Source organism: Streptomyces sp. LUP47B, from assembly GCF_001746295.1.
Classification (GTDB): Bacteria; Actinomycetota; Actinomycetes; order Streptomycetales; family Streptomycetaceae; genus Streptomyces.
This window is the reverse complement of the sequence record NZ_MJAH01000007.1, coordinates 343,747-399,124: the sequence shown is the minus strand read 5'-3', so window position 1 is coordinate 399,124 and position 55,378 is coordinate 343,747. Positions and strand designations below refer to the sequence as shown.

Here is a 55,378-nt window from a genome sequence, read left to right as displayed (position 1 = left end):
GCCAAGGGCGGTGCCGCGTCCGACCACGCCCTGACCGTCTTCGCCTTCGCCTGCGTCGGTGACGACGCCGACGAGGTGGCCAAGGTCCTGCACCCGCACATCGAGGGCCACGGTGCCTGGCTCGGCCGCCCGCCGCACGAGGTGTTCACCGTCTCGGGCCCCGCCTCGCAGGCCGCCGAGCGTCTCCGGGCTCTGGCGACGGCCGGCGCGGACACGGTCGTCCTGCGGATCGCCGGCCCGGATCCGCTGCGGCAGCTGGAGGCCGTACTGGATGCGATGGGAACGCGGAACTCACGTCCGGAAGCCGGTCAGTGACCCATTGGATCGTCGTCTAGGACGCGACCGCCGAGCCGGCCCTGGTTCGCCTCCGACGAAGTCCCACCTCTGTGTCACGGCGGCGCCTGGAGCGGTTGGCCGCTGTTCGACATCCCTCGGTTGGGGGCCAGTGGTTGGGCGGCAGGCCCGCGGTGAAGCCCGCCGTTACTTGGGCGGCAGGCTCGCCGCGAAGGCGCGTCCCTCGTCGATCCACGCTCCCAGGGCCTCGTCTTCCGTCACGGCGGACCCGGCGACCACGACCCAGCCGCGCATCGGACGGCCGGTCATGTCGAAGACCCGCGCCCCGGGCCGGGCGAGGGCCGCGTCGGCGGCGTCGGGACCGACGCGGACCATGAGCTCGTCGCCGGTCACGCCGACGGCCATATTGCCTTCGTGCAGGAAGGCGATGCCGCCGAACATGCGCTTCTCGGTGACGCCGGGGTCCGCAGCGAGGTATTGGCGGATGCGCTCGGCGAGCCCTTCGTCGTACGCCATCAGGTGTCTCCTTGCCGCTCGGACAGCCTGCGCTCGAGGTCGCGCAGATCCTTGGTGAGGGAGGAACGGACCTGGCGAGCGAGCAGGGGTGATGCCAGGCGCAGAAGGCCACCGGGGCCGCCCCGGACCCGGATGGCCGCGAGCGTGCCGCGCGGGTGTGCCTCGAAGGAGTAGGTCACGTGCATCGGCATGGGAGCGGCCACGGAAACCATGTCCAGCAGCCTCGGAGGCTCGTACGCGGCCACACGCAGGACGTAGTCGATGCGCCGGCCGAGGAAGTGCGCCGTGCGGGTGACCTCGGCGCCCGTCCCGAAGCCGCCGCCGTCCGCCTGCCGGGTCAGCTCGGCCGTACGGATGCCCTGCGTCCACTCGGCGTCGTGGCGCCAGTCCATGGCGTACGCGGCCACCCGCTCGGGCGGCAGCGTGATCTCGCGCCGCACTGTCACGTCGATCGTCATCGTCTCACCGCCTCGTACCCCGGTCCCGGCTGCCGTCGGCGCTCCGTCCACTCCAGCATGGCCGTGATCGGCGGTGGGTGCGCGCCGCAGGGATCGCGCCGGCCCGCGGCCCGGTCGTCCTGACGTCAGCGCTCAGCGACGCCCTGCACTGAACTGATCCACGGGACTGTCCGGGCCAGGGTCACCCGTTCCTCCGCGTGGGACAACCTTTGTCAGAGTCTGAACGTCCAATGAACAACAGGAGACACATGGTCTCCGCTGGGGGGAGCGTTCATGCTGAAGGTCAGCATCGTGGTGCCTGTGTACAACGCGGGCCGATATGTCGATATATGTGCGCCGTCACTCTTACATCAGACCCTGGGGAAGGACGCGTACGAAATCATCTATGTCGACGACGGCTCGACCGACGACTCCCCGCAGCGGCTCGACGAGTTGGCAGGCAAGCATGCGCATGTGCGTGTGATCCACCAGGAGAACTCCGGCTGGCCCGGCAAACCCCGCAACGTCGGCATCCGGGAGGCCCGCGGGGAGTACGTCCAATTCGTCGACCAGGACGACGAGTTGACCCCGGCGGCGCTCGAACACCTGCACCGACTGGCCACCCGCAACGGCTCCGACATCGTCCTGGGCAAGGTCATCGGCACCATGGCGGGCCCCAGCAACGTCTTCAAACGCACGGTGGAGCGCTGCACGGTCGAGGACGCACCTCTCATGGAGAGCCTCACCCCGCACAAGATGTTCCGCCGCGACTTCCTGCTCGCCCATGACCTCAGGTTCCCCGAGGGCCCGGTGCGGCTGGAGGACCAACTCTTCATGGCCCGCGCCTACTTGCGCGCCAAGACGGTCTCGATCCTCGCCGACCACCCTTGCTATGTATGGAAGCGCCGCGACGACGGCGGCAACAACAGCAGCCGCGGCACCACCCCGGACAACTACTACGGTCATCTCCGCACGGTCGTCGAGGCAATCAAGCAGGACACCCGACCCGGCCCCCTGCAGAACCACTTGCTCCGCCGCTCCTACCGCGTCGAACTGCTTCGCCCGGTGAATGAACCCCGCGTCCTCCAGCGCACCGGCAAGGACCTCCAGCGCCAATTCGACGTCGTACGCCGTATGGCCCTCGAGGCCTACCCGCCCGGTGTCCGCGACGGCCTACCTGCCCTCACCCGACTCAGGGCGCACCTGCTGGAGGAGGGCCATCTGGACTCCCTCGTCGAACTCTCCCGCCGCACCCAGCGCATCAGGCCCGAGGTCACCGTCGACGACATCCGCTGGCGCGACGGAAAACTCCACGTCACCACCACGATCGGCATGCGCCGGGCCGGCGGTGAACCCCTCGCTCTCGTCGAGCGCTACGGCCGTATGCTCCTCGACCCCGACCTGTTGGACGGCATCAAGGGCGCCGAGGGCTGGGAGGCCCCGCATCCCCTCGGCCACGCCCACGGCGAACTTCTCGTCCACGACACGGCCCAGGACCTGTGGTGGTACCCGGACGCCGACCTGACGCCACGTACGCAACCACTCGGCGGTGGCCGCCACCGCGTCGTACTCACCGGTGAAACGGCCATCGACCCGCTCACCCTGGTCGGCGGCCGGCCGATGGAACCGGGCACGCACGTGGTGTGGGTGAGCGCCCAACTCCTCGGTGTGGGCCGCAGGGCGCGGGTGACTCGGAGCGACGCCGCGACGCGCGGTGCCGGCCCAGGCCTCGGGACCGCCCCCGGCCCCGGTCTCGGCTTCGGCTCGGTCAGGGTCGGTACTCCACCCCACCTGGTTGTCTCGGGCTGGGGCGGCCAGGCCGGCCAACTCCGCCTCGCCGTACGCCCACCGGGCCAGGCAACGCTCCCGCACCGCATCTACCTGCGCACCACATCGGTCCCGCCCATCCGCCGCGCGGCCCGTACCGTCCTCCACCGCCTCCCCCCGGACGCACGCCGCCGGGCGAAGAAGCTGGCGCGCAGGGCGGATCCCTGGAGCGGCAGCTGAGAAGAGGCGGACGGGCGGCGGAGCCCCGCGCAGGCTTTCCGGGCTGACCCGCCGCCCGCAAGTGGCCGTTAGTTCACGCTGCGTGTTCGCGGGCGCGTGGTGGGTGTTCCGGGAGACCGGTATCCGTTCGGAGGCGCGTGGGCCTGCGGGACGGTCACGGTGCCTGCGGTGCGTGCCTCGGCCCGGCGGGTAGCCACTGTGCTTGCTGTGGGCCTGTAGGTCGTCGCTTGTCACGGCCACCCTCGGCGCTGCGATGTGGTCAACCGTCTACGGGCGAATGCAGGGGCATCACCGCAGCGTGATCTCCTCACCGACTGACTGCTCGCGGGCGGCGGCGACGACCAGGGCCGTGGCCGCGGCGTCCTGCGCTGCCACGCCGACAGATTTGTAGAGGGTGATCTGGTCCGGCGTGGTGCGCCCCTGCCTGCTGCCGGCGATGAGTTCGCCCAGTTCGGCGTGCACGTGATCGGCGGTGATCAGGCCATCGCGGATGGGCATGAGCAGGTCATTGCTGCCCGCAGGAAGCGGGGCAAGCGCGGCTTGGCGCGATTCGACGCACACGAGCGCCTCGATGACCGTGGCGTCGTCGATCTCGCGGCCTGCCGGGTTGTAGCCCACGGACGTGATGTGCACCCCGGGTGTCAGCCAGGAACGGCGGATCACCGGTTCTACGGCGTGCGTCGTCGCGGCGGCGATGTCCGCACCGTCGAGCGCCTCGGCGTAGCTGGACACGGCCTGGACTTCGCCCTCCAGTACGGCTGAGAGTTCCGCGGCCAGGGCAGCTGCTTTCGCCGGGTTCCGGCCGGCGATGCGGATCTGCCGGATCGGGCGGACCCGACAGATCGCGTGGGCGTGGGACCTGGCCTGCACGCCGGTGCCGAGCACTGCCAGCACTGTCGCGTCCTCGCGGGCCAGCAGTCGCGCGGACAACGCGGAGCAGGCGCCGGTCCGCGCTGCGGTGATGGCCGTACCGTCCAGCAGCGCAGTGGGCTCGCCGGTGTCCGGATCGAACGCCACGATCAGCGCCTGATGTGTGGGCAACCGTGTTCCGTCGTTGTGCGGGAAGAGTGACACCAGTTTGGTCATGAGCACCCCTGCCGACGGCAGGAAGCCCGGCATGGCCGCCAGGAATCCGTCGTGTTCCGGTACCAGGGCAGCGACGCGATCGGGTACCGACGCGCGGCCGGCACTGAGGTCTGCCATCGCCAGGGCCAGGGCATCGATCAGCGAGTCTACGTCGAGCAGGGCCTCGACCTGCGAGCGGCCCAGAACAAGCATGCGTCTCAACCTCCTGATGCCGGTCATCCGGCGAGCGACGGTACAGCCAAAGCGTCGACCGCAGCCCGCTCTGCCCAGGCAAGGACACGCCGTTGTGGCTCCGGCAAGATTTGGCAGGCGGAGATCATCTGCGTGCGGCGGTCGCCGGAGCCGCGTCACGGGCGGCCTCGGAGTTGCTCTGCGAAGTGCCGTCTGAGGTAAGGCAGTTGGCGGGCCTAGCGGACGGGTCGGTGGTGAAGGGGCGCCGACCGGTTGTGGTCGTTGACGAAAGGTAGGCCCGGACGCGGTGTTCGGTCGATGTGTCGGCCGTTGGCCGGCGGACCGAGAGAGTTCCTGAAGTCGGCGTGTCCCTGTGCCTCACCCCGGATACTGGGCGCATGGGATTCGCCGTCTTCATGACCCTGCCCGGACTGGTTATTTTGTTGACGGCCGTGGCCTTCACCGATCAGGTGATTCTGCGCGCCGGTCGAGCCGGGCTGCTGCCCTGGCGGAACAGCGCCCGACAGGGACAGATCTCCTCAACCGGCTTCGAGCAGCTTCATGCGAGCTTCTCGCCGGGCAAGCAGAGCCAACTGAAGGAGCGCCAGTCGGCGCTCATACTCAGGGACGACGAGGAGGACGGGGCACCGCCGAACCGGACCATGGTGGACCTGGAGGGTGGAACAGTGGTCGTCCGTATGCCTCCAGCCGGTCGGTAGGGCAAGTGATGGTCTCTGCGGAACGCGTTCAGCCTGCGGTGGCGGGGGGTTCAATGGCAATCATGATGCGTAGAGGAACGTCATCCACTGCCGCAGTTGCCGTTGTTGTCGCTTGCGTGTTCGCCCTTCTTACGTCATGTTCCTCGGATTCTTCGGGCGGGTCCTCCGCCGGGGGCCGGTCCAGCAGGTCCGGATCCGGGCCGGCGTCCGATCCCACAGAGACGGCCACGCCCTCGCCCTCGCCGACCGGACCGTGTGCCGGCGGGACGTGCGAAATCAAGGTCGCCGTGGGAGACGTCGTGACAGTTCCGGAAGCGTACGGTCTCGGGCCGATCAAGGTGACGGCGATCGGCGGCGGAAGGGTGGACATGGTCGCCGCGCTGACAGGGTCGGGTTACAGCGTCTCGGGCTGTTCCGGTGGCGGCAGCGTGTCGTCGGGCGGCGGAGGCGGTGTCGCGCTCAGCTGCGGCGAGGGCCCCGCTGCCACGATCAACGACGCGATGAGCCTGAAGGTCGTCGACATCCTGGATGCGGCGGCAGTCCTCCGCATCAAACCCGCCGGTTGACGCACGGCCCGGAGCTTGCGGCCGGGCCGGCTCTTCGTCAACGCCGAGGCATGAGCTCTCGGTTGGCCGGCAGACACAGCATGGCCTGGCTGTTCCCCGGTCGGCTGCCCGGGTATCGGATGGACCAGGTCAGCTGCTCGACCAACTCCGAGCCGCCGGGGTTCTCGCTCAGTGCGGCTGGGCCTCAGCAATCCACCGACTGGTCCCGCGCAGCTGGACACCCTGCCCCGGTAACGGTGCCTCCGGGCGCGGCACAGGCGCGAGACGCGAGGACCGGCAGAGGCCGAGTGCGTGGAGCACCGCACATCCGAGGTGGCTCGGGCGGAATCAATGCCTGAGCAGCCACAAAGCCCGGTCCCATGACAGCAGGTGGTACACGACCAGTACGCCCGCGAGCGTGACGGCGAGAGCGTGTGATCCCGCCGCGTACAGCGCCGCCGCACTGCCGAAGAACACCGCCAGCTCCAGCAGGAGCCGCAGCGGGCCAGGTGTCGCGATCACTGTCCTCCCGGACCGGGACGCATCGTCTGGAGTCGCGAACACGCCCCAAAGCACGGCCACGGCCAGGGGAACGGCAACCACGCAGACGTACCGAAGCGGAGCAGGCGCGGTGGCCCATGCCCAGACGCCGAAGCAGACCAGAGCCACCAGTTCCCACACGAATCTCATGCCGAGAGCCCACGGCCGAAAGCCGAACCCGGACGACATGCGCGCAGTTCCTTCCGTCGCAGCTCTTCCGTGATCACAGACCGCCGCACGGGAGTTCAAGTATCAGACCAGACATCGGACTTGGCCGTCCAGGTGACGGGACGCAACGCCACCCGACTCGGGACGGTGGCTCAGGAAGTGTCTCGCGCTGTGGTGAGCCGCTGAAGCAGATCGAGAAGGGTCGCGCGCTCTGCGTCCGGCAGGGCCGAGAAGCAGTCGGCGAGCACTTCGTCGGCGACCTTGTGGCCTGCTGCCAGGATCTGCCGGCCAGTTGGTGTGAGGTGGTGTTCGATGCGCCGGCCGTGTCCGGGACGGCGTTCTACGAGGTCCTGGGCGGTCAGGCGGCCGGCGAGGGTTCCGAAGGCTTGTTCGGTCTGGAACGTGGCTGCGGCCAGTTCGCGGGCGGACGCTCCGGGGGAGCGACTGATCGCGCGCAGGGCGTCCCACTGGGCCAGTGTCGTGCCGACGGCCTGGAGGGCACTGTCCAGGGCGCGGTGCTGTCGGTACTGGGTCTGTTTGACCGCTCTGCCGAGTTCTTGCAGCTCAACGTGCATGCACCAAGTCTACGCCATGACCAAGCTAGCTTATATAAAGATGTTTAGTTACTATGACCGGCATGCCTACCAACGCATCAGCCATGTACGCCGACCTGTCCCTGACTCTGTCCGAGGCCGGAGCAGGCAGGCCGGTCCTCGTCCTGCACGGCGGCGGAGGCCCCGCCACCGTCGCGGGTCTCGCCCAGCATCTCTCCCGCACCGCGCACACGATCACACCCGTGCACCCCGGATGGGACGGCGCCCACCGCCCTGCCTGGCTCACGGGCATCGACGACCTTGCCCTCGCCTATCTGCACATGCTGCGCGACCGCGGACTGCGCGATGTCCTCGTCGTCGGCTCCTCCCTCGGGGGCTGGATCGCCGCCGAGATGGCCGTACGCGACAGCGCGGGAAGCATCGCCGGCCTTGTCCTGATCGACGCGGTGGGCGTGCAAGTGGAGACGGAACCCATCACCGACTTCTTCGCCCTTGACGCCCGAGGCGTCGCGGAACACTCCTGGCACGACCCGGACCGCTACTACCTCGACCCGGCCGGCCTCCCGACCGAAGAACTCGCGCGCAGACAAGCCAACATGGCCACCATGCGCATCCTCGCCGGCGATCCCTACATGCACGACCCCACGTTGCTGGGCCGGCTCGGGAAGATCCAGGTGCCTTCCCTTCTGCTCTGGGGTGAGAGCGACCGCATCGTCACCCCCGCCTACGGTGCCGCGTACGCCGACGCATTCGGCGACGGTCGACTCGAAGTCATCCCCAAGGCCGGCCATCTTCCGCAGATCGAACAGCCGGACGCCACCTTCGCTCTCATCGACGCGCACCTGCGCCGGTCGGGCGATCCGTCGGATCAGCGGTAGTAGGTGTTGCCGTGCACGAAGCGCCTTAACGTGCATCGATGCCGACTGGACCGCGGCCGTGTGGTGCCTCCGGGGGCCCTGGCTGCAGCCGGGGAGGGAGACGCGTGTTGGTCGGATTCTGGTACGCGCCTACGGCTTGGCCCGTCTCGTCTGCCGTCCCGGTGAGGGTTGTGCGGCCTCGGCTTCTTCGACTTCTCTGGCGAGTTTCGCGATTCTTGTCTTCGCTGCGGTGATGCCGCGGAGGATGAGGCGTAGGTGGGTCGTGGACTGGGGTACAGCCGCCTCGAGTTCTACCAGCCGCCGCTGCTGCGCGGCGAGTTCGGACCTCAGTCGTGCGGCCCTGTCGGGTGGTGGGGGAGGGGCTGTCCCGTTGAAGACGATGTTGTGCAGGGGCCGTTCGGCTTGGACGGCTTCACGTTCGGCTGCGTGTGCGTCCTTGGGGTAGTCGATCTGGATGGCGATGACGCGGCGGCCCCAGGGCTGTTGTTGCAGGTGGGTGCGGATGCGCGTGAGCGGGCACGTGGAGATGCCGACGTAGAGCAGGCCTTCGGGGCCGTGGAGCCGGTACAGGGCGGTGCGGCCGGCGGTGTGCAGGCTGCCTTCCTCGTCGAACAGGCTGCGCAGGAACTGTGTGTCGATGTCGGTCATGACGCGGCCTTCCTCGGCTCAGGGCGGCGCGCAGCCGTGCGGGCACCTCTGCCTGCGCGGCAGCATGGGGATGCCCCCTGGAGCGGGCGTCGACCGCGCGCCGCTTGTCCATCTCCTCACGGTCCCACGGGGGTATGACAGCGCCTCACCGACCGGTGCGTCAGGCGGCGGAACGGATCACCTGCAGGTCGGATCGCGTGCAGGTGTTCCGCGGCCTGGGCGTGGCCGTAACCCCTCCACGGCAGCGGCGAGATGCGGATGCCCGCGTCGTCACATCCTCTGCACGCCGGGCGAACGCGAGCCCCGTGCCGACGAACCTCCCGCCCCCGATGCGACCTGGCTCAGAGGTCCTTGGCCGGCCAGTCCAGCAGCCGTGCGCCGATCACCGCCGTCTGGAGCATGTAACGGTGGGCGGGATCGGCCGGGTTGGCGCCGGTGAGTTTGTGGATGCGTTCCAGGCGGTAGGTCAGGGCTCGCACGCTGAGGGTGAGGCGGCGTGCGGCCTCGGCGGCGACGCAGCCGGAGTCGAAGTAGGCGGTGAGGGTGTCGAGGAGGGGCTGGGCGCCGCCGCGGCTCGTGGTGAGGGGGTGGAGGGTGTCGAGGACGAGGTCGGCCATTGCTTGGCGGTCGCGGGTGAGGACCGGGTAGACCAGCAGGTCGGCGGCGCGCAGCACGGGGTCGTCGAGGTCGAGGCGTTCGGCGAGTTCGAGGGCGTTGAGGGCTTCTTCGTAGGACTGGACGACGCCGCCGGGGCCGGGCTGGGGGCGGCCGATGGCGACGCGGCCGCCGTCGGTGGCGGCATGTGCCTGTTTGGCGAAGTAGGTGAGGACCTCGTCCTGGGGGCCGGGGGCGATGCACAGCAGGCGGCCGTCCTTGGTGGTGAGCAGGACGCTGCGGTCGCCGAAGCGGGAGATGAGCGCGCGTTCCACCTGCCGGGGCACCGGGTCGCCCTCGTCGTAAGCGGCAGGCCCCTGCGCTACGGCAACCGCGTGCGCGTGGGACAGGCGCAGGCCGAAACGTTCGGCGCGCTCGGCGAGGCGGCCGAGGTCGCTGCGGCCGTAGAGGAGGTCGTCGATGAACTCGCGGCGGGCCGCCTCTTCCTGGCGTACGGCCAGGAGTTGGGCGCGTTCGTAGCCCTCGGCGAAGGCGTCGATCACTTGCTGGACGGTGGCCAGCGCGCAGTCGGTTGAGCCCGGCGTATGCGGCCAGACTGCGCGGGCGGCGGTCAGGTGCGCGCTGATCAGGGCGCGCAGTCCGTGGCCGGCTTCGGCGGCCTGTTCCCCAAGGGCACGCCGCGAGGCGATCTCTTCCCGGGTAAGGCGCCGGCCGGTGGCCGAGACGTCCGTCAGGATGCGGTCATAGCCGCCGAGATACTGCTCGGGAATCTCCCGGTCGGTCACGTCGTCCCCGATTCTTGACGCGCCGATGACGGCTTCTTAACGGCCACCGGCATGCAGACCCTAGTGAACACTGCCGGGAACCGGCAATGCGCCGCCGGGATCCGGTCGTGCAGCATGGTCGTGGGGAGCACGGCGGATGGATCCGGTGCCGGATACCGGCAGGTGTCCGGCACCGGAGTCCGAAAGGTCCGTGCACCGTCGGACTCGACTGCTGTGCGCCGCTGCTGGGTGGGGAGGGGGACTGGGGGATGCGGACGTTTCTGGTGGCCGCGACGGGGGCGCCCACGATCCTGCTGACCGCGGCCCTCGTCGTGCTCGCGTGCTGTTGGCTGCTGGTCGCAGGGGGCGTCGCCGACGTCGAGAGCTTCGACGCGGACGTGGACCTGCGGAGTTGGCGCCTGGACGGGGTTCCCGCGATGGTCGCCTTGTCGCTGCTGACCGTGCTCGCCTGGTCCTTGAGCGTCGGGGCGACGGTTGTGCTGGTCGTGTTCGCGACTCCGGGACCTGGCACCGGGCTGTTGCGCCTTTTCCTCCCGGTCAGCGCACTGCTCGTCGCCTGGGGCATGACCTGCCTGATCGTGCGGCCGTTGCACCACCGCCTCCCGGACGACGCCGCGCCGTCCGGGCTGAGCGAAGCGCGCACGGCCGGACCGCGGGATGCCGGCGGCCCGGATCCCGGCGGGGGCGCGTCGCCCACCGCGCTCTAGCCGGGCGAGCGCGCCGCCTGAGCCGCGACGGCGCCGGATCTCACCCGGCACTGTCTTTCCCGCGCTCAACTCCCTTACGCGTCAGGCACGCTCAACTCCTCGGTGCCTTAAGCACGCCGACTCCCTCACACCCCAAGCACGCTCAACTCCCTTACGCCTCAAGGACGTATGCCATGACTCCCATGATCGCGGGTATCGGCGTGCTCGTCGCCGTCTGCCTGCTCGCCGTACTCGTCGTCTCCCGGCTGTTCCGCAAGGTGGAGCAGGGCAAGGCGCTGATCGTCTCCAAGCTGCGCAAGGTCGACGTGACCTTCACCGGGCAGGTCGTGCTGCCGGTGCTGCACAAGGCCGAGGTGATGGACATCTCGGTGAAGACCATCGAGATCACCCGGGCAGGCAAGGACGGACTGATCTGCCGGGACAACATCCGCGCGGACATCCGCATCTCGTTCTTCGTGAAGGTCAGCAAGACCGTCGAGGACGTCATCAAGGTCGCCCAGGCGGTCGGGACGGCACGGGCCAGCGACCGGGACACGCTGCAGGAGCTGTTCCACGCGAAGTTCTCCGAGGCGCTGAAGACCGTCGGCAAGCAGCTGGACTTCACCGACCTGTACACCAAGCGCGAGGAACTGCGGTACCGGATCATCGAGGTCATCGGCGTCGACCTCAACGGCTACCACCTGGAGGACGCGGCGATCGACTACCTGGAGCAGACGCCGCTCACCCAGCTGGACCCGGCCAACGTCCTGGACGCCCAGGGCATCCGGAAAATCACCGAGTTGACGGCCATCGAGCACGTGCGCACCAACGAGTTCCAGCGCACCGAGGAGAAGGAGATCACCCGGCAGAACGTCGACGCCCGCGAGGCCATCCTGGAGCTGGAGCGCCGTCAGGCGGACGCCGAGATCAAGCAGCGCCGGGAGATCGAGACCGTCCGGGCCCGGGAGGAGGCCGAGACGGCTCGGGTGGTGGAGGAGGAGCGGCTGCGCGCCCAGGGGGCGTTCCTCAAGACCGAGGAGCAGCTCGGTATCCAGCGCGAGAACCAGGCCCGCGAGGTCGCCGTCGCGCAGAAGAACCGCGAGCGGGTCATCGCCATCGAGAACGAGCGCATCGAGAAGGACCGGCTCCTCGAAGTCATCGCACGGGAGCGGGAGACCGAGCTGACTCGGATCTCCGCCTCGAAGGAGGTCGAGGCGGAGAAGCGGGAGATCGCCGAGGTCGTCCGCGAGCGCATCGCGGTGGACCGTACGGTCGCCGAGCAGGAGGAGTCCATCAAGAAGCTGCGCGCCGTCGAGGAGGCGGAGCGCCAGCGGCAGGCCGTGATCATCGCCGCCGAGGCCGAGGCGCAGGAACAGCTGGTCAAGGACATCAAGGCCGCCGAAGCCGCCGAGCAGGCCGCCGTGCACCGCGCCGCCGAGGAAGTGACCCTGGCCGAGGCCCGGTTGAAGAGCGCCGACCTCGACGCGCAGGCCAAACTGCGGCTCGCCGAGGGCCTCCAGGCCGAATCCGCGGCCGAGGGGCTCGCGGCCGTCCAGGTCCGTGACAAAGAAGCCGCGGTCATCGAGAAGGCCGGCCGCGCGGAGGCCGGAGCGGCCGAGGCCCTGATGCGCGCTGAGGCGGAGGGCACCCGGGCGAAGGCGCTCGCCGAGGCGGAGGGCATCGGCGAGAAGCTGAAGGCGGAAGCGGCCGGTCTGACCGAGAAGGCCGCCGCGATGGCCGCGCTCGACGACGCCTCCCGCGGTCACGAGGAGTACCGGCTGCGCCTGCAGGCGGAGAAGGACATCCGGCTCGCCGGTCTCGACGTGCAGCGGCAGGTCGCCGAGGCGCAGGCCACGGTGCTCGCCACCGGGCTGGAGAACGCCGACATCAGCATCGTCGGCGGGGAGTCGGTCTTCTTCGACCGACTGATGTCCTCCATCGCGCTCGGCAAGGGCGTCGACGGCTTCATACAGCACTCCGAGACCGCACAGGCACTCGCCAAGCCCTGGCTGGACGGCACCGCAAGCTTCACCGACGACCTGAGCCGCGTTCTCAGCACCGTCTCGACGGCCGACGTGCAGAACCTGACCGTGTCCGCACTGCTGATGAAGCTCATGAACAGCGCGGACACGAACGCCGGACAGGTGAAGCAACTGCTGGACAGGGCCGGTGAGCTGGGCCTGGCCGACACCTCGCTCGCCGCGCTCAACGGCAGCGCGAGGGCCTGACCGCCGCCGGGTCCTGAGCGGCACGGCCGTGACCCGAACTGCGCCGACACGGCCTCACCTTGCCCGTGGTCCGGAGCCGCCGCACAGGGGACGGCAGCTCCGGACCACGTTTTTCTCCGACTTCCGAGAGGGACCCCATGACCACCGGTCCGGACACCGGCACGTACGAGGTGCTGCGCGACCGCCTCACCGCGCAGGCCGGCGAACTCGCCCGCCGCGCCGAGGCGCTCAACTCCCGCCGCACCGAGGAATTCGGCTCCACCCGGCTGGAGTTGACGCGCACCGAGCGGCTGCGCACCGAACACACCTGCGTCCCCCGCGACATCGTTTCCCTGGGCGACGCCGTCCTCCTCGGCCACAACATCTTCCCCGGCCTGGGGCCCGAGACGACCGTCGGTGACGTCTTCACGCTGCACGACCGCGACCTGAACCGGCTCCCCGACAACGCCGTGCCCGGACTGCTCGACGACCCCGCCTTCGTCCGCGAGTTCGCCGCCCTCTACCGCTACTACCGTCAGGCCCACATCCTCCAACTGCGCCGCACCGGCGGCAAACTGCTGGCCGTCTTCCAGACCGGGGAGAAGCCGGGCGACATCCGCGTGCTGCGCTGGGCGCTCACCGACGAGGGCCGGGCGACCTTCCTGGACGCGCGCGGCGAGCGCGACCACGTCTTCCCGCCCTCGCACGACTTCCCGTGGACGCGGACCACCCGCGAGGACCACGTACTCGGCCGTCACCCGCACGTCTCCATCGAGGACGAGGTCTTCGTCGAGACGGTGTCAGGGACGCTGACTGTCAAGGTCGAGGACGACACCGAGACCGGCGAGGGCGTCTACTCCGAGCCGGTCGCCGAACCACTGCAGTCCCTCGCCGACGCGGACATCGCGTACGCGCGCGTGGGCGCCCTGATCCTGCTGGACGTCCTCCCCTACAAGGAGGACGTCCACCGCTACCTGGTCTTCAACACCCTCACCAAGAACGTCGTCCGCCTCGACGGCATCGGCCGGGCCTGCCGCCGCCTGCCCGAGGACCAGGGCATCGTCTTCCCCGGCGGCTACTGCCTGGCCGCCGGTGCGCACAAGACGTACGAACTCGACACCGAGGGCCTGGAGTTCGAGCGCGAGATTCGCTCACCGAACGGCGAGGACGTCCTCTTCGTCTTCCACGCGCGCGCGGAAGGCCGCAGCCTCCTCCTGCCGTACAACATGATCCGCAAGGAGATCGCCACCCCGCTGTCCTGCCACGGCTGGGCCGTCTTCGACGACGGCACGCTCATGATCCTGCGGGCCGACAGCGACGAGCCGGCCCGCGTGCACCCCCTCCAGCTGTGGCGCTCCCCGTACGTCTCCGACACCCACGCCGCCGCCCAGCCGGTTGGCACGGGCCCGCTGGCCCGCGTCGGCAACGCCGACCTCGTGCGCGGCATCTCCGACTGTCTGTCCATCGCGCGCGCGGTCACCGAGGTCACCCCGACGAGCGAGGTCTACGAGGCACTGGCCGGCGCATGCGTCCGGGCCGCCGACTCCTACCACTGGCTGGCCGAGACCGAACTCGGCGACCTGCACGAGCCGCTCACGCAGGTGAGGTCCACCGCCGAGCAGGTGCTGGCCGAGTTCGAGACCGTCCAGGCCCTCACCCGCCAGGCCGGCGACGCGCTCGCCGACGCAGCCACGCGCGTCGCCACGGTCGTACGGCGGCTGCGAGGCGAGTCTCCGCGCGGCGCCGCCGCCTGGGTGACCGGGCTGACCGAACTCCGGCACGCCCAAGGGCACTTGCTCACCCTCAAGGACATGCGGTACGCCGACACCGTCCGCATCGACGAGCTCGCCGCCGACGCGGAGTCGGACCTGGTCGCCTTCGGGCAGCGGGCCGTCTCCCACCTCGCCCGCGAGGACGCCTTCGCCGGCCACCGGGCCGACATCGAGCAACTTGTGGCCGACGCCGAAACGATCGCCACCGTCGCCGAGGCCGCGCCCCTCGCCGCCCGCCTCGACGAACTCGCCGACGGACTGCGGACGGTGACCGAGGTCGTCGCCGGCCTCGACTTCGGTGACGCCACCGTCCGTACGTCCATCCTGGAGCGCATCGCCGAAGTACTGGGTGGCGTCAACCGCGCCCGCGCCACCCTCGACGGCCGCCGTCGCGCACTGTTCGACCGCGAGGGACGCGCCGAATTCGCCGCCGAGTTCGCCCTGCTCGGCCAGGCCGTCACCGGCGCGCTCTCTGCCGCCGACAGCCCCGAGACCTGCGACCAGCAACTCGCCGGTCTGCTCGTACAGGTGGAGAGCCTGGAGTCCCGGTTCGCCGAGTTCGACGACTTCCTGGGCGACCTCGCGGACAAGCGGGACGAGGTCCTCGAGGCGTTCGCCGCCCGCAAGCAGACCCTTGCCGACGCCCGCGCCCGCCGTGCCGAACGCCTCACCGACTCGGCCGCCCGCGTCATGCAGACGCTCACCCGGCGCGCCGCCGCCCTCCCCGACGCGGACGCCGTCGCCACGTACTTCGCCTCCGACCCGATGCCCGCGAAGATCCGCCGCCTCGCCGACGAGCTGCGCCGACTCGGCGACCAAGTGCGCGCGGAGGAACTCGACGGCCGCCTCAAGTCCGCCCGCCAGGAGGCGTCGCGCGCACTGCGGGACCGCACCGACCTGTACACCGACGACGGCCGCACCCTCCGCCTGGGCACCCACCACTTCGCCGTCAACACCCAGCCCCTCGACCTGACCCTGGTCCCGCACGGCGACACCCTCGCCTTCGCGCTCACCGGCACCGACTACCGCTCCCCGGTCACCGACGCCGACTTCACCGCCACCCGCCCGTACTGGAACCGCCCGCTGCCCTCGGAGTCGCCCGAGGTCTACCGTGCCGAACACCTCGCCGCCCGGCTGCTGGACGAACACGGCCCCGCGGCCCTCGCGGAGGCCGACGACCTGCCCGCCCTGGTCCGGCAGGCGGCGCAGACAGCGTACGACGAGGGCTACGAGCGCGGCGTCCACGACCACGACGCGGTGCTGATCCTCACCGCGCTGCTGCGCCTGCACGAAGGCGCCGGCCTGCTCCGCCACCAGCCGGCCGCCCGCGCCATCGCCCAGCTGTTCTGGGCGCACCGCACGACGCCCGAGGCGCGTGCGAGTTGGACCCGGCGTGCGGTGTCGCTGGCGCGCGCCAGGGACACCTTCGGCCTGACGCCCGCGATCGCCGATCTGCGGGGGGAGCTGGCGCAGGCGATCACCGGGGAGGCCGCGGATGCCGCCGCCGCATACCTCTTCGAGGAGCTGACGAGCGGCCCCGAGGGGTTCGTCGTCAGCAGCGGCTGCCGCACGCTGCTCGACAAGTTCCGTCGTACGGTGGGCACATCGGCCTACGACGACGACCTCGCCGCTCTAGCCGACCTGGCCGCCCGCCGGCAACTGGTCGAGGCGTGGCTGTCGTCGTACGCGGCCTCCACCGGGGCGGATCCCGCCCCCGGTGATCTGGCCGAGGCGGTGGCCGCCGAGTTGTGCCCGGACCTGGCCCGCTACGAGTCCGACGCCCCGCTGACGGAGACCGTCGAGGGGCTGCTGGGCATCCACCCACGCGTCATCGGCCGTACGCTCACCATCCGGGTCGATGAACTCCTCGCCCGGACAAGGGAGTTCCGTGCCCACGAGGTCCCCGCCCACCGCGCCTACCAGCGCCGCCGGACGGCCTTGGTGGCAGCCGAGCGCACCCGGGTCCGACTTGACGAGTACCGGCCCCGGGTGATGTCCGCTTTCGTGCGCAGCAGGCTCATCGACGAGGTGTACCTGCCCCTGATCGGCGACAGCCTCGCCAAACAGCTCGGCACCACCGGCGCCACCAAGCGCACCGACACCGGCGGTCTGCTCCTGCTCGTCTCACCACCGGGCTACGGCAAGACGACGCTCATGGAGTACGTCGCCGACCGCCTCGGCCTGATCCTGGTCAAGGTCGACGGCCCGGCGCTGGGACACGCCGTCACCTCCCTCGACCCGGCCGAAGCCCCCAATGCCACGGCCCGCCAAGAGGTCGAGAAGATCAACTTCGCGTTGGAGGCGGGCAACAACACCCTGCTGTACCTCGACGACATCCAGCACACCTCGCCCCAACTGCTGCAGAAGTTCATCTCGCTGTGCGACGCCACCCGCCGCATGGAGGGCGTACGAGGCGGCGAGCCGCGGTCGTACGACCTGCGGGGCAAGCGCTTCGCGGTCTGCATGGCAGGCAACCCCTACACCGAGTCCGGCAGCCGCTTCCATGTCCCCGACATGCTCGCCAACCGTGCCGACGTGTGGAACCTGGGCGAGGTCCTGACCGGCAAGGAGGACGCCTTCGCCCTCAGCTTCATCGAGAACGCGCTGACATCGAACCCGGCCCTCGCACCGCTGGCCGGCCGCGAGCGCACCGACCTCGACCTGCTGATCCGCCTGGCCGACGGCGACACCACGGCCCGCGCCGACCGGCTGACCCACCCCTGCGCGCCCGCCGAGCTGGAGCGGATCCTGGCCGTGCTGCGCCATCTGCTGACGGCACGCGAGACGGTCCTGGCCGTGAACGCCGCCTACATCGCCTCGGCCGCCCAGACCGACGAGACCCGGACCGAGCCGCCCTTCCGACTGCAGGGCTCCTACCGCAACATGAACAAGATCGCCCAGCGCATCCAGCCGGTCATGAACGACACCGAGCTGGCGGCGTTGATCGACGACCACTACACGGCCGAGGCCCAGACTCTCTCCACGGGAGCCGAGGCCAATCTGCTGAAGCTGGCCGAACTGCGGGACACGCTGACCACGGAGCAGAGCGCGCGCTGGTCCGAGGTGAAGGCGGCGTACGTCCGCACACAGGCCCTGGCTGGCCCGGAGAGCGACTCTTCCCCGGCCTTCGGCCGGGGGGACTCCCACCTCGCTGCGATCGCCCGAGCTGTTGCCGCCCTCGGGCTGCTCGCAGATCGGGTTGCGGCGGTCGAGTCGGCCATCAACCGCGCAGCCGGCCCGCGTCACCTCATTGCCGACACCGCGGGGCGGCACGCGGCCTGCTCGGTGCCGGGCCACGAGGAGTACTGACGTGCCAGGGACCGGTCGGGGGTCGGTGCCGACCGAGAACAGCATGGTGAGCGAGTGACGTTCGACGGGACCGTACAACCAGTGGGATGGATTAGCCGTCTTCCCTACGGGCACCAGGTGTCCCAGGAGCAGAGGGCAGCAACCGCAAGTCACGCCCCCCGCTCCGAGACGCGGTCGGCGGGGGACACCCGCGGGTCCGTTCTGCGAGGAGGCACAGGGAATGGTTGCACGTCGTGACGATTCAGGCGGCTTCCCGGCGCACTCCCGCAGAAACGGCGCGGTCCCCTTCGGGCGCCTTGAGTCCGCTGTGGAACGAGTACACGTCAGGCAGGAAGTGGTCGAACCGCTGCTGCGCCGCGCCGACCTGCTGTCGCAGCTCCTGCGGATCGGATACGTACGCGGCCCGCAGGAGCAGGAGACGTAGATTCCCCGGGCATCTGCGGTGGCAGGCCCGCGGAAGACGGCTGTTCCGGCGAGTGCTCCGCTCCTGTGCCTTTGGTCCTCGGGGCGGCAGGCACGCGCATGACGGCGTCGCATGTCAGGGGAACGCACCGTGCGCCGGTGCGTCGCAGCGGGACAACGCGCCCGTTCCGCGAGACGCTTCCGCCGGGACGGCGCACAGACGCCGCCCCGCCCCTGTCCGCTCTCCCGGAGGCCGCCATGGCAGCATCGCCCGCACCGACTGAGGACAATTACCGCTTCGACGACCTGCGTGCGCTCTTCATCAACTGCACACTCAAGCCGTCCCCTCAGCTCAGCCACACCCAGGGGCTCATCGACAAGAGCCGGGCGATCATGGACGCGCGCGGAGTGACCACGGACGAGATCCGTGCCGTCGACCACGACATCGCCCCTGGCGTCTATCCGGACATGACCGAACACGGCTTCGCCACGGACGCCTGGCCCGCGCTGCAGGAGCAGGTGATGGCCGCGGACATCCTCGTGCTGGCCGGACCGATCTGGCTGGGCGACAACAGCTCGGTCACCAAGCAGGTCATCGAGCGGCTCTACAGCTGCTCCAGTCTCCTCAACCCGGAAGGCCAGTACGCGTATTACGGACGGGCCGGCGGGTGCCTGATCACCGGCAACGAAGACGGCGTGAAGCACTGTGCCATGAACATCCTCTACAGCCTGCAGCACCTCGGCTACACCATCCCGCCGCAGGCCGACGCGGGCTGGATCGGTGCGGCGGGTCCCGGGCCCTCGTACCTGGACCCCGGCTCGGGAGGACCGGAGAACGACTTCACCAACCGCAACACCAGTTTCATGACCTGGAACCTGATGCACGTGGCGGCCATGCTCAAGCGCGCCGGAGGGATCCCCGCTTACGGCAACCAGCGCACGGAGTGGGACGCCGGCTGCCGGCCGGGGGCGGACAACCCCGAGCACCGCTGAAGCAGACCAGGAAGCACCGGGACACCTGCCGGTTCGACTCCAGCGCGGCGCCCGACAACACCGTCGGCACCCCGGCTGCTCCTGTCAGTGCACGCCTGTGCGTCGTAAGGATTCCGTCATCACCCGCGGGCTACGGAACGGCCGCCCGCCTCCGTTGAATGGGGAGGCAAGCAAACTCCCAGGAGACGAGGCAGGGATGGGGCGCGGGCGCAAGGTACTTGCCAGGCCGTTGGTCATCGCGGTGCTGGTGGTGGCGGTCGGCGGGGTCGGCTTCGGGCTGTACTGGTTCCAGCCGTGGAAGCTGTGGCAGGACGAGACCGTCGAGGAGGCGCTGCCCGGGGCGGTGGAGAATTCCGCTCCTCCTGCCGCGGCGCCCTCGCCCAAGTCCTCCGAGCAGCCCTCGGCCACCGGTCCGCAGACGTTGGCAAGTGGTGAGCTGATCAGCCACGAGCATGCGACATCGGGCACCGTGAAGCTCGTACGGCTGGCCGACGGCTCCCACATCATGCGGCTGGAGAACCTCGACACCAGCAACGGACTGGACCTGCGTGTGTGGCTGACGGACGCACCTGTGAAGGAGGGGAAGGCCGGCTGGCGCGTCTTCGACGACGGGAAGTACGTCAGCCTGGGCAAGCTCAAAGGCAACAAGGGAAGCCAGAACTACGCCATGCCCAGGGAGGTGGATCCGTCGAGTTACAACAGCGTCAGCATCTGGTGCGACCGTTTCGACGTCTCATTCGGCGCAGCGGAACTCGCTCGCGTCTGACAGCGGTGCGGCCAGTCCCGGCGGATGACGCCCTCGCGGTCGACGACGCAGGTGGCGGCGGGCACTGAACGGCCAGGTGGTGCTACTTCGTGTGGCGGCCGCCGCGTTCCAGGTGGGAAGCCAGGACCGCGGCCTGGACGAGGCGCTGGACACCCAGTTCGGCCAGGAGCCGGGAGATGTGGCCAGGCCGCCACCGATCAGAGCGAGGATGTCCCGCTCGCGTGGCGACAAGCCGGCCAGTTCAGGTGCCAGGGCAGGTGTCTCGGCGGGGGCGGCCGGCAGCGAGCTGATCAGGCGGGCCGTGGTCGCGGGATGGCGGCGACCTGGTGGGTCATGACGTCGCTGACGATGTGCGGGGTGCCGTGCATCGTGGCTGCCTCTCGTTGTCGCTTCGGGCGTCGGCGCACTCAGACGTGGCTGCCGGCGCCGTACGGCGCGTAAAGGTCCAGCAGCCGGGTCCGGGCGGAGCGCAGGCGGTGGGCGAGCACGTCGCCGACCCACTGGGCGATGGCGTTGCCCAGGGCCGGGTCGTCCTGGCACATCAGACGGACGGCCGTGGCATCGAACTCGTACGCCCGCACCGGGGTCGTCGCCTCGGCGCCCAGATGCCAGACGTGCGGGGTGAACAGCCAGGACCAGCCGACGAGTTCGTTGTGGCAGAGCGTCTCGATGACGGCCGCCCGGCGGCCGGGGACGCGCATGTCGAGCTCGACCGTGCCCGTACGGATGATCCAGAACCGGTCGGCCCGGCTGCCCTCCTCGAACAGACGCACCCCCTGCGGGAAGGAGACCTCGCGGCCGAGGCGCATGAGCCGGTGCCGGTGGTCGGCGGGCAGGGCTCGCAGCATGCTGGGCGTGGGGGTGGTGATCATGGCGTGCCTCCCGACGGGATGTGGAAACTGCCATGGCCAGCGTGCGGCCCACCCCCGGTGGCGGGCCATGGGCCACTCGGGCCATCGGAGGGGCCACTCGGCCACGATCGGGAGACGACGAGCAGCCTGCGCCTACGCCGACTCGTCCACGAACGGGGCCGGCTCATCGCCCAGGGGCACGAGAGGCCGGCGACGGGTCGAGGGACTGGCCGCTGCTCCATCGCGGCCGGCGGGGAGTCGCGGGGCGGCTGGGAGAACGCCCGCACACTTCGTGACCGGGCTCGGCTCCGTCGACCGCGTGGACGTCCTGCCGTTCGACAAGCTGGGCGCCGCGAAGCACCACGCCCCGGGGCAGTTCCGCGCGCATGGCTTGACGGCGTGCTGAACGAGGGGCGCTCCCCAACGGTCCCTGGAAACAGGGCCGTTCAGCCCTGCGGTCGCGGACCTTCGGCATCCGGCGGCAGCTGCCGTACGCGACGAGAGTGAGGGGCGTCAGACACCGAACGGACCTTCTCACTCCTCCCGAAGGGATCGCCACCATGGCCGTGCACGAGCACCCGCACCGGAACTCCGGCTTCCACCTGCCGAACTTCCGCAGGGACCGGACCGCGTCCGGCTCCGAGTCGGCGGTGTCGGCACGCACCGGCACGCGGACGGCGCAGGCCTATGTCTTCGCGTCCCTGCGCCTGCTCACCGGGTTCGTCTTCCTGTGGGCCTTCCTCGACAAGGCCTTCGGCCTCGGCTACGCCACTCAGTCCGGCAAGGGCTGGATCGACGGCGGTTCGCCCACCAAGGGCTTCCTCGGCGGGGTGGCCGCAGGGCCGATGGAGTCCACCTTCCACTCCTGGGCCGGGGACACCTGGGCCGACTGGCTGTTCATGCTCGGTCTGCTCGGGATCGGCGTCGCCCTGATCGCGGGCGTGGCACTGCGGTTCGCGGCCGTCGCGGGCACCGTGATGATGACGCTGATGTGGGTCGCGGAATGGCCGCCCGCCCAGCACCTCTCCGACGGTTCGCCGAGCATGTCGACGAACCCCTTCGCGGACTACCACCTCATCTACGCCGTCGTCCTGATCGCCCTGGCCGCAGCCTCCGCCGGAGAAACCCTCGGCCTCGGCAGCATCTGGGCCAAGCTCCCGCTGGTGCGTCGCAGCCGCTGGCTGCGTTGAGCGCGGGAGGCGCGGCGGGCCCGTCGCTGGGTCCGCCGCACCACACCGACACCGGCCAGGGCCGGTCGGCCCTCGGCAAGGACCTGTGGCCCCTGCCGAGGGCCCACATCCGAGGACAAAGCTCGAATCGGGACCCCCGATCCAGAAGGTGGAGATCATGACCCGTACCCTCACCGTCGGCCTCGACGGCTCTCCCGAGAGCCGCGCGGCGGCCGAGTGGGCCGCCCGCGAAGCACAACTGCTGGGCCTGACGCTGAAGTTGGTCCAGGTCTGGGAGCCGGTTCCGGCCCCCATGGCCCAGGCCCCACTGCTCGGTCCCGAGACCCACCAGCACTGGACCGAGCGGGTGACCCGGGAGACAGCCGAAGGCATCCGACTGCGCCACCCCGGCCTCGACGTGATCACCGAGCAGTCGTCCGGCCGGCCCGCCGAAGCGCTGGCGGACGCGGCGAAGGACGCCGAGCTGCTGGTCCTGGGCTCCCGAGGGCTGAGCGGGATCGGTGGGTTCATGGTCGGCTCCGTCGGACTGTCCGTCGTGGCGCATGCCGAGCGGCCGGTCGTCCTGGTGCGGGCCGGCGAACAGGCCGCCGACGAGCACGAGATGGACCCGGTCGGCATCCCGTCCGCCGCCGCCCCGTTCCGGCCCGTCGTCCTCGGCCTCGACATCGAGAGCCCCGACGAGGAGCTGATCGCCTTCGCCTTCGCGGCCGCCGTCCGCCGGAGCACGTCCCTGCGGGTGGTCCACGGCTGGAACCCGCCGCCGTACTACGCCTACGGACTCTCCGTCGACCTGGAACTCCATGGAGAACTGGCCCGGTCCGAGACCACCGCCCTGGCCGAGGTCCTGCTCCCGTGGCGCGAGAAGTTCCCGGACGTCGAGGTCACCGAGGAGTCCTCCTACGGCAGCCCCGGCAACCACCTCGTCGACGCCTCCCGCGAGGCCTCACTGGTCGTCGTGGGACGCCGCATCCGCCGCAACCCGCTCGGCGCCCACATCGGGTCGGTCACCCACACCGTCCTGCACCACTCCACCGCCCCCGTCGCCGTCGTCCCGCACAACTGACCTCGACCCACCTGGAGCAGACATCATGAAGGCAGCGGTCGTACGAGCCTTCGGCGAACCTCTCGTCATCGAGGACCGACCCGACCCCGAGCCCGGCCCCGGCCAGGTCCGGGTCCGGGTCGAGGCCTCCGGACTGTGCCACACCGACATCCACGCCGCCCGCGGCGACTGGCCCGTCAAGCCGAACCCGCCGTTCGTCCCCGGTCACGAGGGCGTCGGCCTGGTCGAGAAGCTCGGCGAGGGCGTCACCCACCTCAGCGTCGGGCAGCGGGTCGCCGTGCCCTGGCTGGGGAAAGCGTGCGGGCGGTGCGAACACTGCCTGTCCGGCTGGGAGACGCTGTGCGAGCAGCAGATCAACACCGGCTACGGATGCGACGGAGGGTACGCCGAGAAGATGCTGGCCTGGGCCGACTTCGCACAGCCGGTGCCGCACGGCGTCACGGCCTTCGACGCCGCCCCGCTGACCTGCGCCGGCGTGACGACGTACAAGGCGCTCAAGGTCGCCGATGTGCGGCCCGCGCAGCTCGTCGCGATCTCCGGCGTCGGCGGCCTCGGTCACCTGGCCGTGCAGTACGCGAAGATCGCCGGGGCGCAGGTCGCGGCGATCGACGTCACCGACGAGAAGCTGGAACTCGCCGCCGAGCTCGGCGCGGACCTGGTGATCGACGCCCGCAAGGACGACGTGGGCGAGGTGCTCAAGCGGTACGGCGGAGCCCACGCGGCGATCGCTCTCGCGGTGAACGAGGCCGCGTTCGCCGCCGTCAACTCCGGGCTGCGGCGCGGCGGCAAGCTCGTCATGGTCGCCCTGCCCGCGCACGGCACGATCCAGGTCCCGATCTTCGACACCGTCCTGAACGGTACGAGCGTGATCGGCTCGATCGTCGGCACCCGGCAGGACCTCGCCGAGGTGTTCCAGCTGCACGCGGCCGGCCGTACCCGGGTCATCCACGAGACCCGCCCGCTGGAGAGCGTGAACGAGTCCATCGACGAGGTCCTGCGCGGCGAGGTCAAGGCCCGGATCGTCTTCGACCTCGGAGTGGGACGGTGAGGACGATGGACCTGCCGATCGTCGTCGGCGTCGACGGCTCGGAGTCCGCGCTGCGGGCCGTCGACTGGGCGGCCGACGAGGCCGCCCTGCGCGGGCTGCCGTTGCGCCTGGTGTACGCCTCGCTCTGGGAGCGCTACGAGGGCTCCCGGCCCGCCGAGGACCTGGACAGGCCGTCCGAAGAGGAGCGGGTGGAGGACATCGTGGCGGCCGCCGCCCGGCGGGCCGCCCGGCGCCGGGCCGACGTGAAGATCTCCACCGAGGTGCTGCCCGAGGAACCCGAGTACACGCTGGTGCGCGAGAGCCGCGAGGCCGCCCTGCTGGTGACGGGCACCCGGGGCCGAGGCGGTCTCGCGGGGGCCCTCCTTGGCTCCGTGAGCCTGACCGTGGCCGGGCACGCGCACTGCCCGATGATCGTGGTGCGCGGCGACCCGGACGACGCGGTCCCGCCCGGACAGCACGGCCGCGTCGTCGTCGGCGTCGGAGACACGCCGGCTGCCCCGGAGACCATGCGCTTCGCCTTCGAGGAGGCGCGGCGACGGGGCGCCGTACTGGATGCCGTACGGGCCTGGCGGTGCCCGGCGCACGAGACCACGGACCACCCTCAGCTCGCCGGTGAACCCGCCCGGCTGCACGAGCAGCACGCGGTGGACGCCCTGGAAGCGGCACTCAAGGAGGCCCCCGACGACGTCGTGGTGCGTCGGCGCACCCTGGAAGGCCACGCCCGGACCGTCCTGGTGGGGGCCTCGCGCGACGCCGACCTCCTGATCGTCGGGGCCAGGCGCCGCCCCCGGCACTTCGGGCTCCAGCTGGGCCGTGTGGCCCATGGGGTACTGCACCACTCCGACTGCCCGGTCGCCGTCGTGCCCGAACCGGTGTGACGATGAGGAAGGCGACCCCGGCGACCGGCTGCTCAGAGACTCGCCGCGTGGTCGGGGACGAAGGTCTGCAGATCGCGCGGCGGACGCTCGTAGCCGGTCGACTCCGGGCGCACCGGCAGCTCCAGCACCGGCGGCGGCACATCGTGGTAGGGCAGCGAACCCAGGAGGTGGGCGATCATGTTCAGCCGCGCCCGCCGCTTGTCGTCGCTCTCCACGACGTACCACGGCGCCTCGGAGATGTCGGTGTGCACCATCATCTCGTCCTTGGCCCGGGAGTACGCCTCCCAGTGGGTGATCGACTCCAGATCCATCGGCGAGAGCTTCCAGCGCCGCAGCGGATCCTCCAGCCGCTTACGGAACCGCTCCTGCTGCTCGGTGTCGCTCACCGAGAACCAGTACTTCCGCAGTTCGACCCCCGCTTCGACCAGCATCCGTTCGAATATCGGGCATTGCCGCAAGAAGAGCTGGTACTCCTCCCTGGTGCAGAAGCCCATCACATGCTCGACCCCGGCCCGGTTGTACCAGGACCGGTCGAACAGCACGATCTCTCCGGCGGCCGGCAGATGCTCGACGTACCGCTGGAAGTACCACTGGGTGCGCTCCCGCTCGGTCGGCTTGGGGAGCGCCGCGATCCGGGCGACGCGGGGGTTGAGATGCTCGGCGACCCGCTTGATGGTGCCGCCCTTGCCCGCCGCGTCCCGCCCCTCGAAGACGACGACCACCCGGGCGCCCTCGGCCCGCACCCACTCCTGGAGTCTCACCAACTCCGTCTGCAGACGCAGCAGTTCCTTCTCGTACGACTTGCGCGGCACCCTCGCCGCAGCCTTGCCGGCCATGCCGCCTCCACCGCCCGATGACCTACTCACGGAGCCATCCCATGTCCGAGGCACAACGTGTCGAACACCAGGACGCCACCGTACTTTCCGACGACGAACTGCGCACCCTGGACGCCCATTGGCGGGCCGCCAACTACCTGGCCGCCGGGCAGATCTACCTGCTGGCCAACCCGCTGCTGACCGAGCCCCTGAAACCGGAGCACATCAAGCCCCGGCTGCTCGGTCACTGGGGCACCTCGCCCGGACTGAACCTCGTCCACACCCACCTCAACCGCGTGATCAAGGCGCGGGGGCTCGACGCGCTGTGCGTGTGGGGGCCGGGGCACGGCGGACCGTCGGTTCTCGCCAACTCCTGGCTGGAGGGCAGCTACAGCGAGACCTACCCGAACGTACCGCGCGACGGCCAGGGGATGGAGCGGCTGTTCCGACAGTTCTCCTTCCCGGGCGGGGTGCCCAGCCATGTCGCCCCGGAGACACCCGGGTCGATCCATGAGGGCGGTGAGCTCGGCTACTCCCTCTCGCACGCGTACGGGGCGGCCTTCGACAATCCGGACCTGCTGGTCGCCTGTGTGATCGGCGACGGCGAGGCGGAGACCGGACCGCTCGCCGCCGCCTGGCACTCCAACAAGTTCCTCGACCCGGTGCACGACGGCGCGGTCCTGCCGATCCTCCACCTCAACGGCTACAAGATCGCGAACCCGGCGGTGCTCGCCCGCCTCCCGGAGGCTGAACTCGACGCGCTGCTGCGCGGCTACGGCCACGACCCGATCCATGTCACCGGCGACGACCCGATGACCGTCCACCGTGCCATGGCCCACGCCTTCGACCAGGCCCTGGACCGGATCGAGGTGATGCAGCGGACGGCCCGCGAGGACGGCGTGAGCGAGCGGGTGCACTGGCCCGTCATCGTGCTGCGCACACCCAAGGGCTGGACCGGCCCTGCCGAGGTGGACGGGCTGCCCGTCGAGGGCACCTGGCGAGCCCACCAGGTCCCGCTGGCCAACGTGCGCGAAAACCCCGAGCACCTGCGGCAGTTGGAGGCCTGGCTGCGGTCGTACCACCCGCAGGAGCTGTTCGACGCCGCCGGTCGCCCCGTGGCGGACGTCCTCGCCTGCGTGCCCGAGGGCACCAAGCGCCTGGGCTCCAGTCCGCACGCCAACGGAGGCCTGCTCGTACGCGACCTGCCCGTCCCTGATCTCGACCGGTTCGCCGTACCCGTCGACAAGCCGGGCACCACCCTGCACGAGCCGACCCGGGTCCTCGGCGATCTCCTCGAACAGGTCATGCACGACACCTCGGCCCGCCGGGACTTCCGGGTCGTCGGCCCCGACGAGACCGCCTCCAACCGCCTCCAGGCCGTCTTCGATGCCAGCGGCAAGGCCTGGCAGGCCGAGCTGCTCCCGGTCGACGAACACCTCGAACGGCACGGCCGGGTGATGGAGATCCTCTCCGAACACACCTGCCAGGGCTGGCTGGAGGGCTACCTCCTCACCGGCAGGCACGGACTGTTCTCCTGCTACGAAGCGTTCGTCCACATCGTCGACTCCATGGTCAACCAGCACATCAAGTGGCTGAAGACCTCACGGGAGCTGGCCTGGCGCGCTCCGATCGCCTCCCTCAACTACCTGCTGACCTCGCACGTCTGGCGCCAGGACCACAACGGCTTCTCCCACCAGGACCCCGGCTTCGTCGACCACGTCCTCAACAAGAGTCCCGAGGTCGTCCGCGTCTATCTGCCGCCGGACGCCAACACCCTGCTCTCCGTGGCGGATCACGTGCTGCGCAGCCGCGACTACGTCAATGTCGTCGTCGCCGGCAAGCAGCCCTGCTTCGACTGGCTGTCCATGGACCAGGCCCGCGCCCACTGCGCCCGCGGGGCCGGGATCTGGGAATGGGCGGGCACCGAGGACGGTTCCCGCGAACCGGACGCCGTCCTGGCCTGCGCCGGTGACGTACCTACCCAGGAGGTGCTGGCCGCCGCCCAGTTGCTGCGCCGCCACCTGCCCGACCTCGCCGTCCGGGTGGTCAACGTCGTCGACATGACCCGGCTGCTGCCCCGCGAGGAACACCCGCACGGAATGAGCGACTTCGAGTACGACGGCCTGTTCACCACCGACAAGCCGGTCATCTTCGCCTACCACGGCTACCCGTGGCTGATCCACCGGCTCAGCTACCGCCGCACCGGCCACAAGAACCTCCATGTGCGCGGCTACAAGGAGTCCGGCACCACGACGACCCCCTTCGACATGGTCGTCCGCAACGACCTCGACCGCTACCGCCTGGTCATGGACGTCATCGACCGCGTCCCCGGCCTCGCTGTCCGCGCCGCCGCCCTGCGTCAGCAGATGGCCGACGCCCGCACCCGCCACCAGGCATGGATCCGCGAACACGGCACCGACCTGCCCGAGGTCGCCGACTGGACGTGGGACGCCTGAACACCCCTGCCTCGTCTTCGGCCAGGCCAACGAGTGGGGCTGCACCAACCGGCTCCGCGCCCTCACGGCCCGTCGCCGACGACTGACCCACCCGGACGGAGACCGGTGCCGCCGATCACCGGTCTCCTCCTGCGCACCAGGTACGACCAGCGCACAGACAGATGGAGATCGCCGTCGCGATGACCCGCCGGATCGACGGCGTGGTCGCAGTTGTCGACCGGCTCACCCGGCGCCTGGCCGAAGGCCGGCTACACCCCGACGAGCAAGCCCTTCACGGCATGGCGGACGACTGGCTGCGCAAGCTGCGGGGCCCTGCACAAGGCAGGCCGACCGTGGAGGTGCTGCTCGCCCGGTCGGTGGCGAGCGGGTCCTCGTACCACGCCGTCGTGGTCGGTCGGGCACCGTACGCCGGACGCCGGCACAAGGACACCCGCCGAGCGGTCCGGTGACACCGTCGCGCCCTCGCCGAACGCCGCTCTGGCTCTTCAGCAGCGGGCCGCTCGCTCTGGCCTCCGAGCGGGACATGAAGGCGCGGAGGAAGCCGTGGTCCGGATGACCATGGGCAGGGCGGTGACTTGCGGGACTCCGCGGTGCTCCAGGAGTGGGCGGCGCAGGTGGCCGCCGAGCCGGCGGGTGGAGAGCAGACGGCGGCCACGGTGCCCGCCTGCCGAGCCCTGCCTACGTGGGCACCACGGCGACGGGGCACAAGGCCTCGGTCAGGAGTGCCCGCGGGGTCGGCCCTGGCTCGCTCTGTGCACCCCGGCCCACGACCACCAGCGCGGCGCTCGCGGTACACCGGCTCAGCGCTCGGGCCGGAGGCAACAGCCGGACGTCCTCCAGTACGTGCACGTCGGAGTGCTTTTCCCGCCACGGTCGGAGTGCGTCGGAGAGCAGCTGCACCTCGTGGTCCTCCCAGACGGCCCGGTCCTCCTCCGGCACACCGAAGGGCAACTCGGCGGCGCAGTAAGGGAACTTCCAGGCATGCACCGCACGCAGCCGCACGCCCCGCATCCTGGCGGTGTCGAAGGCGAAGCCGACGGCCGCTTGAGCAGGTTCTCGGGCGTCCACGCCGAGCACGATCTCAGCGCCGGGGCGCGCGAAGGGCTGAGCGGTGGGCACCTCGGGAACCAGCACGACAGGGCAGGCCGGGAACAGGACGCCGTCCAAGTCGTGTGCGTCAGTGACGATCAGCTGCGCGTCCTTCAGATCGTCGGGTTGCCCGTCGTGGACCACCCGGAGGGCGAGTCCGCGTCGTGTCGCTTCCTGACGGGCCCAGCGGACGACCGACTCGTGGTGCGTCGAGCCTTGAACACGCGCAACGACGACTCGTTCCATGACGCTCTGCTCCCCTCAAGACGATGTGGATCAGGCCCGGTCGTCGGTGGTGCCGACCGGGCCGTCGGGCTGTTGCCGCAGCATGGGGTGGGCTTCAGCCGGTCCTGTGTCCCCACCGCGGACCCACCAGGTCCCACTCCTGTCCCCAGCTGTCGATGCGCTGCCGGTCGAGCCGCCACCGCACGACGGCTCCCATGCCGAGTACCGCGCCGGTGAGGGCGAGTCCGGCGGCCATGCCCAGCGCGCCGGCCTCGACGGCGGCTTCGCCGGCACTCGGCGGTGCGGCGACCAGCGTGCCGTGGCCGTCCTGCCAGACCACGACTCGAGTCCCGGCCTTCAACCCGGTGTCGACCAGGGTGCGCCCGGTACGGGCGGAGCCGTCGGGGGTCCTCCAGCGGACGGTGGCGGAAGCCTTGTCCTCCGACGACTGGGCCACCGACATGTGCTTCGGCGTGTCGGTGAGGAGCACCGCGTGGGTGGAGCGGCGATCGGCACGCTGTTGTGCGAGTGTCTCGTCCGTGGCGTGCGCTGTCACCAGACCGACAGCGGTGCCTCCCACGGCGACGACGGCCCACAGTGCCAGGATGATCCACGCCTCGGCGACGTCGTCGCGCCGCCTCAACGGGTTGTTCCGCCAGCGCCAGAACCACTTCTTCGTCCGTTTGGCGTAGGCCATGGCTTCGCACTCCTTCCCGTCGTCACACCGTCGACGGTGACAGGCCCCGGTGGGCGACGGCATGGGCCGAGGGGGCCGCGCTCACGGGCCGCTCGGGACAGGTTTCCGGCCGCGGAGAGGGCCGTTCGGCCCATGAGCACCGGAACCGTGAGGCGAGTACATCGCCGTACTGGTCATCCCACGGCGGCAGGAAGAAGCCCGACCGCCGACGGGGGAGTGGCCTGCGCCGCCGACAGGTGCGGGTGTATCTCGAAGACGCCGCCCGGACCGGAAGGACACGGAACGGGGTGGCTGACAGAGGGCAGGATGTCAAGGTGAGCGGCCGGCGAGATCGCCGTCACGAGGTCTGTCTCGCCGTACGGCGCCACGACGGCGGTCCCCTCGATGGCGCGAACCGTGTGAGGCGCGGCGGCCCTCGTTTTCGGACATGGTGAGACCAAAGCCGCGCCGACGGACGGTGCGGAAGGGCCGAACGGTCCCTGCTACCGGGCCCGGCCGGCACACGAACGGCTCGTGACATCCGTGGGCGGCATGCCCTGTCGGTCGGGAAAGGGGCCCGACCGGCCCAAGCGGTCTCCGCACCCGCGGGCCACGCTGGAGGTGCGGGGCAAATCCGGCGCGCGGACGACGTCAGGCCTCCACCGGCAGCCGAAATCCACCGCCGGGCCCGAGCTCCGCAGCCGAGCGAGTGGATGAGGAGCGTCATGAAGGGCTATGTGTTCCACGGCGCCGGACAGGCCGCTTGGGAAGAGGTACCCGACCCGGCGATCAAGGATCCCACCGATGCGATCGTGCGCGTCGTGGCCGTCACCATCTGCGGCACCGACCTGCACATCCTCAAGGGCGACGTCCCGGAGGTGCGCCCCGGCACTGTGCTGGGGCACGAGGCGGTCGGCGAGATCGTCGAGGTCGGCAGCGATGTACGGACGGTGCGCCCGGGGGACCGTGTCCTGGTCTCCTGCATCAGCGCGTGCGGGCGCTGTTCCTACTGCCGGCAGGCAATGTACGGCCAGTGCCGCGGTGGAGGAGGCTGGATCCTCGGACACCTGATCGACGGCACCCAGGCCGAGTACGTCCGCGTCCCCTACGCCGACCTGTCCGTGCACCCGCTGCCCGCCGCGATGAACAGCGCGGACGCCGTCCTGCTGGCGGACATCTTCCCGACGTCCTACGAGGTGGGCGTGCTCAACGGTCACGTACGCCCAGGAGACACCGTCGTCGTGGTCGGAGCCGGCCCCATCGGACTCGCGGCCATCGCCACGGCCCAGCTGTTCTCTCCCGAGCGGATCGTCGCCGTGGACCTGGCCCCGGCCCGGCTGGACGCCGCCCGACGGCTCGGCGCCGATGCAGTGGCCGACGCCAGGGAAGCCCCCGAACAGCTGATCGCCGACCTCACCGACGGGCTCGGTGCGGACGTCGTCATCGAGGCCGTGGGTGTACCGGACAGCTTCGAGCTGTGCACGCGCATGGTCCGTCCCGGCGGTCACGTCGCCAACGTCGGCGTGCACGGCGCCCCCGCGACCCTTCATCTCGAAGACCTGTGGATCAAGAACATCACCATCACGACCGGACTCGTCGACACCCATTCCACCCCGACCCTGCTGCGGATGGCGGCCGCAGGCCGGCTGCCCACCTCGGAGCTGGTCACCCACACCTTCCCGCTGGAGCACATGGAGGAGGCGTACGACGTCTTCTCCCGGGCCGCCGTCACCGGCGCCCTCAAGATCGTGCTCGGCGCGGAACAGCACCAGGCCGTCGCCGTGCGCGAGGCCTGACGAAAGGACGTGACGACCATGGCCGAACACAAGCAGGCCGAGAGGCCGTTGGGCGACCTGGGCCGCCGTCTCGCCACGCGCCGCGCACAACTCGGCCTGAGCCGAGAGGAAACGGCGACCAAGGCGGGCATGGCGCCCGGCTACCTGAGGCACCTGGAGGAGAACCCCGGTGCCACGCCGAACCGGGGAACACTTCTCAGCCTGGCTGCGGCTCTGGAGACCACGGTGCCGGAGCTCACCGGCGCGGCCACGGACCTGCCTCCCGGCCTGGAACAGGCGGCCCGTGCCCCCGAGTTCACCGAGCTGAGCGCGGACGAGTGCAGAGCTCTGCTCGGAACGCACGGCGTGGGGAGAATCGCGGTGACCACCGAGTCCGGGCCCGGCATCGTTCCGGTCAACTACAGCGTCACCGACGGCGCCATCGTCTTTCGGACCGCCGCGGGTACGACACCGTCGCTGGCGGCCGGCCACCGGGTCGCTTTCGAGGTCGACCACATCGACGACGCGTTCAGCCGTGGCTGGAGCGTGTTGGTGCGCGGACGCGCTCGGACCGTGACGGATGCCGACGAGGCCCACCGGCTCGTGGAGCAGGCGTACAGCACGCCCTGGGCGGGAGGCCGGCGTGACCTGTGGGTGCGTGTGGAGCCGGACACCATCACGGGACGCCGGATCAACGTGTGACACGGACAGAGACGGATGGCTGATCCACGGGCGCCGGGCTGTCCGCCACGGTCCTGCGCGGCATCGCCACCCTCAGGTGGTGACGAGGCGGGCCCGGTCCTCGCCTCCAGCGCCGCTGGCGTGCGCCTCACCGGGAAGAGACGCGGGAGGCGGCGCAGGGCGGTGTGCGACCGCGTGTCCCGCACCCCCGGACGCACCGGCACACCGACCCCGAACTGCCGTCGCCGACAGCTGCGTTGAGCCCGGCGGTCACGCGATCGCGGTGCAGAGGGGAATGGGAAATGGACAAGCCGTCCGTCCCGACGGGCGGGCAGGGCTCAGCCCTCGCTCGCCCGGCCGCCGGGGGTGAGCAGGATGCCCGTGACCAGCTCGGGCCGGATGCGGATCGCGTAGTCCATGGGCTGCTCCACCCACGGCTCCAGCATCGCCTGGTAACGGTCCAGTTCACCGGGGTCGGTCACCGGCCGGGCGTACCCCGTCACCACCACGCTCCAGCCGAGATGCGTCGCCGCGTCGATGTCGTCCGCCTCGTAGGCGACGACGACACCGGGGCCGTTGGCCTGCTGTGTGTACGAGGTCAGGGCGGTGCCCTCGTGTGTGCGGATGACGACATCCCCGCCGTCCAGGACGTGGTTGACGGTGCGGACGGTCGGGAGCGCGTGCAGGGTGAAGACGATCCTTCCCAGGGACACGCTGCCCAGCAGTCGCAGTGCCTCGGCGCTGTCGAGCTCGATGCGGCGGCGCGGTCCTGCGAAGGCCGGCCGCCCGGCGTTGTGGACCATGACGGACTTTCCGTTGGGGGTTTCGTGGTGTACTGCCCGGTCGGAATGCATACGGAGCGACACCGCGGGGGATCGGTGCCGCTCCTATTTCAAGCTTCTCCCTGGCCGAGGGCCGCGCCAAGGGCCGATGGTCCCCGACCGGGGACCGGACGGCACTCACTCGTCGGGAGCGGAACTCCCGCGGCCTCCGTCGCCGCGCGTCGCGCCGCCGCGCCACGGGGGTGGCCCGGCCGACCGGCGAGCCGTGTCCGTGAGGTGCACGGCCCTGTCCACCCGGGCACGCAGCCGGTCCTCCAACCGGTCCGCGAGCGTGTGCGCGTCGGCCTCCCGAAGGCGTACGACGACGAGGTGGCTGCCCACTCGGACGTCGGCCCCGGCGGACCACGGCAGGACCTGGTGTGCGGCGGACCTGCTGATCGTCACTCTGCCCCTGACGGCCGGAAGTCCCGGCCGGGTCAGGGCCGCGTGGACCTTGGCCCGGAAGTACGCGAGTGCTTCGTCGTCCACGTCGCCGTCCGTCCGTACCTGGACGGCGACGGGTGTGTCCTGGGTGCTGACATCCCTGTCGGTCATGTGATCCGCTCCCTGTGATCGTTCCGTGACTGCTGCCGGTCCTGTACGGCGTGCCCTCACCGGCTGTCGCTGCCCTCGGTGTCGGACAGTGCCGCCCGGCCCGCCTCCAGCCGCGCCACCGGGACCCGGAACGGCGAGCAGGACACGTAGTCCAGTCCCGCCGCGTGGAAGAAGTGGACGGAGTCGGGATCGCCGCCGTGTTCGCCGCAGACGCCGAGCGTCAGGCCGGGGCGGGCGGCGCGGCCCTCCTCGACCGCGATCCGGATCAGCCGCCCCACGCCGTCGCGGTCGATGGTCTCGAACGGCGAGGTGGGGAAGACGCCTTTGTCGAGGTAGGCGGAGAAGAACGCCGCCTCGACGTCGTCCCGGGAGAAGCCCCAGGTGGTCTGGGTGAGGTCGTTCGTGCCGAAGGAGAAGAACTCCGCCTCCTCGGCGATCCGGCCGGCGGTGAGGGCGGCGCGGGGCAGCTCGATCATCGTGCCGACCGGGCACCGCACCGGAACACCGGACTCGTACGACACCTCGTCCAGTACCCGCTCGACCTCGGCGCGTTCGATCCGCAGTTCCTCGACCGCGCCGACCAGCGGCACCATGATCTCGGCCCGCGGAGAGCCTCCGGCCTTCGTCCGGGCCACGACGGCCTCGGCGACGGCCCGTACCTGCATGGCGACCAGCCCCGGAACCACCAGCCCCAGGCGCACGCCGCGCAGCCCGAGCATCGGGTTCTCCTCGTGCATGCGGTTCACCGCGGCGAGCAACTCGGCCTCGTGCGGTTCAGGTTGGTCACCGCGGGCTTCTGCTGCCGCGATGCGGACGGCGAGTTCGGTGCGGTCGGGCAGGAACTCGTGCAACGGCGGATCCAGCAGGCGGATGGTCACGGGCAGTCCGTCCATCGCCTCCAGGATGTCGGTGAAGTCCTGTCGCTGGAGCGGCAGGAGAGCCGCCAGTGCCCGGTCGCGATCGGAGTCCGTTACGGCGAGGATCATCGCCTCGACCAGCTTGCGGCGCTCGCCGAGGAACATGTGCTCGGTACGGCACAGCCCCACGCCCTGCGCGCCGAACCGGCGGGCACGCCGTGCGTCCTCGGGGGTGTCGGCGTTGGCGCGGACCTCCAACCGCCGCAGGGAGTCGGCCTGTTCGAGAGAGCGGGCCACTGCGGCCACGACTCCGTCGGACTGCTCGCCGGTCTCCAGGTACCGCATCGCCGCGGAGGCGACCAGTGGCACCGCACCCGCGTACACGGCTCCGGCGGTGCCGTCCACCGAGATGACCGTGCCCTCCTCGACGAGGGTTCCGTCGGGGGTGGTGAAGTGCCGGGCCGCGGTGTCCACGGTGAGTTCCTCCGCGCCGCAGACGCACACCTTGCCCATGCCGCGGGCGACCACGGCCGCGTGGCTCGTCTTGCCGCCCCGGCTGGTCAGCACGGCCTCGGCGGCGACCATGCCGGGCAGGTCGTCGGGGGTGGTCTCCTGGCGGACGAGCACCGTCCTCTCGCCCGCCGCGGCACGCCGTACGGCCTCGGCGGAGTCGAAGACCGCCGCGCCGACCGCCGCGCCGGGGGAGGCCGGGAGGCCGGGGGCGAGCGCGGTACCGGTGGCGTCGGTGTCGAAGCGCGGGAACATCAGCCGGGCCAGGCCGTCCCCGCTGACCCGGGCCAGTGCCTCCTCCGCGGTGATCTGTCCTTCCTCGACCAGTTCGGCGGCGATGGCGAACGCGGCCTCGGCGGTGCGCTTGCCGACCCTGGTCTGGAGCATCCACAGCGTGCCGCGCTCGATGGTGAATTCGATGTCGCACAGGTCCCGGTAGTGCCGCTCCAGGGTGCCCATGTGGTCGCGCAGGCGCCGGTAGGAGTCAGGGTCCAGCTGCTCCAGTTCGGTCAGGGGCACGGTGTTGCGGATGCCGGCGACGACGTCCTCGCCCTGGGCGTTGGCCAGGTAGTCGCCGTACAGGCCGGGCCGGCCGGTGGCCGGGTCGCGGGTGAAGGCGACGCCGCTGCCGGAGTCGGGGCCGAGATTGCCGTAGACCATGCGCTGCACGGTGACCGCCGTGCCGAGGTCGTCGGGGATGTGCTCGCGGCGGCGGTACAGGCGGGCGCGTTCGCCGTTCCAGGACCGGAAGACGGCGAGGATCGCCAGGCGCAGCTGCTCGGCGGGCGACTGGGGGAACGTCCGGCCCGTCTCGTCGAGGATCAGCCGCTTGTAGGTCTCGACCAGGCCGGCGAGGTCGCTCGCGTCCAGGTACAGGTCGTCGGGGGCTTCACGGGCCTCCTTGAGCAGGGTCATGGCATCGTCGAACCGGGCGGTGTCGACACCCATGACCGTGCTGCCGAACATCTGGACGAGCCGGCGGTAGGAATCCCAGGCGAAGCGGTCACTGCCGGACGTCTTGGCGAGGCCCAGGACGGAGTCGTCGTTCAGGCCGATGTCCAGGACGGTCTCCATCATGCCGGGCATGGAGAAGCGCGCCCCGGACCGGACGGACACCAGCAGCGGGTCGTCCCGCTGCCCCAGTCGGCGCCCGGCGGACTCCTCCAGGACGGACAGGTGCCGGGATACCTCGGCCGACATGCCGTCCGGCTCGGCGCCGGTCGCGAGGAAGGCCCGGCAGGCGTCGGTGGTCACGGTGAAGCCCGGCGGGACCGGCAGGCCCAGCCGGGTCATCTCGGCCAGGTTCGCGCCCTTGCCGCCCAACAGGTCAGCCATGTTCCGGCGGCCTTCGCGGAAGTCGTGCACGTAACGGACCATGACGCTGTGCTCCTCGGCTCGGCGGACCCGGTTCGGCTCCTCGGTCACGACGTGGCCTCAGCGTCGAACACCGCTGGGTCCGCCCGGCAGGTGCTGTCCGTCCCCGGCACAGGGCCGAACGGCCCCAGTGCGGCCCTGCGAGGTGCGGGCGGATGCCCGTTACGCGTCCGTTCACGGCAAACGCGGCCACCGGACCTTCTCCGCCGGATCAGATTCGTACCGTCACCCGCCGTCGGCCGGTAGCGTGGTCCACGACCGGAGCGGCAGGTGTCAGCCCGTCCGAGGGACCCGAGGAGACGCAGGTGGCAAGCCCCCAGGAGCCGCAGGAGGCCCGTGTACGGCTGCCGCAGCTGAGGCTGGACGAGCTGTTGGAGGAGCTTCAGGCGCGGCTGGACGCGGCCCGTGGCACCCGGGACCGGGTGCACAGCCTGCTGGAGGCGGTGCTCTCGGTCGGCCGCGAGCTGGATCTGGAGCAGGCGCTGCACAGCATCGTCGAAGCCGCCGGAGTGCTCGTCGACGCGGAGTACGCGGCCCTCGGTGTGATCGGCCCGGACGGCAGGCGTCTGTCCGCCTTCCACACCGTCGGGGTCACCGAGGAGCAGATCGCCCGGATCGGCCCCTTCCCGGAGGGCCACGGCATCCTCGGTGAGCTGATCCGCCATCCCGAGCCGCTGCGCCTGACGAAGATCTCCGAGCATCCTTCGTCATACGGCTTCCCGGACCACCATCCGCCGATGAACAGCTTCCTCGGCGTGCCCATCCGGGTGCGCGACCAGATCTTCGGCAACCTGTACCTCACCGAGAAGCGGGGCGGCGCGCAGTTCGACGAGGACGACGAGTCCGTTCTCTCGACCCTGGCGGTGGCGGCGGGCGTCGCCATCGACAACGCCCGCCTCTATGAGGACTCCCGGCTGCGTGAGCGCTGGCTGCGGGCGAACGCGGAGGTCACCCATAGCCTCATGTCCGGCGGCGGACGCACCGACGTGCTCGCACTCATCGCCGAGCGGGCCGGCGAGATCACCGGATCGGCGCTGTCCGCGGTCGCGCTGCCCATGGAGGACACCGGGTCGCTCGCCGTGGAGATCGCCGTCGGGCTGGATTCCGAAGCGCACAAGGGGCTCGTGCTCCCGATGGAGGCGACCTTGATGGGGCTGGCCTTCTCCACCGGCGCCCCTGCCGTCAGTACGAACGTCTCCCATGACGAACGCGTTACCCCGGAACCACCCCGTTTCCAGGGGCTCGGCCCCGCCGTGGCCGTACCCATCGGCACGGGCGGGGAGGGGGTCCGAGGCGTGCTTCTGCTGGCGCGGAAGGCCGGGCGGCCGGAGTTCACCACGACCGAGACCGAGACCCTGCAGGGCTTTGCCGCGCAGGCCGCCGTCGCCATGGAACTGGCGGAGCGACGTCAGGACGCCGAGCAGATCGCGGTGCTCAAGGACCGCGACCGGATCGCCCGTGACCTGCACGACCTGGCGATCCAGCGGTTGTTCGCCACGGGAATGACCCTGCAGAGCGCGGGCCGGTTCATCGAGCACCCCGAGGCCTCCGAGCGTGTGGTCCGGGCGGTCGACGACCTGGACGAGACCATCAAGATCATCAGGTCGGCGATCTTCGGGCTGCGGGCGCGTGACGGTGGGGCCGGCACGGGACTGCGCGCCCGGGTCGTACGGGCCGCCGGTGAGGCGGCCCCGGTGCTGGGTTTCGCGCCCAGCGTGCGCATGGAGGGACTGCTCGACACCGACGTGCCGCGCGAGATCGCCGACCACGCACTGGCCGTGCTCTCCGAGGCCCTCACCAACATCGCCCGGCACGCCCACGCCGACCGGGCGGACCTGGCACTGGAGTGCGACGGCCGCCAGCTGCGGGTGACGGTCACCGACAACGGTGTGGGCATTCCGGCCGGCGGCCGCCGCAGCGGACTGCGCAACATGGCCGAGCGGGCCGAACAGCTGGGCGGAGAAATGTCGTTGAGCAGTCCGCCCGACGGCGGCACCACGCTGGTGTGGCGCGTGCCGGTGGGGGAGCGGTAGCGGGCACGTGTCCCCGAGCCATCCCTGACATCTCTCGAGCGGTGCCCTGCTGAAGGGTCGCGCACGGCACTCCGAGGACGAACGCGTCAGGAAAGCTGCCGTCGACCACCCTGTACTCCTCCTGCCCGACCGGTCGCCCCGCCGCCCGAAGGCGCTCCCCGGTGCGACATACTCTCCCGATGAGTTCACGCACTTCCCCGATCGGCCGGCCGATCACCATACGGAGGGCCGTCGCGCGGGATGCCAAACGGCTCACGCGCCTCGTGCGTGGCTCCAGCGCCTACGAGGGCAAGTACGCGGCCGCAGTCGCGGGCTACCGGGTCGGCCCTGACTACATCGAGGCCCACCGCACCTTTGTGGCCGTCGGCGCGGACGAGCAGGGAGGCCGGGTCCTCGGGTTCTACGCGCTCGTCCTCGCTCCACCGGAACTCGACCTGCTGTTCGTCGCCGACGAAGCGCAAGGACGGGGTATCGGACGGCTCCTCGTCGCGCACATGCAGTCCGAGGCCCGTGCCGCCGGAATCGACCGCCTCAAGGTCGTGTCGCATCAGCCCGCAGAGGACTTCTACCATCGCGTTGGCGCGGTACGGACCGGGACCGCGTTCGCGAATCCGCCCGCCGTGCCGTGGGACCGTCCCGAATTCGAGTTTCGCATTCCCCCGGAATGACCTGGTGTGCCGGTTCCCGCGGCACCGGCTTCACCTGCAATGCGCACCGGAGGACGGCGCGAGTCACCAATCGCGGAAACGCCATCGGGCTGCTGTGACTCCTTCCCGGCCCCCGACAAGGGCGTCCTGAAAGGCGGTCGGGCGAGCCGCCCCGCGCTGGTCCACGCAGTTCACTCCGTGGTCGAGCCCCGAGCCCTCTGAGGCACTCAGTGGCGGCACCTTCGACGACGTCCTTGATCGCGGCACTCTGCACACCTCAGTGACCTCCCACGGGCCACGGCATCAATGCCGCTCCGGCCACCTTCGCCCTTGGGAGCCCCCTGCGCGGCGTCAACCGTGCAGCAGCCGGCCTCGGCGAGCAGGCCCACCCCATCGACCACAAGCGCGGCCACGCCAACCGGCCTGCACCCGGCCGCCGTCGGCGGAGTTGTCCGCGAACTCCCCCGGAATTGTCCTTGATCGGTAACGGACGCATCCTGAGGCCGCCGTCGCTCGTCCTGCCAGGTGGTCGCAACGTGACCAAGGAAGCGACGAGCAACTGCGTGAAGGCGGGACGGACATGGCACGGCACGGCGGGCGGGGCTGGAACAGCAAGGTGCTCGGGGCGGCGCTCGGGGTGACGTTGCTCGCTGCCGGTGCCTCGGTGTGGACCGCGCAGGCCGGAGCGTTGGGCAGCGCGTCGCCCAGGGAGACCACCTCGGCCAGGCAGGGAAGTGCCGTCAAGCCGGTCGCGGTGGACATCGCGCACGCCTCGGACCGGGGGGCCCGGGGAGTCAACATCACCATCGACGACGGCCCCGACCCCGTGTGGACCCCCCAAGTACTCGACGTGCTGCGCCAGTACGGGGTCAAGGCCACGTTCTGCATGGTGGGCACCCAGGCGCAGGCCCACCCGGACCTGGTCAAGCAGGTGGTCGCGGCCGGGCACCGGCTGTGCGACCACTCGGTGTCCCACGACACCACCATGGACAAGAAGCCCCAGGCCTACCAGGCGCAGCAGATCCTGGACGCCGAACGCATGATCACTCAGGCGTCCGGAGGCGTAAGGCCGATGTACTACCGGGCCCCTGGCGGCGCCTTCACCCCCTACAGCCGCCATCTCGCCGCCTCCCGGGGCATGCGCCCGCTCGGCTGGAACGTGGACTCCAAGGACTTCGAACGGCCGGGCACGGCCGCCATCGTCGCCACCGTGGAGCAGGAACTGCCGGGCGGCCCGACGATCCTCTTCCACGACGCGGGCGGCGACCGCTCCCAGACCGTCGAAGCCCTGCGCCAGATTCTGCCGCGGCTCAAGGAACAGGGTTATTCGTACGGCTTTCCCGTGCGCTGAGCGCAGCGGCTCCGGCGGCTCCGGCGGCTGGGCAGCCGGCCTGTCCGTGCGACCGATGCCCCGGCTGCGGTGCCCGCATACCAGCAGCCCGCACCTTGGCAGCCGGAAAGATGACCCGGTGCGCCCCTTACTCGACGAAGTCCGGCTGCCAGGGCAACACCCGAAAGTCACCGGTGCCGCTCTTCACGCGCTCGAACGGCGCCGAACTCACGCACTTGGGCAGGTCCTTGGTCTCCACCGGGTTGCCCACGGAGGCCCAGCTGTAGCCCAACCGGTCGTGTCGGCCCATGTCGTGCACGGTGAAGCCCACCCGCTTGCCCTTCGCTCCCGGCAGGTCGCTGCCGGTGATGACACCGGTGGCCACCGCGACCTTCCCGCCGGTCACCAGACAGTCGATCCGTCCCTTGGCCCAGGCACCCTCCCCGTCGAGATAGTGACTGAAGCGGAAGGTCCCGGTGGCCTTCGCCGGATCCATCCGGTGTTCGGCGGCGAGGTGCGCGTCGAAGGCGAAGGTGATGTCGTCCCCGAGCGTCCGGGAGAGCTTGGCGGACCCGGTGAGGGCCGCGGCTTCCCGGGACCCGCCGGGGGCGTCGGACCCGGACGGGCCGCCGGCGGCCGCGGCGGAGGCGGTACAGGCGACGGCGATCAGGGCGGCGGCACCTAAGGCGACGCGGATACGGGCGGAGGCTGACGATGTGCGACTCATTACCGGTCCTTCCTCGTGGATGACGCCCGTGTCCTGCGGGCGCCTTTCCAGCGTCCCGTGGCTGACGGAGCATCACATCGCTCGCCCAGCTGACGTATTGCTCCCTCATCCGGCGCACACCGGTGATCGCCATGCGCCCGCAGGGGTATACCTGCATGCTCCCTGGGTCTCACCGCTGCAGCGGTACCAGGGACGCTCTCGGCGATCGCCGGCTGATCACCGAGACCACTGCCGCCCAAGGGAGTTGGCAGGTCAGGGTCTGCAAGATGGGACGTGCCGTCGACAGGACACTCGTCCCGTCCGAGCCCGTACAGAGAGCAACGGCGGCGACATATGCGGGGAGGCCGTGGGCGCGGCCTGGGCGGAAGCAGCCTTCATGCCGATCACCGTAGGCCAGAGCACCAGCAGCATGGATCGGCCGAACGGCCGAGGGTCCGCCCGCCATCCCGACCGTTCGGCCGAGGCGCGCGCCCGGTCCTGCGGGCGAGGGTGGATGCGCATCCTCACCACGGACATCAGGAGTACGCGATGCAGCGCAGCAAGTTCCTCGTCGGCGTCGTCGGAGGCGTGACCGCGCTGGTCGCGCTGGGCGGCCTCGGTACGCATCTGCTGGCCGGCACCGAGTCGACCAGTCGCCTGGACGAGTACAGCACGGCATCGGTGGACGGCCACAAGGCGCTCGCGGCGAATGTCGTCGCCGGGCGCACCGAGAGCAAGTTCCACCCGCTGCCCTGGGTCGGCGACAAGGTCTCCGCTGTCACCTGCCCGACCGGGCTCAAGGCCGTGGCCGGAGCCACCCTTACCTGCACCGGCGAAAAGAGCGGCGGCGGGAGCGTCGAGATACCGGTCCGGGTGACGAAGGCCGACGCCAAGAGCGTCACCTGGAAGTTCGAGCGCTGAGAAGGAGCGACGAGACACCGTGAGCACCGTTCTGGCCGGGTACGGCCTGGTCAAGAAGTACGGTTTCACCACCGCCCTGGCCGGGGTGGACGTGGAGGTCCACGAGCGCGACTCGCTGGCGATCATGGGCCCGTCCGGGTCCGGCAAGTCCACAATGCTGCACACCCTTGCCGGAATCATTCGACCCGACGACGGCCAGGTGCTGCTGCGCGGTGAGCGCATCGACAATCTGGGCGAGAACAAGCTCAGCGCACTGCGCCGCAAGCGGTTCGGGTTCGTGTTCCAGTTCGGCCAGCTGCTGCCGGAGCTGCCCGCCGAGGAGAACGTCGCGCTGCCGCTGATGCTGGAGGGCATGCCACGCGGAGAGGCCGTCGCCCGTGCCCGCCGCTGGTTCACGCCGCTGGGCCTGGACGGGTTGGAGCTCCGTCGTCCCGGTCAGCTCTCCGGCGGCCAGGCACAGCGTGTCGCCATCGCCCGCGCCCTGGCCGCCGAGCCGGACGTGGTCTTCGCCGACGAGCCCACCGGCGCCCTGGACCAGCGCACCAGCACGGAGGTGGTCCAGCTGCTCACCTCCGCCACCCGGGAGACGGGCGCCGCCCTGGTGATGGTCACCCATGATGCCGACATGGCCGCGCACTGCGACCGGATCCTTCAGGTCCGCGACGGCCGCATCGGTGGTCACTCCCAGTACACCGTTGTCTGATCTCCCCAGGAGGTAGCTGCCATGCGTTCCCCCGTCGTGCCCCTGGCCTGGCACCTCGCCAGATCTTCCGGCCGCCGCGGCCTCCAGTCCCAGCTGCTCGCGGCCGGTGCCGCCGCCGTCGGCTCGTTTCTCCTGCTGCTGATGATTGCCGCCGCCCTCGGCGCGGGCGCTCGCGCCGACCACACCAAGTGGCGCACCCCAGACGCCGTGTCGGCCGGGGAAGCGACGGCGGTCCAGGCCACGACCACGACATACGTACGCCAGGAACCCGTGACCGTCGTGAACCTGGCCCGATTGCCCGGCCGTGGACAGACCCCCGCGCCACCCGGCCTGAGCCACTTCCCGAAACAGGGTCAGGTGTACGTCTCTCCCACCCTGGCCGAACTGCTGCACAAGCTCCCCGCCGCCCAACTCGCCGACCGCTTCCCGAAGGTGAGCTCATACGGCATGATCGGCGCCGCCGGTCTCGCCTCGCCCGACGAGTTGGTCGCGGTGATCGGACGGGCGCCCGGCGACGTGGCCGTCTCCGAGGCGGCAGGGGAGCAGAACTACTACGACGACGGGCTGACGAAGCGCGCGGGGGTCTCCGGGTTCTCCGGCACCAAGGCCAGCGTGTTCACCGGCATCGACCAGGGGACGGTGCTGCTGGGCGCGGTGCTGCTCGTCATGCCGGTCGTCGTGCTGGCCTCGGCGGCGGGGCGGCTCGGCGCGGCCCGGCGTGAACAGCGGCTGGCCGCACTGCGGTTGGCCGGGGCGACGCCGCGGCAGATCCTCGCCATGACCGCCGTCGAGGCGGCGGGAGTCGGCGCGGCCGGGGCGATGGCCGGCGCGCTCGCCTACACGGCACTGCTGCCCGCGCTCGCCGAAGTTCCGTACGGCGTCGGCGCCTGGTACACCGGTCAACTGTGGGTGGGGCTGCCCTGGCTGGCGGCCGTGGTGCTGGCCATCACCGCCCTGATCACCGTCAGCGCGGTGACTACGCTGCGCCAGGTGGCCACCTCGCCCCTGGGCGTCGCCCAGCAGGCCGACCCGCGCCGCACCCGCGTGATCCGTCTGCTGCTGTTCGTCGCGGTCCTGGGCTACATCTGGGCGACCACGGGCGATGGGGGGCAGCTCAAGCCCCGGCAATTGGTGGCCCTGCTGGCGCTCTTCTACGGCGCGTTCTGGCTGTTCGGCCCCTGGGTCGTGGACCGGTTGGGCCGAATCGTGGGCCGCTGCGCCAAGCGCCCGGCCACGTTGTTGGCCGCGCGCCGGCTCAGCGACGACCCGCGCGCGGTCTGGCGCACCGTCAGCGGCTTGGTCCTCGCCGGATTCGTGGCAGGGTTCTTTTCCGTCAGTACGCTGGACTTCGACGGTCCCAGCCACGCCGACCAGGTCGGTGTGGTCACCGCGAACGCCGCCGACGCCCGGCACACCGCCGCCCAGGCCCGTACGCTCCTGCGGCAGGCCGGCGTCACCGCGACCGTCACCGTCACGGACGAGGACGACTACGACAGCCTGCTCGGCGGTGCCGACGGCGTCATAGCCCACGTCTCCGGCGGGCAGGCCCGTATCGACACCGGCGTCACCGCGCTCACCCGCCTCGGATCGGGCCGCTACCCGTTCACACAGGAGTACGTGTCCGCGTCGGACGACATAGTCGTTGCCCGCGTCGCCACCGTCAGCACTGCCACCCTGGTGCTGAGCTTCCTCGTCGCAGCCGCCTCGGCCGGTCTGACGGCCGCCGCGAACGTCCTCGACCGACGCCGGATGTACGGCCTGCTGCGGCTGGCCGGCACCCCGCTTCACGTGCTGGACGGGGCCCGGATCCGCGAGACCGTCATCCCGCTTGTCGTCCTGGCAGGCGGTACCACCGCCATGGGTGCCTTCGGCGCCATGCAGCTCAACAAGGCGGCCGGCACCACGATCAACACCTCCGGTGCCGTGCAACTGGTGATCTGCCTGGCCGTCGGCACGCTGGCCATGCTTGCCGCGATCACTGGCAGCAGACCACTGCTGCGGAAGGTCACGGAGGGTCCGGCACAGACGGCGGACTGACGCCGTACCGACGGCCGGACTGCCGCGAAGCGAACTGCTCAGTTCTGGCAGGCTGAGATCAGTAGCGACCCGATCGGTTCCGGTCGTTGCACGGCACCCTGGTCTCGACAAACGGGTTGCGTCGTCATCGGTCCGAACGGCTGGCAGCACTTGATGTGCGGCCCGCGAGCCATACGGCGATCCGCTTCTGCAGCTCCCGGCCGGAGTAGGGACTGTCCCGGAGCGCGAACCATTCCAGGAACTGCAGGATGTTCTCCGAGCCCTCCGGGTGGCCCACCGCGATCACATCGACGCCGATCTCGCCCGTTGAGGCGCTGACGTACACACTGCCGTCGAGAGCCATCATGGCGAAGCCCGGGTGGCCCGCGTGTATGCCGAGGAACGCCGATGCTGCGCCCCGGCCCATGATGTCCCAGCGGTTCAGGAGCCGGACCCGGGTCCAGGACGCGGTACGGCGGCCACTGTGCATGTTCTGCAGGGACGCCCGATGCGTGCGCGTGCCCTGCGGAAGCTGGACGAGGAACTCGCGCCGGTGGTCGAGAAGACCCGACGAGACCGCGAGGTCGTACCACTCCTCGTTGAGACGCTCGACGAGCCGTGGGGTGTCGTACGGGTGAGAGAAGCCGCCGACGATGTCCTCGTCGCGGTATCCCAAGACGAACGGCATCGTGCCGTCCGGCACGCCGTTCGGGATCACCTCGAGGCCGGCCCGCCGCAGCGGCCGGTACACCTTGCGTTCGCGCTCCTGGGCACCCACCGGTCACTGTTCTACCAGGGCGGCGCGCCGAGGATGCCCGTGTCGGTACCCGACCGCACCTGAACTGCCTTGCGGGCCCCGCCTGTCGGGCGCGTACGGTCGTATGTGCTCGCTGCGTCGTCACGAGGGGGGCGTCGAGGGAGCGGGTGTGTCGGCGTCGAGGGCCGACGCGCGGAGGGCGGCGGCCACGCGGATGCTCGGGTCGGTCGGCGGGTGGGGGAGACGGGCCAGCAGCAGGCGTCGCTGTTCCTGGGGGCCGCCGCGGACGAGCAGGACGCGGACGCTGGGTGGCGCGGCGGAGGCGAGTACGGCGGGCACGGTGGTCAGTCCGCAGCCTGCGGCGACCAGTTGGAGCTTGGCGAGCCAGTCGCGGGCGGTATGGGCGATGTCCGGTCGCTCGTCCAGGCCCGGCCACACTCCCATCAGCCGGTCCTCGCCCGAGGAGGAGCCCGCGATCCACCGTTGCCCGCGCAGGTCAGCCACGTCGACGAAGTCGCCGCGGGCCAGCGGGTGGGTGGCGGGCACCGCCAGGCAGAGGGCGCGTTCGGAGAGAGTCTGCAGTACGAGTGGTGGTGACTCGGCGTCCGGCGGCCGGAACGGGGGCGCCGAGGCGAGCAGGGCGAGATCGAGGCTGCCGGCCCGCAGTGCCCGTACCAGCGCCGGGGTGCTGCCCTCCCGGCCGACGACCTGAAGGCCGGGATCCGTGCGGCGCAGCCCGGCCAGGGCGTGGGGCACCAGCACGGCGCCGGCGCTGGGGAACCAGCCCAGGCGGACCGTGCCGGACTGCTCCGGCAGGCCGGACAGCTCACGCGCCGTCGCGTCGATCTCGTCGATCACGACCGTCGCGCGGCGCATGACGACGCGGCCGGCCGCGGTGAGCCGTACCCCTTCGCGTCGCCGCTCCAGCAGCTCCGCGCCTGCGGCCCGTTCGATCGCGGCGATCTGCCGGGAGACCGCGGACTGGGTGTATCCCAGCGACGCGGCGGCCGCGGTGAAGGTTCCCTGCTCGGCGACGGCGCGGAAGACGCGCAGGGCGGTGAGTGACACATCCGAGAAGTCCATGACGTTTGCGCATACTAGCCGTGCCGAACTCTCGTTGGACTCATGGGCATGGGCTTCCTAGCGTGGCATGCATGAACGCCTCACACATTGCCCTTGTCACGGGCGCCAACCAAGGACTCGGCCGTGCCCTGGTCGAAGGGCTGGCGGCACGCCTGCACCAGGACGACCTGGTCCTCCTCACCGGCCGCAACCATCAACGCGTGGCCGACGCCGCCCGCGAGGTCGCCCTGTTGCCCGGCACACATGCCCGCGTGGAGGGCCGTGTCCTGGACGTCACGGACACCGACGCCATCGCCCGCCTCGCCGAGAGCCTCCGCGCCCGGCACGGAGGAGTCGACGTCGTCATCTCCAACGCCGTAGCCCGCCTGTTGCCCGAGGAGTCACAGGCCGAGCGGGCGGACGAGTTCATCGACGTCTCCAACACCGCCACGCACGCGATCCTGAGGTCCTTCGGCCCTGTCCTTCGCCCCGGCGGTCGGCTCCTCGTCGTGGCCAGCAGTCTGGGCACCCTGGGCCATCTCGACCCGCGGCTGCACCACTTGTTCGACGGGGCGAGCCTGGAGCAGGTCGAGGACGCCGTCGAGTCGTGGCGCAGCGCCATCCATCACAAGACCGCGCAGGAGGCAGGCTGGCCTGTCTGGTTGAACGTGCCCTCCAAGGTCGCTCAGGTCGCCGCCGTCCGCGCCCTGGCCGCCGAGCGACGCGACCGTGACCTGGCCACCGGCACGCTGATCGCGTCTGTGTGTCCCGGCATGGTCGACACCGCAACGTCACGCCCCTGGTTCAGCGACTACAGCGGTGCGCAGTCACCGGCCCAGGCTGCCGCGGCCGTACTCGACCTGGTCTTCGCCGATCACGTTGAGCCCGGCCTGTACGGCGAGTTGGTCCGCTTCGGAAAGGCTCTGCCCTGGTACGACGGAACACCTCCACTGGAGCAGGACCGGATGCTCACGCCCTGAACGCGTTCCCGGCTGACGGCGGCCGACTCCAGTCCCCCTCAATGCCCACTGCGTGAGTATCGGCCGAAATTCACGGACTCTCTGACTGATTTTCGTGCGGAGGGTTACTGAAATTTGGCGTGGATTGAGTCATACGAAAAAGTGCATCGAATTCTCGGGAGATTTGGGCGCACGACCCTGGCACGCTGGCGGCGGCGCGGAAAGCCCGATCCGGGCGGTCGCGTCAACGCCTTCGTTGTCGAATCGAAAAGAGGAAACAATGCGATCTTCTCTGGCCAGGGCACTCGTCGCCACGAGCGCCGTCGTCGGCATCGCCGCCGGCGGCCTTGCGGGTGCGAGTGCGAGCGTGGCGGCCTCCCAGCCGGTCACCAAGCCCGCGGTCAGCAGCGAGCGTGTCTCCCCCCTGGCAGTGAACAACCTCGGCCTGGACACGGCCCGGGCCAAGAACTGGCAGAGCTGCCTGAACGCTTGGGGCTTCAACGCCGGTACCGAGGACGGACAGCTGGGCACCAACAGCTGGAAGGCGGCCCAGAGGATGCTCAACGCCTGGGGCTACAACGCCGGTACCGTCGACGGGATCGTCGGAACCAATACGATCAGGGCGCTGCAGAATTTCCTGAACGCCGTTGGCGAGAACGCCGGAACGGCTGACGGGATCGCCGGACCGCAGACCAGGTCCGCGTTCTGGAATTACAACGCCACGGGCTGCTGAGTCAACGCCTCGTGTCGCGTCGGGCTGGTCGAGCGGGAATTGGCTGCTCGACCAGCCCGGAACACCTTCGTGGTCGAGTTCCGTTCGTGAGCCTTGTGCTCCAGCCGGGGCAGGGGCCCGTGCTCCGCGAATTCGGGGACGGCCCTGGCAGGTAAGCGGCCGGTCCACGACCGGACGGCTGTGTTCGTCCCGGCAGTGGACCGCTGCGAGGGCCCGCCTTGGGCGATCGACGGCTCCGGCACGTCCGGGTACGACGTGGTCGCCCGGAGCCCCGTCCGCCAGGTGTAGGCGGCGGCACCGACATGTGGCTGTCGCCGGCGACGACCGCGATGCTCAGCGGCTCGCCCTTGGCCGCGGTGAGCTTCCAGCCGGCGGAGGTATCAAGGAGACCGCTGTGCCTGGCGCAACCAGCCTTCACGATGCATGGTGCGGGCTGTCCCCACCGGTAATGGACCGGGCTTCGGCCCATACCTGTAGTGCATGCCCTTGCCTGCTGCGCGGTGTGTACCTTCAGCTCGCGCTGTCTTCGGGCTGCGCCTCGGCCGGTGGCGTGGTCTCCGCTTCCGGTGCGGTGTAGTAGACGGACGAACCCTGCTTGGTGCGCTGGGCCTGGCTCCTGGCCACAAGCCCCTCAAGGGTGACACGAACGACCTTGGTCTTGATGTCGCGCTGCGGATGGGCCTGGCCGAGCGCGGTGGAGATTTCCGCTGCGGAGCGCGGTTCGTCCTGCTCGGTCAGGTGCTGACGGATGAGCTCCACCAAAGTGGGCTGGGACGTCTTCGTCTCGGACTTGGCGGTGGACTTCCTGGCCGTCGTGCGTTCCTGTGCAACGGTGGTCTTCCGTGCGGTCTGCTTGCTGCGCGGTGCGCTCTTGGTCTTCTGCCGGGCAGCCGGCACCGTGGCGGTCTCGGCCGAGGGCGTGGACTCCTTGGTCGACTGTGTGACGCCGAGTGCCTGCTGGATGTTCACCAGCACACTGTGGTCATGCTGCAGGGCGGCCAACTGCTGCTGCAGGGCAGCGATGTCCCCATTGATGCGTTCCTGCTCCTTGAGGTTGGTCTCGAGATCGGCGGCTACTTGGGTGCTGTACTGGTGTGTCAGTCCCATGGTGTCGGTCATGCTCTCGGACATGATGCTGGCCTTTCCTCGGTGTGCGGCCGTCACGCAGAGGCGGAGCGCGACGCTGAACCGGGCAGCATGAGCTGCACTGGCAGCGCGGATGCCGTAACTGCCGCAGAATGCCTTGGCGTAGAGATGATACGGACAAGCGGAGCCAACTGTTCCCTGCGTGCAGCTTCTGCTGTCAGTTGGGCCGAGGTCATGGCTGCCATGTCCGGTGCGTCCGGGGCCGGATTGCCACCGGGGAATCACAGCACCACATCGATGCCGACCGAAGCCGGTGAACGCCGCTGCCTCGCAGCCCTGTGGATCTGCCCGTCCCGCGGCCGTACGGTGGCAGTGAAAGCGCGCACAGCTCCGGTTAGGATCCCGGCATGGCCCTGACCTTCAGTGACGTGGATCGGTTCGAGGCGGCCAGGCCGCGTCTCGAGGCCATCGCCTACCGCATGCTCGGGTCGGCGAGCGAGGCCGAGGACGCCGTACAGGAGACATATCTGCGTTGGCAGGCCGCCGATGTCGAGCGCATCGAGGTGCCCGAGGCATGGCTGACCAAGGTGCTCACCAACCTCTGCCTCAACCAACTCACGTCGGCCCGTGCGCGTCGCGAGACCTACGTCGGCCAGTGGCTGCCCGAACCATTGCTCGAAGGGGACCCGATGCTGGGCCCGGCGGAGACGGTCGAACAGCGCGAGTCGGTGTCGTACGCCGTGATGGTCCTTTTGGAGCGGCTCTCGCCCAACGAGCGGGCGGTGTATGTGCTTCGCGAGGCATTCGCGTACTCCCACCGGGAGATCGCCGAGATCCTGGACCTGAGCGAGGCGGCCAGTCAGCAGATCTTCCATCGCGCGAAGAAGCATGTGGCGCAGGGCGGGGCGCGGGTCGAGATCGACGAGGCGGCCGTGCGCCGGATCGTCGAGGAGTTCCTCGCTGCGGCGACCAGCGGTGAGACACAGCCGTTGATCGAGCTGCTCACCTCGGACGCCGTCGCGGTGGGCGACGGCGGCGGAAAGGTGCCGGCCCGGGCCAGTGCCTTCGAGGGCGCACGTGCGGTGGCGAAGTTCCTGCGCGGGCTGTTCAAGCCGGCCCCGGCCAAGCGGGACCTGGCCGGCGGTTCCCCCGACCTCTACGCCGCCACGGTCAACGGCGGCCCTGCGGTCGTCGCGGTGGTCGGGGGGCGGGTCTTCGGCATCATGTGCCTGGAGCGGACGCAGGAGGGCATCGTCGCTGTCCGCAGCCAGGTCAATCCGGACAAGCTCGAGCGGGCGACGCAGCGTTGGGCGGCGGGCGATTTCGGTCCTCCGGTCGTGACCGAAGCCCTCTGACTCCTTGTGTGACGTGGGTCACTCATTCCTCCTGTCAGGAATCGGCGTGCTGCCCGGTTCAAGGGGCGTGACCGGGCCAGAAGGCACCGGACCCGCGCAGACAGGAGCAGGGAAATGCAGCACCGGATCATCGTTCTCGGCGCCGGCTACTCCGGAGCGATCGCGGCAGGCCGACTCGCCAAGCGGCTGCGTCGTCAGGACGTCGCCATCACCCTCGTCAACGCAGAGCCCGACTTCGTCGAGCGGGTCCGGATGCACCAGCTGGCCGTGGGCCAGGAGCTGAAGCCGCGCCCGCTGCGCGAGGTGTTCGCGGGCACGGGAGTCGAGCTGAAGCTCGCGAAGGTGACGTCGGTCGACGTGGACCGCAAGACGGTCGTAGTGGAGAGCGCCGAGGGGACGGCGGAACTGCCGTACGACACCCTCGTCTACGCCCTCGGCAGCGGCGGCAACGACAACGGCGTCCCCGGCGTCGCCGACCACGCCCACCAGATCGCGAGCCGCCCCGGCGCGCTCAGGCTGCGCGAGCGCCTGAGCCGGCTCGCTGACGGTGAGACGGTCCTCGTCGTGGGTGGCGGCCTGACCGGCCTGGAGTTCGCGACAGAAGTGGCCGAGGCCCGCCCAGACCTCGACATCGCGCTCGTCACGCGCGCAGGACTGGGCGACTGGCTCTCCCCGAAGGGTCGCACGCACCTGCGCAACGTCATCGACAGGCTCGGCATCACGGTGCATGAGAACGCCGCGGTGACCGCGGTCGAGGCGGACCAGGTCACAACCGCGGACGGCCGGAATCTCCCGGCTGCCGTCACCGTCTGGACCACGGGCTTCACCGTGCACCCGCTGGCCGCGGCCACCAGCCTCGAACTCGCGGACACCGGCCGCATCGTGGTCGACGCGACGATGCGCTCGGTCTCGCACCCGGACGTGTACGCGATCGGCGACGCCGGCCATGCACTGGGCGCCGGAGACAAGCCGCTGCGCATGTCCTGCGCCTCTGGTACCCCCATGGCCTGGCAGGCCGCCGACTCCATCGCCGCCCGCCTGACCGGCGGCAAGCTGCCGCACGCCCCGCTGCGCTACTTCAACCAGTGCATCTCTCTCGGCCGCAAGGAGGGGCTGATCCAGTTCGTCACCGCCGACGACCGCTCCGTCGACCACGCCCTGACCGGTCGCTTCGCGGCCCGCTACAAGGAGCTGGTCTGCAAGGGTGCGGCCTGGAGCGTCGCCAACCCGACGATGGGCATTCCGGTACGGCGGCGCCGGGTGGTGGCCGACAGGGTCGCGTCGGAGGGGGCGGCGCGGGTGTCGGCATCGCGCACCCGGTAGGCGCGGCTCGGGGGAGCGGCCTCGTCGGCGAGGCCCCGCTCAGTGCCGAGCCGGCCGGATGTCCGGTGTCCTACCTGACATGGCCGGTCTACGGAGCGTTGACGCATGCCGATATAGGCATATGATGACGTCATGGCACGAGCGGCGACGACCTCGGACGCGTTCAACGCGATCGCCGAACCGCAGCGGCGGGAGATCCTGGTACTGCTGCGGGGCGGCGAACGGCCGGTGACCGACCTGGCGCGGGACCTGGGGATGACCCAGCCGCAGGCGTCCAAGCACCTGCGGGTCCTCCGGGAGGTAGGGCTGGTGCGGGTCCGCGGGGTGGGCAAGCAGCGGCTGTACGGCCTGGATGCCACCGGACTGCGGCCGGTCCACGAGTGGGTGGGCGGCTTCGAGCGGTTCTGGAGCGAGAGCTTCGACCGGCTGGACGAGTACGTGCGAGATCTGAAACAGGCAAGGCAGGAGGAACCAGCGGATGACGACGACCAGTAGCGGCGCTGACCCCGACCGCGCGACCGCGGACCGCGAGATCGTGATCTCCCGGGCCATCGGCGCCCCACGGGAGCTGGTGTTCGAGGCGTTCACGCAGGTCCGGCACCTGTCGCGCTGGTGGGGACCGGAAGGGTTCACCACCACGACGCGGTCCTTCGAGTTCCGCGTCGGCGGAGCCTGGGACTTCGTGATGCACGGGCCCGACGGGACCGACTACCAGGAGTGGATCACCTGGCGGGAGATCGTCCCACCGCAGCGGATCGCGCTGCTGCACGGCGAGTCCCGCGACGACCCCAACGCCTTCGAGTCGGTCCTGGCCTTCGAGCCGGACGGCGAGGAGACCCGGATCGTGATGCGCACGGTGTTCCGCACCAAGGAACTCCGCGACGAGGCGGTGGAGAAGTACCACGCGGTCGAGGGCGGCGAGCAGACCCTGAGCAACCTGGCGGCCTACGTCGCCGAGCTCACCCGGAACGACACCGCCCACCACGAGACCACTCCGAAGGGAGCGGAGAGCTGATGGCCGGGAAGGTGTTCTTCAGCGTGACGATGTCGCTCGACGGCTTCATGGCACCCGAACCCGTGGCCGTCGAGGACGTCTTCTCGCCCGAGAAGCAGGACGACCCCAGCGTCCGGCGCTGGATGTCGAAGTGGGCGGAACTGCAGGCGTGGGCGTTCCCGCAGCGGTGGTTCCGGGAGAACCTCAAGCTCGGCGAGGGCGGCGAGGAAGGACTCGACAACGACATCGCACGGGCGACACATGAACGCACCGGCGCGAGCGTCATGGGCAAGCACATGTTCGACGCCGGTGAGCAGGCATGGCCGGAGGAGGCGCCGTTCCACACCCCGGTGTTCGTCGTCACCCGCACCGGACGTGACCCGTGGGAGCGGCCGGGCGGCACCACCTTCCACTTCGTCAACGACGGCATCGAGAGCGCCCTCGACCAGGCCCGCGAGGCAGCCGGCGACCGCGACGTCCGCATCGCGGGCGGCGCCGAGACGATCCAGGCGTACCTGGACAACGGCCTGATCCACGAGTTCTCGATCACGCTGGCGCCGGTGCTGTTCGGCACCGGCATCCGCCTGTTCGACCGCGTGGACCCCGACCGCATCGCCCTCGAACAGACCCGGGCAGACGCATCGTCCCGGGTGACCCACCTGACGTACACCGTTGGCAAGCGCTAGCCCGAGGTCGCGCGGTGTGCATGGCAGGCTTGTCCCCGCAGCACGAGGTGTGGGGTGGGGTCAGGTCAGCTCGTCAGTCAGGGCCGGCAATACCGCACACGTCGCAGGAGGCGCTTGAGGTAGAAAGTCCGCGCTCGTCGAGCTTTGACGTCCACCGAATGCCGTTCGCCCGACGCGCTGCCGACAACGACCGGCGAGCCAACGCGGCCCGGACCGCGCACACCTTCGTTGCCAGCCTCCCGCTCGGACGCACCTGACCCAAAGAACCCGGATTTGCCACTTCGCCGACACAGCGCCCATGAGCTGGGCAACCGTGGCACCGTTGAGTCAGTCCTGTCCCGCTGTCTCCCCCGAACTGGTCAGCCCTGCCAGTCGGTTGAGGACTTCCATCGGAGTGAAGCACCAGCCGACGAGGCGCGGCCCGCTCCAGTTGATGCCGACCATGAGTCCCTCCCGGGCGACATCAGGCAGTTCGCGTGCGCGCCAGTCGTCGAGGGGCATGGATTCGACCCATAGTCCATTCCCCCAGATCTTCGCCGCCCTCTGGGCGCGGGCCGAGGTCGACCAGAAGGGAAGACTCCGCGTGCCGTCCGCGGAGAGGGAAGTCGGGCATCCGTCGTCGTCCCGGACAAGCCAGACCACTCTGCTCTGGTGCACGTCTCGGAAGAATGCTGCCGCTTGCGAACCACTCTGACTCATGACCACCGTGCCTTCACCGACATCCGCCTCCATGACACCGCGAGGGCCCGCCCCACCTCAAGCTGAGGCACTGCTTTCGATTCCCGGAGGGGCGGCGTACTGAGGGAAGTTGCTCGGGATCTGTAACTGGCGGAGGCCCCTGCGGAGCCGGTAGGCGTTGTCGTCCACGGGCACGTGTGGCGCGCCCGCTGGAGCACCTCCGCGGCGAACACCGGGCCCAGAACGCGCCGTACCGGACGGCGACTCCCCCTCCCGTCAGTCGCTGCCCGTGGCTGGCCACCAGCACGAAGGGCGCACGGCGCCTACCGGGATGTGCGGAGTCCGTCCAGGATGAGCGCGAGCATGCGGGGAGCCCGGTCTACGGGGCTGGAAGCGGCGCGCCAGAGAGCGCCGGTGAGTTGGAGGA

At 70.4% G+C, this 55,378-nt stretch carries 51 protein-coding genes and 2 pseudogenes (2 of these 53 running past the window's edge); 32 read left to right on the top strand and 21 right to left on the bottom strand.

Translation table 11 applies throughout. The annotated features are described in order from the left end of the window. Positions 1–315: the final stretch of an LLM class flavin-dependent oxidoreductase gene (locus tag BFN33_RS24175; protein ID WP_069762206.1), read on the top strand. Its footprint begins 585 nt before the window's first position; 315 of the gene's 900 nt are visible here — the last part of the coding sequence; its start codon lies beyond the left edge, outside the window; the stop codon is at positions 313–315. A gap of 165 nt (positions 316–480) precedes the next feature. Here the strand turns inward: BFN33_RS24175 and BFN33_RS24170 are convergent, their stop codons facing one another. After that, the gene (locus BFN33_RS24170) at positions 481–810 is read right to left on the bottom strand and encodes a TfoX/Sxy family protein (RefSeq protein WP_069762205.1); all 330 of its coding nucleotides are present in this window, start codon (positions 808–810) and stop codon (positions 481–483) included. After that, complete coding sequence (locus BFN33_RS24165; protein WP_069762204.1) at positions 810–1,268, bottom strand: SRPBCC family protein; 459 nt, start codon at positions 1,266–1,268, stop codon at positions 810–812. Before BFN33_RS24165 ends, BFN33_RS24170 begins: the two co-directional genes overlap by 1 nt. A gap of 273 nt (positions 1,269–1,541) precedes the next feature. Between BFN33_RS24165 and BFN33_RS24160 the strand changes: the two genes are divergently transcribed. After that, a complete protein-coding gene (locus BFN33_RS24160; RefSeq protein ID WP_069762203.1) occupies positions 1,542–3,254 on the top strand; it encodes a glycosyltransferase in 1,713 nt (570 codons plus the stop codon). Positions 3,255–3,542: 288 nt separating this feature from the next. Here the strand turns inward: BFN33_RS24160 and BFN33_RS24155 are convergent, their stop codons facing one another. Next, complete coding sequence (locus BFN33_RS24155; protein ID WP_069762202.1) at positions 3,543–4,532, bottom strand: ornithine cyclodeaminase family protein; 990 nt, start codon at positions 4,530–4,532, stop codon at positions 3,543–3,545. 377 nt (positions 4,533–4,909) lie between these two features. Here BFN33_RS24155 and BFN33_RS24150 point away from each other — a divergent pair, with 377 nt between their 5' ends. Next, entirely contained in the window at positions 4,910–5,230 is a 321-nt protein-coding gene (locus BFN33_RS24150) for a DUF6191 domain-containing protein (RefSeq protein WP_069762285.1), read from the top strand. A gap of 299 nt (positions 5,231–5,529) precedes the next feature. Further along, positions 5,530–5,796, top strand: coding sequence for a hypothetical protein (locus BFN33_RS24145; protein WP_256122851.1), 267 nt, complete (start codon positions 5,530–5,532; stop codon positions 5,794–5,796). A 327-nt stretch (positions 5,797–6,123) separates the two neighbouring features. Here BFN33_RS24145 and BFN33_RS24140 read toward each other — a convergent pair whose 3' ends face one another. Next, the gene (locus BFN33_RS24140; RefSeq protein ID WP_256122864.1) at positions 6,124–6,465 is read right to left on the bottom strand and encodes a YrdB family protein; all 342 of its coding nucleotides are present in this window, start codon (positions 6,463–6,465) and stop codon (positions 6,124–6,126) included. Positions 6,466–6,635: 170 nt separating this feature from the next. Next, positions 6,636–7,058: a MarR family winged helix-turn-helix transcriptional regulator gene (locus tag BFN33_RS24135; RefSeq protein ID WP_069762199.1), complete on the bottom strand. Its 423-nt coding sequence runs from the start codon at positions 7,056–7,058 to the stop codon at positions 6,636–6,638. Positions 7,059–7,120: 62 nt separating this feature from the next. On the opposite strand from BFN33_RS24135, the gene BFN33_RS24130 reads away from it, so the two are divergent. Continuing rightward, positions 7,121–7,915, top strand: a complete 795-nt coding sequence (locus BFN33_RS24130; protein ID WP_079141001.1) for an alpha/beta fold hydrolase — start codon at positions 7,121–7,123, stop codon at positions 7,913–7,915. 129 nt (positions 7,916–8,044) lie between these two features. Here the strand turns inward: BFN33_RS24130 and BFN33_RS24125 are convergent, their stop codons facing one another. Next, the gene (locus tag BFN33_RS24125) at positions 8,045–8,563 is read right to left on the bottom strand and encodes a GIY-YIG nuclease family protein (protein WP_069762197.1); all 519 of its coding nucleotides are present in this window, start codon (positions 8,561–8,563) and stop codon (positions 8,045–8,047) included. A 341-nt stretch (positions 8,564–8,904) separates the two neighbouring features. Then, positions 8,905–9,963, bottom strand: a complete 1,059-nt coding sequence (locus BFN33_RS24120) for a CdaR family transcriptional regulator (protein ID WP_069762196.1) — start codon at positions 9,961–9,963, stop codon at positions 8,905–8,907. Between the two features lie 248 nt (positions 9,964–10,211). Here BFN33_RS24120 and BFN33_RS24115 point away from each other — a divergent pair, with 248 nt between their 5' ends. From BFN33_RS24115 to BFN33_RS24095, 5 genes are all read left to right on the top strand, one after another. After that, positions 10,212–10,670, top strand: a complete 459-nt coding sequence (locus BFN33_RS24115) for a hypothetical protein (protein WP_069762195.1) — start codon at positions 10,212–10,214, stop codon at positions 10,668–10,670. A 173-nt stretch (positions 10,671–10,843) separates the two neighbouring features. After that, positions 10,844–12,877 (top strand): hypothetical protein, encoded by a 2,034-nt coding sequence (locus BFN33_RS24110; protein WP_069762194.1) that lies wholly within the window; start codon positions 10,844–10,846, stop codon positions 12,875–12,877. 137 nt (positions 12,878–13,014) lie between these two features. Continuing rightward, positions 13,015–17,937 carry a DNA repair ATPase gene (locus tag BFN33_RS24105; RefSeq protein ID WP_069762193.1) on the top strand — a complete coding sequence of 1,641 codons (4,923 nt, stop codon included), beginning with the start codon at positions 13,015–13,017 and terminating at the stop codon, positions 17,935–17,937. A 660-nt stretch (positions 17,938–18,597) separates the two neighbouring features. Further along, entirely contained in the window at positions 18,598–19,332 is a 735-nt protein-coding gene (locus BFN33_RS24100; RefSeq protein ID WP_069762192.1) for a flavodoxin family protein, read from the top strand. 196 nt (positions 19,333–19,528) lie between these two features. Then, on the top strand, positions 19,529–20,098 hold the full coding sequence (locus BFN33_RS24095) for a DM13 domain-containing protein (protein ID WP_069762191.1): 570 nt from the start codon (positions 19,529–19,531) through the stop codon (positions 20,096–20,098). Between the two features lie 82 nt (positions 20,099–20,180). Here the strand turns inward: BFN33_RS24095 and BFN33_RS54535 are convergent. Together BFN33_RS54535 and BFN33_RS24090 are read right to left on the bottom strand one after the other, a co-directional pair. After that, positions 20,181–20,410 (bottom strand): annotated as a pseudogene (locus BFN33_RS54535) (DNA-binding response regulator); the annotation flags it as partial. Between the two features lie 95 nt (positions 20,411–20,505). Continuing rightward, positions 20,506–20,970 carry a cyclic nucleotide-binding domain-containing protein gene (locus BFN33_RS24090; RefSeq protein WP_069762190.1) on the bottom strand — a complete coding sequence of 155 codons (465 nt, stop codon included), beginning with the start codon at positions 20,968–20,970 and terminating at the stop codon, positions 20,506–20,508. A 262-nt stretch (positions 20,971–21,232) separates the two neighbouring features. Here BFN33_RS24090 and BFN33_RS54530 point away from each other — a divergent pair. The 5 genes and pseudogenes from BFN33_RS54530 to BFN33_RS24070 form a co-directional block, all read left to right on the top strand. Then, positions 21,233–21,355, top strand: a pseudogene (locus BFN33_RS54530) (pyruvate formate-lyase 1-activating enzyme); the annotation flags it as partial. Between the two features lie 154 nt (positions 21,356–21,509). Then, positions 21,510–22,139 (top strand): DoxX family membrane protein, encoded by a 630-nt coding sequence (locus BFN33_RS24085; protein ID WP_069762189.1) that lies wholly within the window; start codon positions 21,510–21,512, stop codon positions 22,137–22,139. 157 nt (positions 22,140–22,296) lie between these two features. Further along, entirely contained in the window at positions 22,297–23,202 is a 906-nt protein-coding gene (locus tag BFN33_RS24080; protein ID WP_069762284.1) for a universal stress protein, read from the top strand. A 25-nt stretch (positions 23,203–23,227) separates the two neighbouring features. After that, on the top strand, positions 23,228–24,250 hold the full coding sequence (locus tag BFN33_RS24075) for a zinc-dependent alcohol dehydrogenase (protein WP_069762188.1): 1,023 nt from the start codon (positions 23,228–23,230) through the stop codon (positions 24,248–24,250). Positions 24,251–24,255: 5 nt separating this feature from the next. After that, the gene (locus BFN33_RS24070) at positions 24,256–25,128 is read left to right on the top strand and encodes a universal stress protein (RefSeq protein WP_069762187.1); all 873 of its coding nucleotides are present in this window, start codon (positions 24,256–24,258) and stop codon (positions 25,126–25,128) included. 32 nt (positions 25,129–25,160) lie between these two features. On the opposite strand, the gene ppk2 is transcribed toward BFN33_RS24070, so the two are convergent. Continuing rightward, a complete protein-coding gene (ppk2, locus tag BFN33_RS24065) occupies positions 25,161–25,964 on the bottom strand; it encodes a polyphosphate kinase 2 (RefSeq protein ID WP_069762186.1) in 804 nt (267 codons plus the stop codon). Between the two features lie 41 nt (positions 25,965–26,005). Between ppk2 and BFN33_RS24060 the strand changes: the two genes are divergently transcribed. Further along, positions 26,006–28,399 (top strand): phosphoketolase, encoded by a 2,394-nt coding sequence (locus BFN33_RS24060; RefSeq protein ID WP_069762185.1) that lies wholly within the window; start codon positions 26,006–26,008, stop codon positions 28,397–28,399. Between the two features lie 161 nt (positions 28,400–28,560). Continuing rightward, positions 28,561–28,848, top strand: coding sequence for a hypothetical protein (locus BFN33_RS53245; RefSeq protein WP_069762184.1), 288 nt, complete (start codon positions 28,561–28,563; stop codon positions 28,846–28,848). 229 nt (positions 28,849–29,077) lie between these two features. Here the strand turns inward: BFN33_RS53245 and BFN33_RS24050 are convergent, their stop codons facing one another. Both BFN33_RS24050 and BFN33_RS24045 read right to left on the bottom strand, forming a co-directional pair. After that, positions 29,078–29,734: a universal stress protein gene (locus BFN33_RS24050; protein ID WP_079140986.1), complete on the bottom strand. Its 657-nt coding sequence runs from the start codon at positions 29,732–29,734 to the stop codon at positions 29,078–29,080. 94 nt (positions 29,735–29,828) lie between these two features. Further along, positions 29,829–30,410, bottom strand: coding sequence for a hypothetical protein (locus tag BFN33_RS24045; protein WP_069762183.1), 582 nt, complete (start codon positions 30,408–30,410; stop codon positions 29,829–29,831). A gap of 704 nt (positions 30,411–31,114) precedes the next feature. Between BFN33_RS24045 and BFN33_RS24040 the strand changes: the two genes are divergently transcribed. Next, positions 31,115–32,185, top strand: coding sequence for a zinc-dependent alcohol dehydrogenase family protein (locus tag BFN33_RS24040; protein ID WP_069762182.1), 1,071 nt, complete (start codon positions 31,115–31,117; stop codon positions 32,183–32,185). An 18-nt stretch (positions 32,186–32,203) separates the two neighbouring features. Further along, on the top strand, positions 32,204–32,866 hold the full coding sequence (locus BFN33_RS24035; protein ID WP_069762181.1) for a pyridoxamine 5'-phosphate oxidase family protein: 663 nt from the start codon (positions 32,204–32,206) through the stop codon (positions 32,864–32,866). A gap of 317 nt (positions 32,867–33,183) precedes the next feature. Here the strand turns inward: BFN33_RS24035 and BFN33_RS24030 are convergent, their stop codons facing one another. The 3 genes from BFN33_RS24030 to ppdK all read right to left on the bottom strand — a co-directional run bounded on the left by BFN33_RS24030 (position 33,184) and on the right by ppdK (position 36,965). Beyond that, a complete protein-coding gene (locus tag BFN33_RS24030; protein WP_069762180.1) occupies positions 33,184–33,648 on the bottom strand; it encodes a pyridoxamine 5'-phosphate oxidase family protein in 465 nt (154 codons plus the stop codon). A 156-nt stretch (positions 33,649–33,804) separates the two neighbouring features. After that, entirely contained in the window at positions 33,805–34,221 is a 417-nt protein-coding gene (locus BFN33_RS24025) for a hypothetical protein (protein WP_069762179.1), read from the bottom strand. Positions 34,222–34,277: 56 nt separating this feature from the next. Next, positions 34,278–36,965: a pyruvate, phosphate dikinase gene (ppdK, locus tag BFN33_RS24020; RefSeq protein ID WP_069762282.1), complete on the bottom strand. Its 2,688-nt coding sequence runs from the start codon at positions 36,963–36,965 to the stop codon at positions 34,278–34,280. Positions 36,966–37,267: 302 nt separating this feature from the next. On the opposite strand from ppdK, the gene BFN33_RS24015 reads away from it, so the two are divergent. From BFN33_RS24015 to BFN33_RS24005, 3 genes are all read left to right on the top strand, one after another. Continuing rightward, positions 37,268–38,995: a GAF domain-containing sensor histidine kinase gene (locus tag BFN33_RS24015; protein WP_069762178.1), complete on the top strand. Its 1,728-nt coding sequence runs from the start codon at positions 37,268–37,270 to the stop codon at positions 38,993–38,995. Between the two features lie 179 nt (positions 38,996–39,174). Continuing rightward, positions 39,175–39,663, top strand: a complete 489-nt coding sequence (locus tag BFN33_RS24010; RefSeq protein WP_069762177.1) for a GNAT family N-acetyltransferase — start codon at positions 39,175–39,177, stop codon at positions 39,661–39,663. A 559-nt stretch (positions 39,664–40,222) separates the two neighbouring features. Continuing rightward, complete coding sequence (locus BFN33_RS24005; RefSeq protein WP_069762176.1) at positions 40,223–40,993, top strand: polysaccharide deacetylase family protein; 771 nt, start codon at positions 40,223–40,225, stop codon at positions 40,991–40,993. Between the two features lie 127 nt (positions 40,994–41,120). Here BFN33_RS24005 and BFN33_RS24000 read toward each other — a convergent pair whose 3' ends face one another. Further along, positions 41,121–41,699: a hypothetical protein gene (locus tag BFN33_RS24000; protein WP_069762175.1), complete on the bottom strand. Its 579-nt coding sequence runs from the start codon at positions 41,697–41,699 to the stop codon at positions 41,121–41,123. Positions 41,700–42,227: 528 nt separating this feature from the next. Here BFN33_RS24000 and BFN33_RS23995 point away from each other — a divergent pair. Genes BFN33_RS23995 through BFN33_RS23985 form a run of 3 tightly spaced genes read left to right on the top strand, consistent with a single transcriptional unit; the run spans position 42,228 to position 45,339 of the window. Beyond that, entirely contained in the window at positions 42,228–42,599 is a 372-nt protein-coding gene (locus tag BFN33_RS23995; RefSeq protein WP_069762174.1) for a DUF4333 domain-containing protein, read from the top strand. A gap of 19 nt (positions 42,600–42,618) precedes the next feature. Beyond that, positions 42,619–43,302: an ABC transporter ATP-binding protein gene (locus BFN33_RS23990; protein ID WP_069762173.1), complete on the top strand. Its 684-nt coding sequence runs from the start codon at positions 42,619–42,621 to the stop codon at positions 43,300–43,302. 21 nt (positions 43,303–43,323) lie between these two features. Further along, complete coding sequence (locus BFN33_RS23985) at positions 43,324–45,339, top strand: ABC transporter permease (RefSeq protein ID WP_069762172.1); 2,016 nt, start codon at positions 43,324–43,326, stop codon at positions 45,337–45,339. Between the two features lie 124 nt (positions 45,340–45,463). Here the strand turns inward: BFN33_RS23985 and BFN33_RS23980 are convergent, their stop codons facing one another. Continuing rightward, positions 45,464–46,096 (bottom strand): hypothetical protein, encoded by a 633-nt coding sequence (locus tag BFN33_RS23980; RefSeq protein WP_069762171.1) that lies wholly within the window; start codon positions 46,094–46,096, stop codon positions 45,464–45,466. A gap of 120 nt (positions 46,097–46,216) precedes the next feature. Continuing rightward, the gene (locus BFN33_RS23975; RefSeq protein ID WP_069762170.1) at positions 46,217–47,158 is read right to left on the bottom strand and encodes a LysR family transcriptional regulator; all 942 of its coding nucleotides are present in this window, start codon (positions 47,156–47,158) and stop codon (positions 46,217–46,219) included. A 71-nt stretch (positions 47,159–47,229) separates the two neighbouring features. Between BFN33_RS23975 and BFN33_RS23970 the strand changes: the two genes are divergently transcribed. Continuing rightward, entirely contained in the window at positions 47,230–48,117 is an 888-nt protein-coding gene (locus BFN33_RS23970) for an SDR family oxidoreductase (protein ID WP_069762169.1), read from the top strand. A 259-nt stretch (positions 48,118–48,376) separates the two neighbouring features. Then, on the top strand, positions 48,377–48,829 hold the full coding sequence (locus BFN33_RS23965; RefSeq protein WP_069762168.1) for a peptidoglycan-binding protein: 453 nt from the start codon (positions 48,377–48,379) through the stop codon (positions 48,827–48,829). A 510-nt stretch (positions 48,830–49,339) separates the two neighbouring features. Here the strand turns inward: BFN33_RS23965 and BFN33_RS23960 are convergent. Continuing rightward, a complete protein-coding gene (locus tag BFN33_RS23960) occupies positions 49,340–49,960 on the bottom strand; it encodes a hypothetical protein (RefSeq protein ID WP_069762167.1) in 621 nt (206 codons plus the stop codon). A gap of 362 nt (positions 49,961–50,322) precedes the next feature. On the opposite strand from BFN33_RS23960, the gene BFN33_RS23955 reads away from it, so the two are divergent. The 5 genes from BFN33_RS23955 (at position 50,323) to BFN33_RS23935 (ending at position 54,273) form a co-directional block, all read left to right on the top strand. Beyond that, positions 50,323–51,270, top strand: coding sequence for an RNA polymerase sigma-70 factor (locus tag BFN33_RS23955; protein ID WP_069762166.1), 948 nt, complete (start codon positions 50,323–50,325; stop codon positions 51,268–51,270). A 114-nt stretch (positions 51,271–51,384) separates the two neighbouring features. After that, a complete protein-coding gene (locus BFN33_RS23950; RefSeq protein WP_069762165.1) occupies positions 51,385–52,593 on the top strand; it encodes an NAD(P)/FAD-dependent oxidoreductase in 1,209 nt (402 codons plus the stop codon). Positions 52,594–52,725: 132 nt separating this feature from the next. Then, on the top strand, positions 52,726–53,088 hold the full coding sequence (locus BFN33_RS23945) for a helix-turn-helix transcriptional regulator (protein ID WP_069762164.1): 363 nt from the start codon (positions 52,726–52,728) through the stop codon (positions 53,086–53,088). Next, positions 53,072–53,608 (top strand): SRPBCC family protein, encoded by a 537-nt coding sequence (locus BFN33_RS23940; RefSeq protein WP_069762163.1) that lies wholly within the window; start codon positions 53,072–53,074, stop codon positions 53,606–53,608. The genes BFN33_RS23945 and BFN33_RS23940 overlap by 17 nt, the downstream gene beginning before the upstream one ends. Continuing rightward, positions 53,608–54,273 carry a dihydrofolate reductase family protein gene (locus BFN33_RS23935; protein ID WP_069762162.1) on the top strand — a complete coding sequence of 222 codons (666 nt, stop codon included), beginning with the start codon at positions 53,608–53,610 and terminating at the stop codon, positions 54,271–54,273. Before BFN33_RS23940 ends, BFN33_RS23935 begins: the two co-directional genes overlap by 1 nt. A 327-nt stretch (positions 54,274–54,600) precedes the next feature. Here the strand turns inward: BFN33_RS23935 and BFN33_RS23930 are convergent, their stop codons facing one another. Continuing rightward, positions 54,601–54,972, bottom strand: a complete 372-nt coding sequence (locus BFN33_RS23930; protein WP_069762281.1) for a DUF2750 domain-containing protein — start codon at positions 54,970–54,972, stop codon at positions 54,601–54,603. 302 nt (positions 54,973–55,274) lie between these two features. Next, positions 55,275–55,378, bottom strand: partial view of a TetR/AcrR family transcriptional regulator gene (locus BFN33_RS23925; RefSeq protein WP_069762161.1) — the final stretch only. 433 nt of this gene lie beyond the right edge of the window; 104 of the gene's 537 nt are visible here — the last part of the coding sequence; its start codon lies off the right edge, out of view — the gene reads right to left on this strand; its stop codon occupies positions 55,275–55,277.

What these genes read in the sequence shown, in the direction of transcription:
- BFN33_RS24170 (WP_069762205.1), bottom strand. Translation starts at nt 810, where the DNA reads ATGGCGTACGACGAAGGGCTCGCCGAGCGCATCCGCCAATACCTCGCT.
- BFN33_RS24165 (WP_069762204.1), bottom strand. Translation starts at nt 1,268, where the DNA reads ATGACGATCGACGTGACAGTGCGGCGCGAGATCACGCTGCCGCCCGAG.
- BFN33_RS24160 (WP_069762203.1), top strand. Translation starts at nt 1,542, where the DNA reads ATGCTGAAGGTCAGCATCGTGGTGCCTGTGTACAACGCGGGCCGATAT.
- BFN33_RS24155 (WP_069762202.1), bottom strand. Translation starts at nt 4,532, where the DNA reads ATGCTTGTTCTGGGCCGCTCGCAGGTCGAGGCCCTGCTCGACGTAGAC.
- BFN33_RS24150 (WP_069762285.1), top strand. Translation starts at nt 4,910, where the DNA reads ATGGGATTCGCCGTCTTCATGACCCTGCCCGGACTGGTTATTTTGTTG.
- BFN33_RS24140 (WP_256122864.1), bottom strand. Translation starts at nt 6,465, where the DNA reads ATGAGATTCGTGTGGGAACTGGTGGCTCTGGTCTGCTTCGGCGTCTGG.
- BFN33_RS24135 (WP_069762199.1), bottom strand. Translation starts at nt 7,058, where the DNA reads ATGCACGTTGAGCTGCAAGAACTCGGCAGAGCGGTCAAACAGACCCAG.
- BFN33_RS24130 (WP_079141001.1), top strand. Translation starts at nt 7,121, where the DNA reads ATGCCTACCAACGCATCAGCCATGTACGCCGACCTGTCCCTGACTCTG.
- BFN33_RS24125 (WP_069762197.1), bottom strand. Translation starts at nt 8,563, where the DNA reads ATGACCGACATCGACACACAGTTCCTGCGCAGCCTGTTCGACGAGGAA.
- BFN33_RS24115 (WP_069762195.1), top strand. Translation starts at nt 10,212, where the DNA reads ATGCGGACGTTTCTGGTGGCCGCGACGGGGGCGCCCACGATCCTGCTG.
- BFN33_RS24110 (WP_069762194.1), top strand. Translation starts at nt 10,844, where the DNA reads ATGACTCCCATGATCGCGGGTATCGGCGTGCTCGTCGCCGTCTGCCTG.
- BFN33_RS24105 (WP_069762193.1), top strand. Translation starts at nt 13,015, where the DNA reads ATGACCACCGGTCCGGACACCGGCACGTACGAGGTGCTGCGCGACCGC.
- BFN33_RS24100 (WP_069762192.1), top strand. Translation starts at nt 18,598, where the DNA reads ATGGCAGCATCGCCCGCACCGACTGAGGACAATTACCGCTTCGACGAC.
- BFN33_RS24095 (WP_069762191.1), top strand. Translation starts at nt 19,529, where the DNA reads ATGGGGCGCGGGCGCAAGGTACTTGCCAGGCCGTTGGTCATCGCGGTG.
- BFN33_RS24090 (WP_069762190.1), bottom strand. Translation starts at nt 20,970, where the DNA reads ATGATCACCACCCCCACGCCCAGCATGCTGCGAGCCCTGCCCGCCGAC.
- BFN33_RS24085 (WP_069762189.1), top strand. Translation starts at nt 21,510, where the DNA reads ATGGCCGTGCACGAGCACCCGCACCGGAACTCCGGCTTCCACCTGCCG.
- BFN33_RS24080 (WP_069762284.1), top strand. Translation starts at nt 22,297, where the DNA reads ATGACCCGTACCCTCACCGTCGGCCTCGACGGCTCTCCCGAGAGCCGC.
- BFN33_RS24075 (WP_069762188.1), top strand. Translation starts at nt 23,228, where the DNA reads ATGAAGGCAGCGGTCGTACGAGCCTTCGGCGAACCTCTCGTCATCGAG.
- BFN33_RS24070 (WP_069762187.1), top strand. Translation starts at nt 24,256, where the DNA reads ATGGACCTGCCGATCGTCGTCGGCGTCGACGGCTCGGAGTCCGCGCTG.
- ppk2 (WP_069762186.1), bottom strand. Translation starts at nt 25,964, where the DNA reads ATGGCCGGCAAGGCTGCGGCGAGGGTGCCGCGCAAGTCGTACGAGAAG.
- BFN33_RS24060 (WP_069762185.1), top strand. Translation starts at nt 26,006, where the DNA reads ATGTCCGAGGCACAACGTGTCGAACACCAGGACGCCACCGTACTTTCC.
- BFN33_RS53245 (WP_069762184.1), top strand. Translation starts at nt 28,561, where the DNA reads ATGGAGATCGCCGTCGCGATGACCCGCCGGATCGACGGCGTGGTCGCA.
- BFN33_RS24050 (WP_079140986.1), bottom strand. Translation starts at nt 29,734, where the DNA reads ATGGAACGAGTCGTCGTTGCGCGTGTTCAAGGCTCGACGCACCACGAG.
- BFN33_RS24045 (WP_069762183.1), bottom strand. Translation starts at nt 30,410, where the DNA reads ATGGCCTACGCCAAACGGACGAAGAAGTGGTTCTGGCGCTGGCGGAAC.
- BFN33_RS24040 (WP_069762182.1), top strand. Translation starts at nt 31,115, where the DNA reads ATGAAGGGCTATGTGTTCCACGGCGCCGGACAGGCCGCTTGGGAAGAG.
- BFN33_RS24035 (WP_069762181.1), top strand. Translation starts at nt 32,204, where the DNA reads ATGGCCGAACACAAGCAGGCCGAGAGGCCGTTGGGCGACCTGGGCCGC.
- BFN33_RS24030 (WP_069762180.1), bottom strand. Translation starts at nt 33,648, where the DNA reads ATGGTCCACAACGCCGGGCGGCCGGCCTTCGCAGGACCGCGCCGCCGC.
- BFN33_RS24025 (WP_069762179.1), bottom strand. Translation starts at nt 34,221, where the DNA reads ATGACCGACAGGGATGTCAGCACCCAGGACACACCCGTCGCCGTCCAG.
- ppdK (WP_069762282.1), bottom strand. Translation starts at nt 36,965, where the DNA reads ATGGTCCGTTACGTGCACGACTTCCGCGAAGGCCGCCGGAACATGGCT.
- BFN33_RS24010 (WP_069762177.1), top strand. Translation starts at nt 39,175, where the DNA reads ATGAGTTCACGCACTTCCCCGATCGGCCGGCCGATCACCATACGGAGG.
- BFN33_RS24005 (WP_069762176.1), top strand. Translation starts at nt 40,223, where the DNA reads ATGGCACGGCACGGCGGGCGGGGCTGGAACAGCAAGGTGCTCGGGGCG.
- BFN33_RS24000 (WP_069762175.1), bottom strand. Translation starts at nt 41,699, where the DNA reads ATGAGTCGCACATCGTCAGCCTCCGCCCGTATCCGCGTCGCCTTAGGT.
- BFN33_RS23995 (WP_069762174.1), top strand. Translation starts at nt 42,228, where the DNA reads ATGCAGCGCAGCAAGTTCCTCGTCGGCGTCGTCGGAGGCGTGACCGCG.
- BFN33_RS23985 (WP_069762172.1), top strand. Translation starts at nt 43,324, where the DNA reads ATGCGTTCCCCCGTCGTGCCCCTGGCCTGGCACCTCGCCAGATCTTCC.
- BFN33_RS23975 (WP_069762170.1), bottom strand. Translation starts at nt 47,158, where the DNA reads ATGGACTTCTCGGATGTGTCACTCACCGCCCTGCGCGTCTTCCGCGCC.
- BFN33_RS23970 (WP_069762169.1), top strand. Translation starts at nt 47,230, where the DNA reads ATGAACGCCTCACACATTGCCCTTGTCACGGGCGCCAACCAAGGACTC.
- BFN33_RS23965 (WP_069762168.1), top strand. Translation starts at nt 48,377, where the DNA reads ATGCGATCTTCTCTGGCCAGGGCACTCGTCGCCACGAGCGCCGTCGTC.
- BFN33_RS23960 (WP_069762167.1), bottom strand. Translation starts at nt 49,960, where the DNA reads ATGTCCGAGAGCATGACCGACACCATGGGACTGACACACCAGTACAGC.
- BFN33_RS23955 (WP_069762166.1), top strand. Translation starts at nt 50,323, where the DNA reads ATGGCCCTGACCTTCAGTGACGTGGATCGGTTCGAGGCGGCCAGGCCG.
- BFN33_RS23950 (WP_069762165.1), top strand. Translation starts at nt 51,385, where the DNA reads ATGCAGCACCGGATCATCGTTCTCGGCGCCGGCTACTCCGGAGCGATC.
- BFN33_RS23945 (WP_069762164.1), top strand. Translation starts at nt 52,726, where the DNA reads ATGGCACGAGCGGCGACGACCTCGGACGCGTTCAACGCGATCGCCGAA.
- BFN33_RS23940 (WP_069762163.1), top strand. Translation starts at nt 53,072, where the DNA reads ATGACGACGACCAGTAGCGGCGCTGACCCCGACCGCGCGACCGCGGAC.
- BFN33_RS23935 (WP_069762162.1), top strand. Translation starts at nt 53,608, where the DNA reads ATGGCCGGGAAGGTGTTCTTCAGCGTGACGATGTCGCTCGACGGCTTC.
- BFN33_RS23930 (WP_069762281.1), bottom strand. Translation starts at nt 54,972, where the DNA reads ATGAGTCAGAGTGGTTCGCAAGCGGCAGCATTCTTCCGAGACGTGCAC.